The sequence below is a fragment of the Aliiroseovarius halocynthiae genome, from assembly GCF_007004645.1.
Classification (GTDB): Bacteria; Pseudomonadota; Alphaproteobacteria; order Rhodobacterales; family Rhodobacteraceae; genus Aliiroseovarius; species Aliiroseovarius halocynthiae.
Window position 1 is genome coordinate 168,408 of record NZ_ML660021.1, and the last position, 53,810, is coordinate 222,217.

The window sequence follows — 53,810 nt, forward strand, 5'->3', positions numbered from 1 at the left end:
GAAACCTTGTTGTGGATGACAGCACCATTCAACAAGCGCTTGTGTCCGCAGCAGAAGGGCAGAGCGACGATCGCGTAACAGCACGGTTGAAGATCAAAACGAGCGCCGAAGCCTCGATCACTGAACACGACCTGACGATCCTGTTAGCGCAGGTGGTCAAAATGAAGAGCGGCCTTCAGTTCACGGTTGCGCCAGGGTCATCGGGTCGGTTTGTGTCGCGTGTTACGGATGTACCTGAGGGGCTGGTCACTGATTTGCGCGCCGGAGATACTCTTGTGTCCGAAGCCGTAACCGGGGTGGAATTCGTTACCCGAGCAGGGCTTGTGACCATGTTTGAGAAACTGTCAGCGCAGAATGCCGAAACAGCACAGTTGACCATCGCCCGTGACGGGGCGCTAATGGGAGTCGAGTTGACACATACACCCTAAGACGGTTTGTGACACGAAAAGTTTGTACCCTAACCTAGGTACTGCACGTGATCGAGGTCTTTCGCGATGCGGATGAGATCCGAGAGGTGGCAGTTTGCGTCGACTGGTGTCAGCACGGGCCGTTGAAGCAACTGCATTGGCGTGGTCGTTGCCGCGCCCAAGACCGCCTCAAGTGGCAGGCCGACCTGTTCAACCATCACCCGGATGGCCGTTGTCAGATCCAGATCTGCCCCGGCCAAGGTTCCATCGGCAAGCGTCAATTGACCATTCCGGCGAAGGATCGTGCGGTCTTTCAACGTAAACTGCGTCTTGTCAGATCCCGCCACGGCCATGGCATCACTGACCAGAAAAATTCGCCCTGGCGCGGTTTTTGCCGCCCATGCAGCACGGATGGATTTCGGATGAACATGCACCGCGTCGGCGATCAGCCCAGTCGACACGTTGCCGCAAGACAGCGCCGCGCCGACAAGCCCCGGTTCGCGATTGCCCAATTGGCTCATCGCATTGAACAGATGGGTCACGCAGCGTGCACCAGCAGCCATATAGCCAAGACACGTGTCAAAATCTGCATCCGTATGACCCAGCGACACCAGAATGCCGGCCTGCGCCATTGCGGTGACTTGCGCCTCGGTTACGTTCTCCGGCGCTATGGTGACCTTCAGGCAGGGCAGCGCTGCGGCGGCGGCCAGCAACTCGGCCAGATCATTCTCTGTCATAGGGCGGATCAGCGCCGCGTCATGCGCGCCTTTACGGGCAACGGACAGGTGCGGCCCCTCAAGGTGCAGACCAGCGATTCCCGGTAGACCTTCACGGATGGCGTCAATCGTCGCCGCGATGGTCGCACGGGTGATTTCGGGCGTATCGGTGATCAGGGTGGGCAGCAGGTGCGTCACGCCAAGCGAGCGGTGGGCGCGGGCAATCCGCCTTAGGGTTTCGACCGACGGATCGTCCCCCAACATGATCCCGTCCCCGCCATTGACCTGCAAATCCACGTAGCCGGGGCCAAGGATATCACCGCCAAGGTCAACGACATCGCCCAGAGCAGGCACATCCGCATCGGGACCATACGCCACGCGTTGGCCATCCTTGAAACTGACCGCGTGACCATCAATCAACCGCGTCCCGTCAAAGATCCGTCCACCGCGAAATGTCACCCTGCCCTGTGTCATACCGTTTCCGTCACTTTCTTCAGGTGGCGTGGCGTGTCCGGGTTGATCCCGCGCCGGGCGGCAACGGTTTCGACCATGCCATAGAACGATACGATCGAGGCGACCGGATCGGTGATCCAATGGTCCGTGCTGACATGGGGCAATTGCGTTGCCACCTTGGCTTTGTCCGTGGTCGTAAAGGCCAGCGCGCCTTTCTCGGCCAGGGCGTCGGCTACGCTGGCTACGCTGTCTTCGGCCGCATCACGGGCTGCGAAGGCAATCACAGGGAAACCCGGCTCGACGATGGACACGGGGCCGTGCAGCACCTCGGCAGACGAATAGCTTTCGGCGTGGATCTGGCAGGTTTCTTTGAACTTCAGCGCGGCCTCGTTCGAAATCGCCCAGCTTGGCCCGCGCCCAAGCGTGAACAACGATTGGCACTCGCCCGATCCAACGACCGCCTCGACAACCGGGGACCAGTCGCATTCGGTTGCCGCTTGCAAGTGCTTGGGCAGGGCGTTGATCGCCGCGATAAGATCATCGTCGTTTTTCCACTGTGCAAGCAGCCACAGACCCGCGACAAGAGATGTCACGAAGGTTTTGGTAGCCGCCACACTCAGCTCGGGTCCAGCATGGATCGGCAGGGTAGCCGAGGTTGCCTGCGACAGGGGCGATGAGGCGTCATTTGTGATTGCGACCGTATAGGCGCCGGTTTTGGAAAATGCTTCTGTCAGACGCACGATGTCGGGGCTTTGTCCCGATTGCGAGACCGAGATGCACAATGATCCCTCGCCCGCGACATCCACGCCGTAGATCGATTTGATCGACGGCCCCACGGACGCCATGGGCAAGCCCAGCAACAGCTCGCTGGCGTATTTCAGATAGGTCGCCGCATGGTCGGATGATCCGCGCGCGACAGATAAAAGGAAACGGGGATCGCGTTCACGAATTTCGTTGGCCGTGGCCAGAACGCCCGCGCGTCCTTCGGTCAAAAGCCGCTCGACGGCATCGGGAATTTCGTCGATCTCGCGTCGCATAAGCGTTGTCGTGTCTTGGGACATGTCAGGCAGCCTTCATGTTTGTAAGGTCACGTGGAAAGGCGCAGTTCGGCCACAAAGTCATAGGCGTCGCCGCGATAGACGGATCTGGTCAGCTCGGCCACGCGGCCACTGTCCAGATAAGAAATACGTTGAATGCTCAGCCCCGCTGTGCCCTCGGCCACACCCAGCAGATCGGCATCTTCCGGGTTCAGATTGATCGCCGAGATCTTCTGGATCGCACGCACCGGACGATTGCCGGATTGTTCCAGCACTTCGTAAAGCGACCGCGACACCTCGATCGGGTTAGGCAGGATGTCTAGCGGAAGCGACGCACGCTCCAGCGCCATCGGCTGGCCGCCGGCTTCGCGCAGACGGTAAATACGGGCGACGGAATCTCCGGCGGCAAGGCCCAGTGTCAGGACTTCTTCCGGCGAGGGGATGAACACACCGCGTTCCAACCAGCGCGAGGTTGTTTCCAGCCCACGTCGCTTCATATCCTCGGTGAACGACGTCAGGTGTGACAGCGACTGTTCGACCCGCGCGACAGGCGCACGCACGAAAGAGCCCGAGCCCTGACGCTGTTCAACGACACCCAGTTTCACAAGCTCTTGAATGGCTTTGCGGACGGTGACGCGCGACAGATCGGTGATCTCGGCAATCTCGCGTTCGGGCGGCAGCGAGCTGTCGGGTGACAGGATGCCCGTGTCGATTGCCTTTTCAATGCGGCGGCGCAGTTGCACATAGCGCGGGCCAGCGCTTTGTCCCAACCAGCCTTGCGGATCGAGGAAGTCAGAGATGTGCATGCGTGATCTCCCCAGCAAAGGATTGGGCCAGCAAAAGTGCGCCGGTCAGGGGTTCGCCTGCGGGCGGGATGATGCAGGCCTGCATGCGTGCGGGTAAATAGGGCGCATATTGGGGCGCGATGCCGCCGGTCAGGCACAGGGCCATGTCCGGGGTCCAGCCTAATACGGGCAGCAGGTCGGTAATGACTTTAACCGCGTCCTGCATGACCTGAAGGGCCAATGCGTCGCCCTGTTCGGCATAGGCCGTGATCGTCGGGGCCAGTGCGCCGAAATCGACGGGGCGGGCGGGCGCGGCGAAGGCCACGATCCCTGCGGATCCCTTAAAGGTCTCAAGGAAATGGCGGGACAGGTCGCTGTGCTCGCGGATCCCATCCACCGCATCAAGGGTCAGGGTCAGCGCGCGTCGTCCGACCCATTGCGCCGATGCTGGATCGCCCAGAACCGGGCCCCAGCCGCCCGCAAATCTATGGTTGCCGTCGATCTGAGCGGCGATGAATGAACCGGTGCCGCAATGCGCGACAACGCCGTCTTGATTGCCCAAAGCGCCCGTCAGCGCCGATGGCCGATCATCCTGCACCCGCATGCGCGCGAAGGGCAAAGCCTGCGCAACCCGGTCAGCCATATCGGACCCCGCCACGCCAGCAAGTCCGGCATAGGCGGGCAATTGGCTCAGCGCATCCATATCCCATCCGCTCTGCGCGCTAAGCTGTGTCAGGCCGCGCGTCATCTCGGCAATCGCCGCGTCGAAATTGGTGGTGACATTCGCGGAACCCGTTTCGACAATCGTGTCGACGATGCCGTTGCGCAGGGCAAGACGGCAACGTGTTCCGCCGCCATCAATGGCCACAACAGGATTGGATATATGTGTGGAAGATTGATTCATGTGATACCTTTATAATACCTATTTTCACATTAAAAGACCAAAAGTGGCCCAAATACCCAATTACCTGCCGAAAACGTGTTGCATTTCAAGGTCAAAACAAAATGGTAGACAAATGGTATTTAATAGGTATGTTTCTTGTCAATCCAAGGGGGGAATCGCGTGTCACAACGTGCCACAGAGCAATTGCACAAACGAGCAGAGGGGCTTGATCGCCAACCTCTAACCAAGATCGCACTGCTTTTATCAAAAGGGCAAAGCAGCGCTGCGGCCGCAGTGGATGCGGCAGCGCGCCAGATCGCCGACGCCAGCCAAGCCATGGCCCAGAGCATCACTCAGAATGCTGTGCTTCATTATGTTGCCGCGGGATCTTCGGGCTTGATGGCCGCCGCCGATGCGATGGAGCTGGGCGGCACCTTTTCGATCCCGCCCACTCAGATCCGCATTCATATGGCCGGGGGATTGCCGACGGGGGCAGAGATGCCCGGGGACACCGAAGACGAGACAGCCCAAATTCGTGAGGCCATGATTGGAATCACGCCGTTAGACACGGTGATTGCTGTGTCGGCCAGCGGATCCACCCCCTACACAAGCGAAGCGGCCCGGATTGCAAAATCCGCCGGCGCCACGGTGATCGGGATCGCCAATAATGCCGGGGCCGAACTGCTGCGCCTTAGTGATTATCCCATCCTTCTTGCCACCCCACCCGAACTGCTGTCCGGCTCGACCCGGATGGGCGCGGGCACGTCGCAGAAGATTGCCCTGAACATGCTGTCGACACTGATGGCCGTTCAACTGGGTCACGTCCACGATGGCATGATGGTCAATCTGACTGCGGACAACGCAAAGCTGCTTGGCCGTGCGCGCGGCATTGTGGCGACGATCGCGGACGTAGAAGACGCCGTCGCCGAAACCGCTCTTTCGCGGGCGGGCGGGGCTGTAAAGCCCGCCGTGTTGATTGCATCGGGCATCACAAGCTTGTCCGAGGCCAACGCGCTTTTGAATGCCAGCAATGGACATCTTCGCCCGGTGCTGGAGACACTCAAGAACCAATAAATCATATTTCTGGGAGGAAAAAATGAAACGCAATATTATCTCGCTGGCGCTTGCTGGCACCGCATTGGTCGCAACAAGCGCCTATGCAGAAGACGTGACGCTAACCATCGAAAGTTGGCGCAATGACGACCTGACCCTGTGGCAGGATAAGATCATCCCGGCGTTTGAAGCGGAACACCCCGGCATTAAGGTGAAGTTCACCCCGTCGGCTCCAGCGGAATACAACGCGGTGCTGAACTCGAAACTGGACGCCGGGTCTGCCGGTGATCTGATCACCTGCCGCCCGTTCGACGCGTCGCTGGCCCTTTATGATGCCGGTCATCTGGCTGATCTGGGCGGCATGGAAGCCATGGGCAACTTCTCGGACGTGGCGAAATCTGCGTGGCAAACCGACGATGGCTCGGCCAGTTTCTGTGTGCCGATGGCATCCGTGATCCACGGCTTCATTTACAATAAAGACGCCTTTGCCGAGCTGGGCATCGAGGTTCCGAACACCGAAGCCGAGTTCTTTGCAGCCCTCGACAAGATCAAGGAAGATGGCAGCTATATTCCGATGGCGATGGGCACCAACGACCAGTGGGAAGCCGCCACGATGGGTTACAACAACATCGGTCCGAACTATTGGAAAGGTGAAGAGGGTCGTCTGGCACTGATCAAAGGCGAACAGAAATTGACTGACCCGCAGTGGGTTGCACCTTACGCGACGCTGGCCAAATGGGGTGGTTATCTGGGTGACGGCTATGAAGCCCAGACATATCCAGACAGCCAAAACCTGTTCACGCTGGGTCGTGCTGCTGTGTATCCGGCCGGTTCTTGGGAAATCTCGGGCTTCAACGCTTTGGTTGATTTCGAAATGGGTGCGTTCAAGCCGCCCGTCCAGAACGCAGGCGACACCTGCTATATTTCGGACCACACCGATATCGGCATCGGCATGAACGCCAAGACTGCCAATCCGGACGCGGCCAAGACCTTCCTGTCATGGGTCGCAAGCCCAGAGTTCGCGTCGATCTTTGGCAATGCTCTGCCGGGCTTCTTCCCGCTATCCAGCACACCTGTTGAACTGGAAGATCCACTGGCGAAAGAGATCGTCGGCTGGCGCGGCGAGTGCGAAAGCACGATCCGTTCGACATATCAGATTCTGTCGCGCGGCACGCCAAACCTTGAGAACGACACCTGGGGTGCCTCGGTTGCCGCCATCAAAGGAACCTCTTCGCCTGAAGAGCTGAGCCAAGAACTGCAAGACGGTCTGGCCAGCTGGTACGCACCGCAACAGTAACATCCAACCTGTTGCACTTGCCCCGGGCGCCATCTCCGCGCCCGGGCGCTTGATCGGAGTTCCCCATGCAAAAGCCCCGAATTCGATGGCATATCGCTGTGTTCCTTGCCCCTGCGGTGCTTGTCTATACGGCAGTGATGATCTTCCCGCTATTTAATACGCTTCGCCTTTCGCTGTTCAGCAAAGTAGATCAAGAACGCGTCTATGTCGGGCTACAGAATTTCCAGACCCTGTTTGGTGACCCCGTGTGGTCCGAACAGTTCTGGAATGCCTTAGGCAACAACTTCTGGTTTTTCCTGATCCACATGCTGGTCCAGAACCCGATCGGCATCGCGCTGGCGGCTATCCTTAGCCATCCGCGTTTGCGGTTCGCTGCGCTGTACCGGTCGGCCATCTTCATCCCTACAATCCTCAGCTTTGTGATTGTTGGCTTCGCGTGGAAACTGATCCTGTCCCCCATCTGGGGCATTGCGCCCGGGATGTTGGATGCGGTTGGGCTGAAATCCCTGTTTGCGCCGTGGCTTGGCAAAGAAGAATACGCGCTGACGACGCTTGCGCTGATCTCGGTCTGGCAATTCGTGGGCATCCCGATGATGCTGATCTATGCCGCCCTTCTGTCGATCCCCGAAGAGGTTCTGGAAGCGGGCGAGATTGATGGAATAACCGGCATGTCGGCTTTCTGGAAAATCAAGCTTCCGCTGATCCTACCGTCGATTGGCATCATCTCGATCCTGACGTTTGTGGGCAACTTCAACGCGTTTGACCTGATCTATGCCGCGCAGGGTGCGCTGGCAGGGCCGGATTTCTCGACCGATATTCTGGGCACGTTCATGTATCGCACCTTCTTTGGCTTCCAGCTTCAGCTTGGCGACCCGCATATGGGATCGGCAATCGCAGGCGCCATGTTCGCGATCATTCTTGTGGGCGTTTGTATCTATCTGTTCGGCATCCAGACCCGGATGCGCCGGTATCAGCTGTAAGGGGATCAAATTATGAACAAAGCCCGCACAAATCCGCTGAATACGGCCGCGATGCACGGGGCGCTGATCCTCTATACGCTGATCGCGCTGTTCCCGGTTTTCGTCATCCTGATTAACAGCTTCAAGACGCGCAAAGCCATCTTCCGCGAGCCCTTGGCCATGCCGGATGCGGACAGTTTTTCGCTGATCGGCTATCAAACGGTGATGAAGCAGGGGGACTTCTTCCTCTATTTCCAGAACTCGATGATTGTGACTGTGGCGTCGCTGTTCTTTGTGCTGCTGTTCGGCGCGATGGCGGCCTTCGCGCTGAGTGAATATCGCTTCAAGGGCAATATGTTGATGGGGCTGTATCTGGCGCTTGGCATTATGATCCCCATCCGCATCGGCACCGTCGCGATCCTTGAGATGATGGTGGCGACCGGGTTGGTCAATTCGCTTTGGGCGCTGATCCTTGTTTACACCGCTCAAGGCCTTCCGCTGGCCGTCTTCATCTTGTCCGAGTTCATGCGGCAAGTGTCCGATGACCTGAAAAATGCAGGGCGTATTGACGGGCTGTCGGAATATACGATCTTCTTCAAGCTGGTGCTGCCACTGGTGCGCCCAGCCATGGCGACCGTCGCTGTCTTCAACATGATCCCGATCTGGAACGACCTGTGGTTCCCGCTGATCCTTGCCCCCTCGGAAGAGGTGAAAACGCTGACGCTGGGCAGCCAAGTCTTCATCGGCCAGTTCGTAACCGACTGGAATGCCGTTCTGTCGGCCCTGTCGATGGCGATCCTTCCGGTGCTGGCCCTTTATGTCATCTTCTCGCGCCAGCTGATCCGCGGCATCACATCGGGAGCGGTAAAATGACCCGTGTTTTGATTGCAGGGCTCGGCAATATGGGGCTTAGCCACGCGCTGGCGCACCACCATCACCCAGACGCCCAGATTGTGGGGCTGGTTAATCGCTCAGGTCAGACAGATCAGCCTGAACTGGCCACCTATCCAATTTACACTGATTTCCACGAGGCTCTTGCCGCTACTCACCCCGACCTCGTGGTTATCGCCACCTATTCAGACAGCCATGCAGATTTCGCGGTGGCTGCGATGGAACAAGGCGCGCATGTCTTTGTCGAAAAGCCGCTTGCAACGACAGTGGCAGATGCGCGCCGGGTGGTCGATACAGCGACCCGGCTGGGACGGAAACTGGTTGTGGGATATATCCTGCGCCACCATCCCAGCTGGGTTCGCCTGATCGAAGAAGCACGCACCCTGGGCGGGCCATACGTGTTTCGGATGAACCTGAACCAGCAATCCAAAGGAGCCGAGTGGGAAACGCATAAGGCCCTGATGCAGACCACAGCGCCGATCGTCGATTGCGGTGTGCACTATGTCGACGTCTGGTGTCAGATCACCGATGCCAAGCCGGTGCGGGTAAACGCGATGGGCCTGCGCCTGTCGGACGAAATCGCGCCAGACATGTACAATTATGGCCAGTTTCAGGTGGTCTTTGATGACGGATCCGTCGGTTGGTACGAGGCTGGCTGGGGCCCCATGATGTCCGAGACTGCGTTTTTCGTGAAAGACGTAATCTCGCCCGCTGGGTCGGTGTCGATCACCGAAGCCGACAAAGCCGGATCATCAGATGTGGACGGCCATACGAAAGTGGGTGGGCTGCTGGTTCACCGTGTGGACGGCGACACGCTGATCGACCTGCCGGACGAGCCCGGCCATCAAGAATTATGCGACGCTGAGCAAGCTTTTGTGCTGCGTGCGATCCGCGACGATATCGACCTGACCCGACACATGCAGGACGCGGTGCAGTCTTTGGCGATCTGCCTTGCTGCCGATGAAAGTGTACGGACCGGGACCCCTGTAGATTTGAAGGAGGAAACGCCATGACGGCGCTGACCCTGACCAATGTGAACAAGTCCTTCGGCAAGATTCATGTGCTGAAAGACATCAATATCCAGATCGAAGAGGGCGAGTTTGCCGTCTTCGTTGGCCCGTCGGGCTGTGGTAAGTCCACGCTTTTGCGTGTGATCGCGGGGCTTGAGGATGCAAGCTCGGGCGAGATCCAGATTGGCGAAGATGTAGTGAACCTGACGCCCCCGTCAAAGCGGGGCATTGCGATGGTGTTCCAATCCTATGCGCTTTATCCACATCTGAATGTCCGCAAGAACATGTCGCTTGCGCTGAAGCAGGAGAAGCAGCCCAAGGACGTGATCGAACAACGGGTGGCCGAGGCCAGTCGGATGCTGGATCTTGAAGACTATCTGGATCGCTATCCATCCGAGCTGTCTGGCGGGCAGCGTCAGCGGGTGGCGATTGGCCGTGCCATCGTGCGCCACCCCAAGATCTTCCTGTTTGACGAACCTTTGTCGAACCTTGATGCAGCCTTGCGCATGAACACGCGGATCGAGATTGCAGGGCTGCACAGCCAGCTTGCGGCCTCGATGATCTATGTGACCCATGACCAGACCGAGGCGATGACGTTGGCCGACAAGATCGTTGTTCTGCGCGACGGGCGGGTCGAACAGGTCGGCAGCCCGATGGAGCTTTACAACAATCCGGCAAACCAGTTCGTGGCGGGGTTCCTTGGCTCGCCTGCGATGAATTTTTTCCCGGCTGGCGTGGTGGGCGAAGGCGGCAATTTGACCATTGGCGTGCGCCCCGAGGATTTGCGACTGGCCGATGATGGCGCGTTGTCCGTGACCGTTAACCATGTCGAGAAACTGGGCGGGGACACCAACGTCATTGCCCATGCGGGCGATCAACGGATCACGGCACGGCTTTTCGGGCAGCATGACATCGCCGCAGGGCAGCAGCTACAATTCGGCTATGACAGCGCGCGGGCCTATCGCTTCGACGATGCAGGACATCGCGTGCGCTGAAGGGCGTTGAGTCTAATAAAAAGAGCCCCTCCTGTTGGGGCTCTTTTTGTTCAAATGGTGCGCAATTCAGATCCGCATCCGCGGCACGTCGTTTGGATCCAGTCGCAGTTCAATCAGCAGAGGTTTGGTGCGTGTGTCGATTGCAGTGATTGCGGTTTCCAGTGTTTCGACGCTGTCGACATAGATGCCTTGCCCGCCAAGTGCTGTGCCGATTTCAGCGAAGGACGGCCAGTCGAACATGGACAGGCCCGGATCCATTTTGCGGTCCAGAAACTGGATATGCTCGGCCCCATAGGCACTGTCATTGGCGACGATCACGATCAGGTCTTGATTCATACGCACTGCGGTGTTGAATTCGTTAATCCCGCCCATCATGAAACCGCCATCGCCCGTGAACAGAACCACGGGGCGGCCCTTCACGGCGAAGCCCGCGCCGATGGCCACCTGAAGACCCAGCCCGATCGACCCGAAATTGGTCGTGGCGATGAAGCTTTCTGCATCGGGGGCGGCGACGCGGCACCAGACCTCGGTCATGAAGCGGCCGCCATCAGTGGTCAGGAAGCGGTCCTTGGGTAGGGCAGCATCCAGACGGTCCAGCGCGTATTCGAAATTGATGAAGCCCGGTGCAGCTTTGTCGGGATTACCTTTGGGGTGGGCGGTCAGAACCTCCATGTCCAGTTCGGCGGTGAAGCCGCTGGGGGGAATTTCGGCCTCGTCCAGCCACCAGACAATGTTGTCGGCGGTCAGACCCGCATCGGCGACCAGCGCGGCATCAGGGTGATAGTTTTTCGAGACCTCGGTCACGGTATCATTCACCTGCACCACGCGCTTGCCCTTCATCAGCGCGCCTTTGTCAGTGGTGAAGTGGTGTAGCGACGTCCCAAAGGCCACAACGCAATCGGCTTTGGCAATCGCGTCATACGCGGCGGGTGTCGACAACGTGCCGAAGATGTCGATGTTGAACGGGTGGTCGTTAAACATCCCCTTCGCTTTCAGCGTGGTCGCCAGCGGGGCCTGAAGACGATCAGCCAGCTTGGTGATCTGCTGCACCGCGTCCTTTGCGCCGATCCCCGCCAGTATGATCGGACGCTTGGCGCTGGCGATCATGCCGATGGCTTCGTCCAGATCATCGCCCTCCGGCACATAAGCCGGGGCTGTGAAACCGGGGAAGACATGCTTTTTGTGAGGAGCTTCTTCCCACATGAAATCCGCAGGCATGTTCAGAACAATGGGCCGCTTTTCGACTTCGGCGCGGTAAATCGCATGTGCCACATCATAGGACGCCGTTTCAGGCGAGCGCATCTGTTCGAACCCGGCACCGGTGATCTTCACCGTCTCGCGCTGGTCAATATTTTGCAGGTTCTGAGGGTTGGACACAGCGGTATCGCCGGCCAGAAGAACCATCGGCACACGCCCACGGACGCCTTCGGTCAGGGCCGTCACACAGTTGGTCAGGGCGGGCCCATGGGTGACGGTGGCAATGCCGACGCTGCCGGACACGCGACCATAGGCCAGTGCCATCAGGACCGCGCTACCCTCATAGGCGACCGGAACAAAGTTGCCGCCACAGCCGCGGACATAGTGGTCGACCATAAACAGGTTGGCGTCGCCCATCAGGCCGAACATTGTGGTGTGGTCGTGGTCCACCAGCGATTGGGCGATGGACTGATAGGTGTACAGAGCAGCGCTCATATGTAGACTCCCGTGTTGGACCGGGCATTATGTGTTGCCCTTGTCTCGTGTGGCGTTTTCTTTTCCCTTATTTGCGGCCTGATCATCGGCGGGTCCAGAGTTTTTTGCAAATGAAACGATCTGGCCGCATTGTTGGAGAGCGGCTCTATTATTCTGACCGTTGCAAATTGATTAGGTCGAGGTGAGTGATGGGGTCGGGGGCAGACACCAGTGATTGTTTTGTGCATCAGTGGTTTTTCATAGGCAGTGTTCAGTAATGTCTTGCAACAGTCTCTATGGGGTCCTAACTGTCGCACTGATTCAATGTTAAGTGCAAAGGATTAACGCACATGCGAACTCTTACGACTCGGCTTGCCAGTGCTACCATTTTTGGTGTTTCTATCCTGTCTAGCCCGGCATATGCGGACCTCACCGCGGACGATGTCTGGCAGCATTTTCAGCAAAGCTCGTCGGTTTTTGGCGGCACGTTGAATGGTCAGAAATCAGAAAGCGACGACGGGCTCGCGCTTCAAAAAGTGGTCTTCGATCTGCCGTTGCCGTTTGATTTTGGTACCGTACAGATGGACCTTGGCGCGTTCGATCTGCGCAATATGGGCGACGGCCGGGTCGAGATGATCGTGCCCGAAAGCGCGGTCTACAATCTGACCTATACGGATACAGATGGCGAGAGCTTCGACGGAAGCATGACCATGACGCAGCAGGGTCTGAGCAATATTCTGTCCGGCACACCTGAAGAGATTACATTCGATCAAAAAGCTGATCGGCTGGATTTCAAATTTGACATTTCCGACCTTCCAGCTGACCTACAAAGGGTTACGATGAATGGCTCAATTGTTGGCTTCGAAGGTCAATCTGTAACCTCTAGGGCGGACATGAACACGACCAACGTCATATATGCTTTCCAAGAGCAAAGCATGACGATGACACAGACTATGGCCATTGAGGGCGAAGACCCCATAACGGTTGAGGCGATCACTACGTCTGGCCGCGTTGAAGGCGATACGCGTTTGGTGACGCCGTCTGCCGGCATTAATCTGGCAAATCTCGCTAAGGCTTTGCGCGACGGTTTTGTTCTAGAGGGCACCAACAGCATTGCGGGCTATAGCTCGAAGCAGGTTAGCTCACAAAACGACACCGTCGTGATGGCGCAGACGTCATCGGCGGCTAGCTATGAAACGACAATGAAGGTTGATGCCTCGGGTGCCATGATCTCGGGTCCGGCAAGTGATGTTCAGATCCAGATGGAAATGCCGATGATGCCGGGTCTACCACTGGGCGGCAAGATCGCGTCGGTTTCGGCAACGGTGCAGGCGCCGCTTCTGAAGGATGACGGTTTTGGCCCGGCTGCTGTCAGTTTCGAGCTGACCGGTCTGGAGCTGGACGAAATGCTGTGGGCCATGGGTGACCCCGCCGGTGCCCTGCCACACGATCCAGTTGATCTGAAGATCGATCTGAGCGGTACGCTGAAGAACAATATCGAGTGGCTGGACTTCGCGAATGTCGAAACCAGCTTCGATGCTCTTGGTGAGATGCTGCCGGTCGAGCCAGGTAGCGCAACCCTGAACGCTCTGCGTGTGTCGGCCGTTGGCGCCGAGATTACGGGTGAAGGTGCGTTTACCTTCGATTCGAGTGATCTGGAAACCTTCGAAGGCCTGCCGCGGCCGGAAGGTAAGCTGACCCTGCGCGCGAAAGGCCTTACAGTACTGTCGCAGAAGCTAGAGCAGCTGGGCATTCCCGCCGAGCAGATTTACGGCGCTATGATGATGCTCGAGATGTTCTCGGTCGAAGACACTGAGAACGGCGATGATGCACGTATGACCGAGGTTGAAGTCAAAGCCGACGGTGGCGTTTTCGCAAACGGCGTTCAGCTTCAGTAATTGACGCGCTTGAAAACAAAAGATCCTGCCCCGGCATTGACCGGGGTAGGGATTTGGGGATTACACTTGGAAAAGCTTAGGCCGCGCCAGATCCAGAGGGGCATTCTCAAATGGGTATAGACAGTTTCTCGGCCGGTGAAATTATAGGTCTGATCGGCGGGGCGGTGTTCTTTGGATCATGGGTGTTGCAAGCTTGGCAATCCCGTCAAGCTGAACAGGCCGTTGTGTCGAAGAGCTTTTTTGCACTGCGTGCCTTGGCATCAGGGCTTCTAACGTTCGAAGGTATACGTATTGGGTCGCTGTCGATCACGCTGGTGATGGGAGCGACGTTGTTGTTAATGCTCTATAATATTTTTTTGATACGCCGCCGCGAGATGAAGGGTGATGTCGGCTAGTCCTTGCGAGAGAGAAGCGCTGTGCTGTCTGGGAGCGGAAGACAGGCAGCCAAACCATCAAAAGATGTGACCTTTAGGTTTAGGTTCGAGGCTGCAATCTGATATCTTTTGCGCTTGAAGTCATCGAGCAGAATATGCCCGCCGGGCTTCAAGCGTCTGAATGCGACTTCAAGGCAGGCCTCACGGGCGCGCCCGTCAATTACGATCAGGTCAAAACCGCCAACCACAGTGTTGATTGCATCGACATAATTGTCAAAGCACTGCCCTTCAAAGCCGTGTTTTCCAGACATAATCATGCCCTCGGCTTGAGCGGGAACTAGAATACTCTGAACGTGGTTATAGTCCTTCAACTTGGGCTCAACGATCTTTGCCCAGCTGACATCATGTTCAACCGAAATAACTTCAGATGCGCGTTTCGCCAGCCAAACCGTGCTCGCGCCTGATCCCCATTCGAAAACGCGAGCCTGCGGGGTTTCTGAAAGCATTCTGTCCACTGCATCAATCGCATCGAAGCTCCACCAAGGAATATCCAGATGCACCATGTCGTCGATGTCATAAATCGCCATTAATGACCTTGCCCATTTAGCTAGGCGACCATCACGCCGTTCTAGCCAACGTGTTATTCCAACCGTAGACGTCAGAAAGCGGATACTCCGCATGATCTTTACATAGAGGGTGCGAATGGTGCTTTTCACGTAGAATACTCAGTTGGGTTAAGCGGCAAGCTAGACAATCTCGTCGATCACATATTTGTCGCGTTCACGCAGGCCTGTGGCTTGCAGAAGTTCTGCGACCAAACCAACGCCTAGGATTTGTGTACCGGTGACGGTGAACAGGATTCCGATGAACAAAAGCGGACGTGTTCCGATGGGACCCATACCCAGCAGCCACAGCACTGACAGATAGGCAATAAAGCTCAACCCGATCAGTAAAAGTGGAAGACCGATCATTGCGAAGAAATGGAGCGGGCGGGACTGATAGCGCGTCAGCAGCTTCACGGTGCTGAGGTCCAGAAAGCCTTTGACCATCCGCATCACGCCGTATTTTGATTGGCCATGCTCGCGGGCATGGTGTTGTACGACGATCTCGGTGCATTTAAAGCCGACGGCGTGCAGCAGGGCAGGGGTGAAACGGTGAAGCTCGCCATACAGGTTAAGGCGTTTCGCCGCGCGTCTTGTGTAGGCTTTGAAGCCGCAGTTGATGTCGTGGATGTCGATATCAAACATTTTGGCGGTCATGCGGTTGAACACGCGTGACGGCAGCGTTTTCCCTAACGGATCACGCCGTGTCTGTTTCCAGCCCGAGACGACGTCATACTTGTCCGCGATACTTTCCAAGAAGCGCGGAATCTCGTTTGGGTCGTCCTGAAGGTCCGCATCCATTGTGACGATGATATCGCCTGCGGCTTGCGCGATGCCTGCAGACAGGGCAGATGCTTTGCCAAAGTTTCGTGTGAAGCGGATAAGCTTCACGTTCGACTTTCGCCGCGCTAGATCAGCAGCGACGTCACCGCCGCCATCAGTGCTTCCATCATCAACGAAGATCAGTTCCCACTCGCGATTCATGGGTCCCATCACGGTGTGCACGCGATCACTTAACGTCTCGATTGTCGAAACCTCGTCAAGAAATGGGACAACAACAGATACGCTGGAATCACCCGAAGCAACCTGCGCTTGGGGATCTACATTTTCAGCCATTGACGTGCGATTCATGTGAGAGCTTTCTGGCTGGTCTTGTTCAATCAATAGGCGCGGTTATAAGATCAAACGAACTAAAACAAAAAGCGTTTTCTCGACAGGACACCATATGCAATCACATCATGCGCGGCAGTCGGATTGGTGGGTCGTTCGAATTCTTGTCGCCGTCATCGTGCCCATTATTGGCATCTATACGCTTCTTGAACCTTTCGGTCGTGACCAGGGTATTCATGCGACCATCGCCTTCGCGCTGGATGAAGGGCTTGTGACTTACCGAGACGTCTACAACGTGAAGCCACCGCTAACGACTGTTATGCACTGGGTATCACAGGCACTGTTTGGACATAGCATGATGGCAATCCGTGCGCTTGATCTGGGCGCCGCGACGCTTGCGGCGCTTGGACTGGTTGAGATCGGACGGCAGCTGCACCGAACGCCTGTCTTTGGAATCGCAGCCGCCATTGGATTCGCCACCCTGTATTACAGCTATGGCTATTGGGAGCACGCGCAGACAGACGGTTGGGCTGGGTTTCTGTTGATCCCTGCGGTAGTGCTAATGCTCAAGGCGTGGGCATGCCCGAATGGCAGATCGCGGTTTTTGGCTATGTTGGGTTCTGGGGCGATCCTTGGTGTGGCGTTTTGCTTCAAGTATACAATCGGCGGTGCAGGGGTGCTGGTCTTCACTCCATTAGCGGTCAATTTTCTGGGGAAAGATGAAGCCCGCTTCTATTTTACTGATTTCCTGGCGTGCTTCTTTGGGGGGGCGGTCGCCCTGTTTGTGGTGATGATGACGCTTGCCACATATGGTGCCTGGGATGATTTCATCGAGATCCAAAGGTACGTGATGAGCTATGTTGGGTACAAAGGCTCGGATGCGAGAAGTCCTTTGATTGGGTTCCAGCTGCCCGGAATGATCTCGGTTTATCTGTTGGTGTGTGTGGGCGTAGGGCTAATGTTGATGGTCTTCGACTGGATTAGGAACAGGCGCGCCCTTGTATTGGTGGTTGCTGTTCTGTGGATATTTTCTGGATGGTTGTCCGGTGCAGCACAAGGCAAGGGGTTCGCCTATCATTTTCTACCACTTGTGCCAGCCTATGCCATTCTGATCGGATTTACGGTTGAGTACATTTGTCATCGAACCAGTGGCCGCGCTTTTTCCAATGCAGTTGCATTTTCCTTGCTGCTTGGGCTTTATTTTCCCAGCCAGGCAGCCACGGAAAATATGTCTGGAGTTCGGGCGTTACGTGCGGCAAATGGCGATGCTGTGTATGTTGGAAACTTGGTCCCATTTTCTGATTTCGATATCCTTGAAACGCTAGAGTTTGCGCAAACCCTAAAGAAGCATCACGGGCCAGATGACACGCTCTTTGTTTGGGGGTTCGAGACGATGCTGTATTTTCTGGCGGAAACGCCTCCGCGCTATAAGTTTCCCTACGCATGGCCGTTTATGGTTGCCCACAATGATGGGCGTTATGATAGCGATCTTCTCAACCGGCTGAAGACCGTGCCGCCCACGCATTTTGTTGTTCAACTCCAAGACGCCACCCCTTGGGCTACGGGCAACCCCAGATCCTCCGAAGGACAGCTTCAGCATTTCCCCGAGCTGTTGGCGTTTTTGAATGAAAACTATTCCCAGATCGAAGAGCATTCTCGTTTCAAGCTGTTTCAATTAAAGAGAGACAGATAGTGCTTCAGGTCTGAGAGATGGGCGCGCCATGAGAAGCGCCGCCAGCGATGCGGCGGTGTAGTCGCTAGACACAAACTGCCGACGGTCGTAACTTGCAAACAAATTGACGCAAGGGTCTTGGCTCTGTTGGTATGGTGTCGTGCGGAAAATGGCTTTGGGAAAAGTGGGCGAGGTGGAATTGAACATGAGACCTGCTAACAAAAGGGCGCATAGGCCCGACAGCCCGATCACACAGTTTTGCGCCTTTAAGCAACCCTGCTTCCGACGCCAACAATTGCAGGCAAGATCACGCTTTCAGCATCGCTTGGTCAGCTTGTGAAAGTTCTTTGCATCACAACCATGCGAAATGAGGGGCCGCACCTATTAGAGTGGATCGCCCATCATCGCGCGCTAGGTGTGGATGAATTTCTGATCTTTACCAATGATTGTGAAGATGGCACCGGCCAAATGTTGGATATTTTGGCGGGTGAAGGGTGGCTGCATCACATCCGCCATGACGTTCCGGCAAACAAATCCGTTCAATGGCAGGCTCTTAAGCAAGCCCGAACCCATCCTGCCTATCAAGTCGCCGACTGGGTGATGGTGATTGATTGTGATGAATTCGTAAATCTTGCGGAACCCCTTTCCGACCTGCGCGAGCTGGTTGAGGCAATGCCGGACAAGACAGATGCGATCATGCTGCCCTGGCGCCTTTTTGGTAACAACCGGCAACGTGTCATGGGTGGCGGTCTGACGTTAGAAGCATTCACACAGGCGGCTCCTTTGGCTTTGCGGGCCAACTGGCACTGTTTTTTCAAAACCCTCTACAGGCGTACCGCATTTGGGCGTCCTGGCGTGCACCGCCCCAAACCTCGCGCACAGGGTCGCATGGCCAATTGGGTGACTGCCTCGGGTGAGTCTGTTCCGGAAGCCGACGAAGGTGCGGAACACATGATCTTGAAAGTCGGCGAACCTCACGCGGGGTCACTTGTACAACTGAACCACTATTCTCTGCGGTCGGTGGAGGATTTCCTGGTTAAAATCAATCGCGGGCTACCCAATCGGCGCAGCAAAGAGATTGGACTTGGCTATTGGGTCGAGCGGAATTTCAATACGCTGGAGGAGCGTAGTATTCAACGGTTTTTGCCTGGCTTAAAAACCTGCCGTGCTGGATTTGCACGGGGCGATGAATTGCAGGATTTACATCGAATGGCCGTGCGGCATCACCGACAGGTTGCGCAAAACGCGATTCAGAAAGAAGATATGTTTCGCTTGGTGTGGCAGCTATCCCTTGCGGGGAATAGCGGAGAGTAAGCGCCTTCCAATTGAACTTTACTTGCAGATAATTAGGGATAAATCCTAACCAGATCTTAAGCCTACTAGTGTTTTGTCTCGGTCTTTTCGACGGTGAAAAAGAAGTCATCTGGCAAGTCGCCATTCACGACGTCATCTGGAACAGATTCTGGTCCGGCAAGGAATACATTCATGCCGAAGTAGCGGTGTAATCTAGATAAGCGGCGCATTCGGTCGCCACTTATCTCATTGAAGAATTCTCTGTTTTTGCTTGAGGTCAAAAGCTGATCAATCTTAGCGCGGTGCTTGCGCACGGAGTACGCATGCGCGGCGGCAATTTCGGGATCAGATTTCAGGCGTTCAAGCTCGGCTTTTAGGGCGGGCAGCATGCGGTGAATGCTGCGATCTTCTTCGGCGTTGTTGTTCATGCGAAACCAGTATGCCAGCCCTTGATCGCGATCTACGTGATTCACTCTTCCACGATCTCGCTTTACAAGAAAGCTCTCGGAGTTGCGGACGGCATAATGGTTTAGAGATACGAGGTCATACCCAAACGTCTTCTTCGAACTGCGCCAGGCATTTCTATATTCCCCCCGGGGCATCGGGCTGCCGGATCCATTAACCCAGTTTACTTCGTCAACCAATTGCGCATTTAAACCCTTAGGACGGTGCACCCCCATTTTTCTGAAAATACCGTTGTTGCGGTATAGGGTTTTAAATCCCCACGCCTGATGTGGACGCGGGCAGAATTCTGGGGCGCAATTTGTATAGGTTTCCGTCGTAAGTTCGTCATTGAAGTCGTCATGGTTACCATTCCCAAAAAGGCGCCATGTCATTGAAATCATGTTGGCATTGGGAGCCGCATTAAAAAGCCCCTTCAGCGTCCCATCCCCGGCCTTTATGGTAATGAACTCGTCCACATCAATGCAGACCAGCCAATCAGACGACTTGACCAAGTCTTCCTGCGATGCTGCAAAAAGTGCTGCGTGTTGTGGTTTCTGTCCTGACGTTCGATACGGGTTTTCGCGGTGCTGCAAATACCCCTTTTCTTGAAGCAGATCGAAAAAAGTGTCCGTGCCATCGTCACAGTCATTCGTGTAGACTAGAAAATCTGTAACTCCGATCACCCGATGATACGCGAGCCACTCTAACAAGAAGGGACCTTCGTTCTTCATCGTGGTGACGACCGTAACGGAGCCCTCTCGAATATTCGCCGGACGTTCAACCTTGGGCGGAAGAATGGGATCATAGCCCAGAGTACGGGTCGAAATGTTTTGCAAATCTCTATCAACGATCAGGCTGGATTTCGGAGCAATTTTCCCAACCTCGACATTCGGGTGTCGGATAGCCATGGCGCGATAAAACTGCAACGGGGTTGCTATTTCCGGGGTGGCGCGGGGAATGCCCCTTATACGCCATCGGGCTGACGGAGAAATGCGCGCTGGGATCAGACACCAGCGCGGGACAATACGCGGCTGGTCAAACTGGTGGCAAATGTGATCGCCGAACTGTGGCTGTTCGATGTTGCGCGGGCGCCAGGGAAAGCAGGGAATACCCTCAAGTCGTAAATAGTCCGCCTGCCGCTTTTTAACTTCGTCAAACAGAGTGCTGCCATCAAGTGGGGGGATGAAGTCACTCACATCAAGATTGGCGACTGCGGCCGCGTCCCCCAAATAGGCGTGGCGAGCGTATTCGCATAGATGTAGCGCAGCCAAGGGGCTTGTCTGGGGATCGGCGGCTGGACGTTCCATACGATCTTTGCCTGGCGCCGAAAAGCAGTTGAATGGATGCGTGGCCGAAGGGAGGTCGGGTGCCCCTAATGGGGTGTCGAAGTCCAAGCAAATCAACCGCTTCAGATCGGGCAGCGTTTGACTGAGGCGTATGACTTCATTGATATCCCCCGAGGCGTCATCTCGAAACAGCAGTAACGCACCCTGAAGCTGATGGTATTTCGTGTAGTATTCCAACCATTTCAGCACAGTTTCCGGAGGTTGGCCATTTACCTCGGCAAAAAGGACGTTCATCCCGGTGAACGCCGCTTTTTGCGATGGTCTTGGTTGTACCAGTCGTTTCTCGCCAGCAATCGATATCAGAATCGGTTGGATCTCCTGCGGTGCTGTCGTTGAAATGACTGGACAATTCCCAATTGTGAAACGTTGAAGCTCCGTTAGGTTCTCAGGAATAGATATCGATTCCGAATCTGTGTCTCGCGAAAAAAACAGCCAGTTCTCGTTTTCGGTGCACACCACATCAAGCAACGTTCCACGGGAATAACCATGGGTTCTCGTGTGGTGATGCTCTCTTGGTTTCCATGAGTCACCCGACATACGAACACGACCTCTAGCTAAAATACTGTAGCAACCCAATAGGCTACCTCGGGCCTCATGAATAGCATAATCAGAAGTGGGCTCAGTCTTGGACAGCTTCGTGGTTTTTCCAAGATGTAAATGAGGGTTGCTTGTTGCTGTTATGTTTCTTTCTGTAGTCCTACTGACGCGTGCCAGCTTTGCAAACCAAGCAGGTTATGATTACAAGATGCTACACGCTGGCACTTGTGAAATCATCTCGAAGCCTTAACGTGCCAACAGCCGACAAAAACATCTCTGTATGAGACGACGGAGCAATAGAGTATTATGACCAGTGACGACCGTTTCCTTATCATTTCGACGATGCGCGATGAGGGTCCCTATATTTTGGAATGGTTGGCCTATCATCGTTCCATAGGATTTACAGATTTCCTAATCTATACGAACGATTGCAGGGACGGAACTGACCTGCTTTTGGATCGTCTTGATGCCAATGGCATTGTCACCCATGTACGCAGCAAAGTGCTCAAGCGTGGACCGCATAAATCGGCTCTCAAATACGCGAAAGACCATCCGCTCTACTCCGGGGCCGATTGGGTTTTTATCACTGACGTCGATGAGTTTCTAAACATCAAAGTTAAAGATGGTCAGCTGAGCGACCTGCTGGATCTTTATCCGGAAGCCGATGCCATACCAGTTTGTTGGCGTATGTTCTCTAACGACGGACAAGAAAAGATTGTTAACGGCCTAACCACCGAAGCACTGCTTGACGCAGAGCTTCCGGATGCGCGGCCAGATGAAGTTGGCCATTTCGTTAAGACGCTTTTCAAGCCTAATCCAAACATCGAACGCTTTGGTATCCACGAGCCGAAATACAACGAAAGTTTCGCGGAAAACGCTGTCTACGGTGCGCCTTGGTGTGGTGATGGGCATGCCGACACCCCTGCGCGTCCCCAGACCAACTATGGCTATGACGTTGCGCAGATTAATCACTACGCAGTGCGAACAGTAGATTCCTTTTTGCTGAAACGCGATCGTGGGGATGGGAATGCCACCGAGAATAGGCTGGAGTTACACTATTGGAAACGCTGGTGTCGCGGCGGCATTCGCGAAACGTCGATCTCAAGAATGATGCCGGGACTCCAGAAAGAACTGTCTTTTCTGAAATCCGATCCCGTTGTGCGTCATCTTCACGAGGCCGCTAAAGAGTGCCATGTAGCTCAAGTTGAGCATCTGCTGAAACAGCCGGATTATCGAGAGCTGAAAGAACAGATCTTGGCAGTATCGCCTCTGGAAACCCCGGCTGACACCCCTTCTGTCAATAGTGCAGCACGGGAATTGACCCTGAAAGCGCCTAAGCGCCACCAGAACCGACTGCGCATGCTGGAAACTCTCCCAAAAGGCGGGAGGGGTGCAGAAATTGGCGTTTGGAACGGCGGCTTCTCTGAGCATATTCTGCACGTGACCCAGCCGACCGAGCTGGTTTTGATCGATCCTTGGGATTTGCTTGCCGACCAGAATCCTGATGATTGGACACATAAAAAACACAGCGAAGCGGAAGAAATGCGCGTGATGCGCAAGAATGTCGAAGCCCTTTATGGATCGTTGTCCAACGTGTCGGTCCGTCAGGGGTTCTCAGCCGAGGTACTTGCTTCATACCCAGACAACTACTTCGATTGGGTCTATATTGACGGTAATCACCTGTACGATTTCGTATGTAAGGATCTGGAACTGTCTTTCCGGAAAGTTCGCCCCGGAGGTACCATCGCGGGTGATGACTTCTTCTGGAAGCGCAATGATCGAATGCATGTGAAAGAGGCCGTTCTGGACACTATGCGTGCTCAGGGCATGACCAACCGCCCAACTCGACTTGGCCAGCAATATATGATTACGGTCCCAGAATAGACTGACGCTGAAGCAAGTTTACACCTTTCGCCGCCTTTGAGTGCAACGAAAGGTGTAGCTCTTGCGATCTTGGATTTGGTTTCCACTTGAACGCTGAAGAGCTGCGTTGAATTGCTCTATCTGCCGGTTGTCGCAAATTTTCGTCGTAGATACTCCAAGGCGCTAAGACGCACGCATAACTTGCCCCACGGTAACGATGTTAGCTTAGCTTGGCTTCCAGTATTGTGATGTGCTCTTTTCTGATTGCCTCAATATCAACGCCATCTGGTTTCTGGTATAGATTCAAGGTCGTTCCCCACATCTGGTCACAGTATACTGGACCGTCTCCTTGATAACGCGGGGATTCTTTATGCTTTGGAATGAAGTAGTGGGATGGGAAGATAACCAGGTTCTCTGGAGGCTGCGTCGAGATGGCGCGTTTTAGAAACTGATTTCCCACAGATTTCCAAGGGGTTTCCAACCGTTCGGGTGAACTTCGCCTCACCAATCGACGCAAAATTTGGTCCAAATATGGGTGACCCTTGGCCGAAGCCAGAAATGGTGAGACTAGTCCTGGCTTTTTCTCTTCGTTCTCATAGACAGTAAACAGAGACGGCGTGGTCCAAAGTTCATCAGTTGGGCGCAGGCAACGCGAATCCGCACCGGGGATCAAGCCGCCCTGCTCATAGAGAATTTGATAACGCATCAGGTCAGCAACGCCAGCGTACTGACCGCGACGATAGTATTCGTTGATCAAACTTTGAGCACGCCAGCGACGCGACAACAGATACTCGTTGTCATAGAGCGTGTATTCCCAATCGGTGTGGTGATCTTTCCAGCTTTGCATCCACTCAATTGGGGGCTGCAGGGGCCCGATCCAGATATGCCCCAATTTTTTGGGAATGCTGATCTCCATACGCGTCTCCAACAGTACTATTTAGTATATTACACTATGTGTGTTCTGATTTGTTGTCACGCCAACGTCAAGGAAATCCCAGCAGAATAGAAAACTTGCAGCGCGCAGCCCTCATCAGATTGGGCGTCTCTAATACTTGCTCCTGGCGGGAGTTGAGAGCTCAAGTGCGATACAATTCGACAGGGTGGTGCGATACACTTTGCGCGGCATGCCCTACACGATCAGCGAATCTATCAATCGCAACCTTGTGACAATCCTTTCTGGCTGCGTGCTAGATGATCTTGCCAAGACGCAATGGCACTCTGCACACCGATCAGCCTGTTCCAGGTCAATTAGGTGCGCGCGTTTCTACTTTTTTTTGAGTACGAGTCTGGAATACCCGGAGGTGGAGGCCTAAATCCACTTTGCTGACTGCTTTGACCAAATTGTCAATATCTTAAGGATCTTTGAAATGACGACCGATTCAGGCCCTGATCTCCGAGGGACGCTAGAGTTCCAATCTGACGCGGGCGCTGGGCGCTCAAAATGGCTCGCCATTTTTATGACGCTGATCCTTGTTGGTTGGATGGGCAGCGGCTTTATCATTCCCTCCGAGGGAGTTGAGCCAGAAACCGCAGATACCGAGATCAAGCCGGTTGCGGTTGAGACTATGATGTCAGAAGCTGACTCCGTGCAGTTGGTCTTGTCTGCCGAGGGACAATCCATCCCTGATCGCTCGACCAATATTCCCGCCAAAGCCTCGGGGCAGGTCATGTCCGTCAGTGTGGAGCGTGGCGAGCTGGTTGAACAAGGCCAAGAGATCGCCCGTATCGACAGCGAAACTGTCGAAGCCTTGTTAGCGCAAGCACAGGCGCAACTTGAACAAGCGTCGACCGAGCTTGCGCGTGTTGAGAAGCTTCTGAGCCAAGGCATCGCAACAGAACGCCAAGCTTTCCAGGCCCGCGCGGCCAAAGCGACTGCACAGGCGCAGATCACGGATATTCAGCACCAGCTGGATAATACAATCATTCGCGTCCCCTTTTCGGGTCGGTTGAACGAGATGACATTGGGCGAAGGTGAATTCGTCAACGATGGCGACGCCGTTGCTATTGTATTGGATAACGATCCTTTGTCGGTGGTTGTGCAAGTGCCTCAGCAAGCACTTGGGCGACTAAAGCAAGGCCAAGCGGCAGAGGTATCTTTTATCACCGGCGAAAAGCGGGTTGGTGTGGTGGACTTCATTGGTCGAAACGCTGACAGCCAAACGCGAACCTTCCGGGTTGAGATTTCGGTCGATAATCCGGAAAGCGAGATGCCTGCGGGTTTGAGTGCACGAATTTCGATCCCAACCGGACAGGCGCGTGGCCACTTTATCTCGCCGGCGATCCTGTCATTGGGGGTTAATGGCGATCTTGGCGTGAAAACCGTTAATGACGCCAATGAAGTGGTTTTCAATGCAGTGTCCATCGTGCGGGCCCAGCCTGACGGGGTTTGGGTGACCGGGCTAGAGGATAACGCGCGGATCATCACGGTCGGGCAGGGGTTCGTCGAAGCCGGCGACATCGTCGAGCCAATTGATCGCGAGACTGCCGAACTGGCGAGTGTGTCGCAATGAATGCGCTGATTGATGCGGCCTTTAGCCGAAGCAAAGTAGTTCAGCTTATCCTGGTCTTCCTTTTGGCGGTCGGCACGCTGGCCTATATCGCCATCCCGAAAGAGAGCAATCCGGAAATCCCCATTCCGATCATGTATGTCTCAACGGGTGTGGACGGGATTTCCCCCGAAGACGCCGAGGATGTTCTTGTCGGTCCAATGGAAACCGAATTCGCCTCACTTACCGGCCTCAAGACAATGACGGCGCATGCCAGCGAGGGTCACGCTTCTGTGCAGCTGGAGTTTGAGCCCGGCTTCGATGCGGATGCGGCACTGGACAAAGTTCGCGAGGCTGCCGATCGCGCCGAGAACGAGTTGCCACAGGACGCCAATCTTACGGTAACCGAGATCAACACGGCACTGTTCCCCATTCTGAACGTCATCCTGTCGGGCCCGGTTCCCGAGCGGACACTGAACGCGCTTGTTGACAATCTGAAGGATGACATCGAAGCCGTGGGCGGCGTGTTGGAAGTCGATGTGGGTGGCAAACGTACCGAGCTTTTGGAAGTTCTGATCGATCCCACCGTGTTCGAGACCTATAATATCACGTTTGATGAGCTGATTGGATCGATCACCCGTAACAACCAGCTGATTGCCGCCGGAGCGATTGAAAGCGAAGCGGGCAGGCTTGTGTTGAAAGTGCCTGGTTTGATTGAAAATCTGGCAGACGTTATGGAACTTCCCGTCCTTGTTCGGGGCCAGACGGTGGTTACCTTCGCCGATGTGGCCACGGTCCGTAAAACCTTTAAGGACCCCACGGGGTTTGCGCGGATTGATGGGCAACCGGCATTGGCACTTGAAGTCAAGAAACGCGTGGGCGCCAACATCATCGAGACCGTTAAACAGGTTCGCAGCGTCATTGATGCAGCCCAGAAGGATTGGCCGGATAGCGTTCAGGTCAGCTATACTCTGGATGAAAGCAAAGAGGTTCGGTCAATGCTGACAGACCTCGAAGCGAACGTGATTGCTGCCGTGATCCTTGTGATGATCGTGGTGGTGTACGCACTTGGTGTGCGGTCATCGCTGCTGGTGGGCTTGGCGATCCCCGGTGCATTTCTGACCGGTGTTGCGGGTCTTTACTTCATGGGGTTCACGATGAATATCGTGGTCCTGTTCTCGCTGATCCTTGTTGTCGGAATGCTGGTGGATGGTGCCATCGTGACGGTAGAGCTTGCGGACCGGAACCTTGCCGAAGGCAAACCTGCGAAAGAAGCCTATGCACTGGCGGCCAAACGTATGGCTTGGCCGATTATCGCGTCGACAGCCACCACGCTGTGTGTGTTCTTCCCGCTGCTGTTTTGGCAGGGCACCGTTGGCGAGTTCATGAAGTTCCTGCCCATCACGGTGATCATCACGCTGTCGGCGTCTTTGTTTATGGCGCTGGTGTTTATCCCGGTTGTTGGGGGGCTTATTGGTCGACGTCAAAGCCACTCGGCACGTGAAAAGCAGCAGCTTCATGCCGCTGAACGTGGTGACCCGCGGGATATGACCGGGTTCATGGGGGGCTATGTAAAGATCCTGCAATGGTCGCTGTTGCGCCCCTGGTTTACAGTGTTCTTGGCTGTATTTGCCCTGTTTGCGTCCTTCACGGCCTATGCCAGCCTTGGGAATGGCGTGACCTTTTTTCCCGAGGTCGAACCGGATTACGCACAGGTTGAGGTTCTCGCGAAAGACAATTTCTCGGTCTATGAGCAAGATGCACTTGTGCGTGAGGTCGAGCAGAAACTGCAGGAATACCCGGAAATCAGCAGTGTCTATGCACGTTCAGGCGGGTCCTTCACCAGCGACACGATTGGGTCCTTACAGCTGGAGCTGGCCGAGTGGGATACACGACGCCCGGTTGCGCTGATCGCCGAAGACATCCGCGCCGACATGGCATCCATTCCGGGCGTAAACGTACAGGTTCAGACGGATTCCGGTGGTCCGGGTGGTGGCAAACCGATCAATCTGAAAGTGCTCAGCAAGAACACCGCAGAGCAGGGCAAGGGCGTCCAAATGATCCTTGAGACGATGGACCGTCTGGGCGGATTCATTGATGTTGTGGAAACACGCCCATCGCCGGGCGTGGAATGGTCTATCAAAGTGGACCGCTCGGAAGCGGCACGCAGTGGGGCCGATGTGGCGTTGCTTGGTCAGGCGGTACAGTTGCTGACGCAGGGGATCACCGTTGCAGACTATCGCCCCGACGATTCCGACGGGGAAGTGGACATTGTCGTTCGCTTTCCAGCCGTTGACCGCACCTTGGCCGAGCTTGAGGCGCTGCGTGTTCCAACGGGTTCGGGGTTGGTGCCGATCTCGAACTTCGTCAGCTTCCAGCCAACACCCAGAAGTGGTGTGATCACCCGTATCGATCAGGCGCGAGTGGTCGAGATCACTGCAGACGTATCGCCCGGCTTGCTTGCGAACGATCAGGTTGTGGCGCTGCAAACCGCCATCGCCGAGCTTGATCTGCCGCCGACCGTCAGCGTTGATTTTGGTGGCGAGGCTGAGGAACAACAGGACGCGATGACGTTCTTGATTGGAGCCTTCCTGTCGGCGATCGGGCTTATGTTCCTGATCCTTCTGACGCAGTTCAACAGTTTCTGGCAGGCCTTTATCGTGATGTCAGCGATCGTCTTTTCGATTGCAGGCGTTTTGCTGGGCCTGATGATCACCGGCAGACCTTTTGGAGTTGTCATGGGTGGAATTGGCGTCATCGCGTTGGCTGGCATTGTTGTGAACAACAACATTGTTTTGATCGATACTTATAATAACCTGAAAGCATCCGGGATGTCGCCAATCGAAGCCGCAATTCGCACTGGTGCCCAACGCCTGCGCCCTGTTGTGCTTACCTCGGTTACAACGGCCTTGGGGCTAATGCCAATGGTGATCGGTCTAAACATCAATTTCTTCACACGAGAGATCGTCTATGGAGCGCCCTCCACGCAGTGGTGGACCGAGCTTTCAAGCGCAATCGCAGGTGGTTTGGTGTTCGCTACGGTCCTGACGCTTTTGGTCACGCCGGCGATGTTAATGCTAGGCGAACGTAAAAAGCTCCGCGGCCTCGCGGCAGAGCAGGTAGCGAAGATGACCTGAGCCTGTATTGCATCAGGGGTCTTTCCGCCGCCCTTAATAGGGTATTGAGAAACGTATCAGAGCCTCGGTAATCGGGGCTCTGGATGCAACAAAGTCGCGTTCGCCGAAACTGTGCGCCAAATCGAACTGGTTTAGAGCGCGTTCCATAGTTGGTGTGGGCAATGCTGCAAGACTTAAAGGGTTAGCTCAGCGCGATCGCACCTGAATGAGGTCGTGTTCCCCCTTTGAGCTTTGCCCCCTGATATCATACCGTTGAAAAACCCAGTCAGGCATCAAAACAAAGGACTTTCAGACCAAGGTGATTGAAAACTGCTGGGTCGTGGAGGCCTCGAGACTCTTTACGTCGTGCTCTTTCTGGGACTTATTCAGCGCGTTCTATCCTTCGGCGGGTTGGGAGCGGCTTATCCTTATCGACTGATGGAATCAGATGCTCCTAGCCTTCTGAGGTGGTGAGATGAAGTCACCTCTCGATCCACGCTTGCCCAATTACATTCCGGTTTTCCGCCTATCTGATAAGTGTAAACCTTTGTGCCTACAAAGAGATGAAAGGCTCTTTTCACAGAAGTATCATCTGCTTCATACGCCAGATAAAGACGGCCCCGTAACTCAACTGGATAGAGCAGAAATATCACTCTAAATCTTATCGTATTCGGGCAACGAATTGAAAGCAGACGGCTTTTTCTTGGCAGACATCCCGTATGATTACCAAGTTGACAAAGCTGGGGAAATTGAACGATACAGCCAAAACAAGTGCGGGCCGTTAGCTCAGCTGGATTAGAGCAGGGAACTTCTAATTCTCAGGTCGGGGGTTCGAGTCCTCCACGGCTCGCCAAGATCCTGGTCATTTCGCCACCGTTCTCGGGCCTGCTGATTGGGGTGGTGGTTGTTTTATTTCGCGGCCAATTTCCCGAACTTGGCACGGAGGTTTTGACCTGCTCGTCTCCGACCCCAGCCGCCTTGCGGCAGCCCCGATCAAACACACCTCCTGGAAATGCTCGCTTCCCTTCATGGATCATCGTTGGGTGAAACCCAACTGGCTTGCACACGCGCTGGCCGTTTCTTCACATTTCACCGGCTCCAAAGCGGCCTTGGCTATGGGGGCTGGGTGATGTTGTTTCCAACCAGACATTTCTGATCTCTTTTGCGTCGAAAATCAGCAGACGACAAGTCGCAGCTTGCCTCCGTGCCTGAATTCCAGTGGGGTAGATCAGAACGTCTGGTAAGAGCTAATAGCCGCGCCAGAAACTGATATCCGCGTTTATACGACCCACGAAACTGCCTTCTTCCAAACTAGGAATAGAGTTGTGAAATAGTATTAGTTGCGTGAATTAGTCGTTGTTACGGCTAACTGACGCTACCAGTAGTCACATTCGCATTTTCACGCTGAAATTCGAGCCCACGCCCGCAATCATGCCAGGAACCCCAACAACCTGTCCAAGGAATTCACGGGTTACTCTCAGTTCTGATTCAAAAAACCGAAACGAAAAGCTCTGGCGTCTAGGTGTGGTCAGCCTGGTCGGGATTAACTTGACAAAAACACTCAGACTTCTATGACGGCAGCGGGTTAGCCAAACAATGTCTTCGTAGCCAACCTGATGGATTAATTGGAGACTGCGAATGACCCGACTACTAAACATTCTGTGCGTACTTGTATTCCTTGCGCCACCAGCGGTGGCTGCGGATATTTCGCACGAACTTGGAACCACCACCGTGCCCGACGCCCCGAAGCGAATTGTTGTGCTTGAGTTCAGTTTTATTGACGCTTTGGCGTCAGTTGGCGTCGCACCGGTCGGCATTGCAGACGACAATAAACGAGACCGCATCATTCCCGCCTATACCGATGTTATTGGCAACGAATGGGTTTCTGTTGGCACACGCAAAACGCCCAGCCTTGAGGTTATTGCCTCTTTGCAGCCTGATCTGATTATTGCAGACAAGAAACGTCACGCCGCCGCGTATGAAACCCTGTCCGAGATTGCTCCTACCATTGTGTTGGACAGTTTGGCAGGTGACTATCACGCGTCGGTCGAACAGATGAGCGTGATTGGAAAGGCTATTGGCAAACCCAAGGAAATGGAAGCCCGAATCACCAAGCACAAAGCCACGATGGCTGATTATGTCACGCAGATTGCCCCGAAGATCCAAGGTATGTCTGCACAGTTTGGCGTGACAAATGCCAAGGGCCTGTGGCTGCATTCTCCGATCAGCTATAACGGGTCACTTCTGGCGATGTTCGGGTTCGACAGCACGATGAAACCCACCGAGGGCGGCGTGTACGAGGCGACCTATGTCCCGACCACGCTTGAACAACTGTCCGTCACCAATCCTGATATTCTGGTGTTCGGTGCCTATGCTGACCCGTCCTTCGTTGATGGTTGGGCTAAGGATGCGCTTTACAAGGATCTGAAAGCCGTCAAATCCGGTAATGTGTTCAATGTGACGGCGCATAACTGGTCCCGTTTGCGTGGCATGTTGGCGGCTGAACTGACCGCCGCGGATCTTGTCGAAATCATGAACCAGGTGAAGTGACTCTGACCGCGACACATATTGGCCCGACCGTGATACGCCGCGCCCTGCCTGTCACTGCGCTTTTGTTGGCGCTGGTGGCGGGTGGGGTGCTGTCGCTTTCGACCGGCGGGCGCACGGATGTCGGGCTGTGGCAGTTATTTTCACCGGACGGCCTTGCTGCTTCGGTCCTTGCCGATATCCGTGCGCCGCGTACTCTGGTCGCTGCCCTGCTGGGCATTAACCTTGGGATCGCCGGGCTGGTGCTTCAGGCTGTGACCCGCAATCCGCTTGCGTCGCCGTCAATCTTGGGCATCAATCAGGGTGCAGCGCTTGGATTGGCACTCAGCTTGATATTGCCCGGGTTGGCGGGGGCCGCGCAGGACGTGATGGCCGTCGCAGGCGCGATAGGCGCCGGCGCGATCACCTTTGCCATTGCGGGCGGCTTCTCCGGAAAGACTGACCCGATGCGGTTGATACTGGGGGGCATGGCCGTGGGGGCGTTTGCCTTCGCGACAGTTCGGTTCACCTATACTCTGGATGACGACATCGCGCGCACTGTTGTGCGCTGGACGGTCGGGGATATCACTGACATTCGCTGGCCTGCAGTCAATCGTCTGGCGTGGGTGGCTGTACCGGGCCTGTTGGCGGCATTCGCCTTGTCGCATCGCCTGAACCTGATGGCGATGGGGCAAGATCAGGCGCAAGGTCTGGGCGCGGATCCCCGGGTAACGCTATCTCTTGGCGCTTTAATCGCCGCAGTTATGGCAGGGGTCAGCGTGACGGTGGCTGGACCGATTGCCTTTACCGGTCTTGTCGTGCCACATCTTGCGCGCTTTTTGTTTGGCGAAGACAACCGTGTTCTGGTGCCCACCACCGCCCTGATCGGAGCGGCATTGATGATGGTCGCAGACGGGCTGTCCAAGATCCTGACCGCCCCCATTGAGGCCCCGATCGGCGTGATCGCAGCCTTAATCGGTGCGCCATGGTTTCTGTGGCAGACACTTCGCCGAGATGCATTCCAATGATGACCCGAACCCTCGTTTCCCTATTCGGGCTTTCCCTCGCAATTTCGATCACACTTTACTGGAGCTTGACGGCGGGTGCCGTCGACATCCCCCTGCAAACCGTCCTGAACACCCTTTTCGACCTCGACGGAGAACAGCAACAATTCATCGTCAACCGCTCGCGTCTGCCGCGTAGCTTGATTGCGATTGTGACCGGCGGGGCGCTGGCGCTGTCTGGTGTGATCATTCAAGCGCTTCTGCGCAACCCTCTGGCCAGCCCAAAGATCGTTGGCATCAATTCTGGTGCAGCTTTGGCGGTTTTGCTGGCAACACTGCTGCTGCCGTCACTGCCGCCCGTTTGGTTGCCGCTGATCGCCGGTGTCGGAGGCGTAATCGCGGCAGGCATAGTATACCTCTTGGCCGAGCTTAGATCCGTGTCAGCAGCCCGTCTGGCCTTGGTGGGCATCGCGGTTGGAATGACTGCTGACGCAGGTGTTGATTTCCTGCTGGTTACAGCTGACAGCTATGCGGTGTCCGCCCCGCTAGTGTGGTTGACTGGATCGCTTTGGGGGCGCGGCTGGTCACATTTGGCGACCGTATGGCCACAACTCGTCGTGTTGATGTTGGCCTGTCTGGCGATGGCCCATCGGCTTGACCTGATACGGCTGGGCGACACCCAAGCGATGGGGCTGGGCATGAACATCCGGGTTGAACGGTTCGCGCTGCTTGGGCTTGCGACATTTCTCGCGTCAATTTCGGTCAGTGCAGTCGGCGTGCTGGGCTTCGTCGGTCTTATGGCGCCGCATATTGCGCGCAAACTGGTCGGAGGGCGACACGTGGTGGTCCTGCCCGTCGCGATGTTGACCGGAGCGCTGTTGGTGTTGTTGGCCGATGCCGCGGGGCGGTCGCTTATGCCGCCGATTGAAGTCTCCGCCGGGATCCTGTCGGCCATGTTCGGCGCACCGTTCTTCATCTTCCTTCTTCTCACCACCCGCGCGGAGCGCACCCAATGAGCATCCAGCTAGACAGCATCACCGCAGGTTATGATCGGTTCCGCCTGCAAAACGTGACGGCCCAAATTCCCACCGGCAGCCTGACCGCTTTAATCGGCCCGAATGGCTGCGGTAAGTCCACCTTACTTAAGACAATTTCCCGGCAATTAGCGCCAGGAAAGGGGCGTGTCCATGTTGACAATGAAGATATCTCGACACTACGCACGCGGGCTGTGGCGCAACGGGTGTCCGTCCTTCCGCAACACCCCGTTGTGCCGCCGGGGATTACCGTCGAAAGACTGGTGGGATACGGGCGGGCGCCACATCAAAATCTGTTTGGTTACCAATCCCGCGATGATCAGCAGGCTGTCGAACTGGCTTTAGAGATGGTTTCACTCACCGCCATGAAAAGTGAGGCGGTCAGCAGCCTGTCAGGCGGCCAGCGTCAGCGTGCATTTTTGGCCATGTGCATTGCCCAAGATACGCCGTTCATCCTGCTGGATGAGCCCACAAGCTTTCTGGACATCCGATACCAGTTCGAGGTGCTAGAGCTTATGTCGACTCTGCAAAAAGCTGGAAAAACCGTGGTTGCCGTGTTGCACGACATCGCCCAGGCCGCACGCTTTGCCACCCATATTGTCGTGATGAAAGATGGCCGGATCGAGGCAAGCGGCCCCCCAGATCAAGTCGTAACCCCTGACTTGGTTAAACGTGTCTATGGGGTGCAGGCTCATGTTTACGCGGACCCTGTCAGTGGAACCAAGGTTGTTAGCCCGGAAGAGAAAGGAATGCAGGACCACCCTGCTCTGGCATCCATAAACTAGCCACAAACCAACGAAAACATCGCGAAATGACACTAGATAAGGACACCGAGTTCTAGGTGCTCTGTGTAGTTTCCACAGTCGGTTCTGAGTGTATGGTTACTGCAATGAGGTCCCACATGAGGCGCCGAATGATTCTTATGTAGGTCTGCGGGCATCCAATCTTGGTGACTTTCCGCGTAAGAATTCCGAATTCAGACCCGCGAATTTGAACCTCAATCGACCTAAGGCTCTGCTTTCAATGATTATCTTATAGAAACAGTCGGAATTGACTTTTCATACTCTTTTAGTCAGAAAAGCTTAGGAAAGGAAAGTAAGGGCCTATGATCATTTGTAGCTGCCAAGCGATCAGTGACAAAGACATTCATGCCGCCATCAACTGGATGCGCGCGGCGGATGAAACGGCCATAATTACTCCTGGAAAAATCTACCATGCACTGGGCAAGTCTCCGGAATGTGGTGGCTGTATGAAGCTTTTCGTTGCGTCAATGCGCGCAAACCCTAAACTGGAAGTGCCGGTGGAACTCCGCGGATTGAGACCACAACCAGCACACACGCCAGTAAAAGGGAGACAGCGCCATGAAGGGCGACGCGAAAGTTATTGAATATCTCAACAAGGCCCTGCGGGTCGAACTGACAGCTGTCAGCCAATTCTGGCTGCACTATCGGTTGCAGAACGATTGGGGCTTTACCAAGCTTGCCAAGAAGATGCGCGAAGAGAGCATCGAAGAAATGGAACACGCGGATAAACTGATTGACCGTATTTTGTTTCTGGAGGGCCATCCAAATCTGCAAACATTGGATCCACTGCGCATCGGTGAAGACGTACGTGAGACGCTAACTTGTGATCTGGAAGCAGAAGAAGAAGCCGTGAAGCTTTACAACGAGGCGCGCAAATACTGTTCAGATGTGGGCGACTATGCTTCGATGCACCTATTCGAACAACTTATTCTGGACGAACAAGGCCACATTGATTTCCTGGAGACTCAGATCAGTCTGCACGACACGATTGGCGCACAGAATTACGGCCAGTTGAACGCTGAAAGCGCTGACAACGCCGAATAGGGCATATCGACCAGTACAAAAACGAAAGGCGCCTTGCGGGGGCGCCTTTTCTTATGTGATTGAACTTCGGTTAGTCTGTCCAATTCATCGTCTTGAAACCTTCGCGAAATGCGAAACGTTCCAAGTGTTTATCGATGACCATATGCGCCTGATCTCGTTTTGTGGCTTCTGCCAAATCAATCTGAACAGTCAGCCCCGCGTCATCTGCTGACAGCTTCGCGGGGCCGAATTCAAAATGGCAGGTGCCTTCGGTGGATGAATACTCAACCTCAATCTTATGTCCGAAATGCTTGCAAAGCTGTTGCAGGTATTTCGACGCGTTTTCGGTGGCAAAAGTTCCGATAGTCTGAGGCATATCATCTAATTCCTATTAAATCTGTCGGTTAATTCTGGACTCTCTGATTTCGCTTTCGTAAGCAAGCGAAATCATACCGGCACAGCCAGCTCAAACAGCCATGCCCAAGCCAAAAGGATGCATGATATGCTGAAGAAACTCGCCGTGGCCGGGCTGTTGATCGCAGGGCCGGCCTTTGCAGACACCGTCAACGTTAACACCTATACCGGGGCCGCTGATGCGCCGGTGAACCCAAAAAATATCGCAGTATTTGACGTGGCCGCAATCGACACGCTGGACGCGCTTGGTGTGAAGCCTGCTGGCGCAGTTACCAATGTCTACGTGACCTATCTTGATGACGCGACAAAAGATGCCGCACCTATTGGCAACCTGTTCGAGCCGGATTTCGAAGCGGTCGCAGCTTTGGCGCCTGACTTGATCATTGCCGGTGGCCGATCCTCGAAAGTGGCTCCGGAATTGGCGAAGATTGCTCCGACCATCGACATGACGATCTGGGAAGACACAGTTGGTCAGGGGCTAGAGCGCCTGGGCGCCTTCGGAAAAATCTTTGGCAAAGAAGCCGAAGCAACCGCGTTGGCAGAAAGCTTCAACACCACGCTTGCAGAAACCAAAGAGGCCGCCACAGGTAAAGGCAAAGCGCTGATTGTGATGACGAACGGGCCAAAAGTCTCGGCCTATGGCGCTGCGGGCCGGTTTGGCTGGCTGCACAAAGCGACGGGTCTGCCCGAAGCGATCGCAGACGTCGAACAGGCCACCCATGGCGAAGCGATCAGCTTTGAGTTCATCGCCGATGCCAATCCCGACATTTTGATCGTGATCGACCGCCTGGCCGCCATCGGCAAAGAGGGCGACAGCGCGAAAGTCACGTTAGACAACGAATTGGTTCATGGCACCAACGCATGGAAAGATGGCAAAGTGATCTATCTTGATCCCGCGCCGCTTTACATTGCAGGCGGTGGCATTCAGTCGATGACATCGACACTTAACCAAATCAAAGCCGCTTTCGAGGGCTGATCCATGACACGCAAGGCCACTGGTGTTTTCGGGCTGGTGGCCTTGCTTTTGCTGATGGGCGTGTCCTTGTTTGTCGGCGTGATGAATGTGTCCCCCAAAGATCTATGGCATGATCCCGAGGCCATGCGCCTGATGGGCATCAGCCGCCTTCCACGCACCTTGGCGGCAGTGATTGCCGGAGCGAGTTTGGCGGTGACCGGCACAATCATGCAAATGCTGGTGCGCAACCGGTTTGTCGAACCCTCAACCGCGGGCACGGGGCAGGGGGCAGCGGCAGGCATTCTGATTGCGACGCTATTCTTCCCGGCCGTTCCGCTTTTTGCCAAGATGTCTCTTGCTGCAATTTGCGCCTTGATCAGCTCTTTCGGATTTCTTGCGATTGTGCGCCGCCTGCCACCCACTCAGCCACTGCTCGTCCCACTTGTCGGCATGATCTACGGGGGCATTCTGGGCGCGGGCGTTGTGTTCGTCGCCTATCAGGCGGACCTTTTGCAATACATCGACATCTGGATGAATGGCGAGTTCTCAGGGGTTCTGAAAGGCAGGTACGAGCTGATATGGGTTGCCGCTGCCGTTGCGGCGCTGTCCTATCTGGTGGCAGATCAATTTGCCATCGTGGGCATGGGGCGCGTTGCGAGTATCAGTCTGGGGCTAAACTACCGCCAAGTTATCACGATTGGTCTGGTTGCGATCTCGATTGTTACGGCGCTGACCGTGGTGACAGTAGGCATGATCCCGTTTGTCGGCCTTGTGGTGCCCAACATAACCTCGCGTTTGTTGGGGGATAACCTGCGCCGTACCCTTCCGATTACGGCACTTTTGGGGGCGGTGTTGGTGCTGGCTTCTGACATTCTTGGCCGGGTGTTGCGATATCCGTTCGAAATCCCTGTGGGCACTGTGTTTGGCGTGATTGGGGCTGTTGTTTTCCTGTGGCTGCTCTATGCGAGGCCGGGTCATGCACGCTAGGCGACTGATCGCGATGGGAGCCATTCTGGCACTCTTCGCCGTGCTGTACATGGTGCTGGGTGCTAAGGGCAATTGGAACTTCATTCTGCCCTTTCGCGCCACCAAGTTGGCTGCTCTGCTATTGGTCGCGGTGGCTGTGTCGACTGCCACAGTGCTGTTTCAGACGATCACGCAAAACCGCATTCTAACGCCCTCCATCATGGGGTTTGACGCGCTATACGTGCTAATCCTGACCGTTGCTGTGTTTGTCCTGGGCGGGCAGGGTCTGATCCGGCTTCCTCCGCTTGCGGTTTATGGCGTGAACACTGTGATGCTGGTCTTGGCATCGCTTTTATTGTTCGGAACATTGCTGGCTGGAGCGCGACAGGATTTAATGCGTATGGTGCTGACCGGCATCATTTTCGGCGCTTTATTTCGATCACTGACTGCATTTCTTCAGCGCATGATAGACCCGAACGAATATGCGGTGGTGCAGGTCAGCTCATACGCCCGGTTCACGCAGATCAACACAGATCTTTTGTTGATCTCAACGATACTGACGCTCCTTACGCTGGGATTTGTGTGGCGGATGCGTCACCGGTTGGATGTTCTGGCGCTTGGCCCAGACATGGCCACTGGGTTAGGAGAGCGCCCGCGACGTGGGCAGATCGAAGCTCTGATCTTGATTGCGGTGCTCGTGTCGGTGTCCACCGCCCTTGTTGGCCCCATCGCCTTTCTGGGGCTTCTGGTGGTCAGCCTTGCCCGTCTGATTACACCGACTGCGCAACATGCTGTGCTTCTGACATCGGCGGCTTTGATTTCGTGCATCGTATTGGTCGGCGGCCAGATGGTGTCGGAGCGCGTCCTGTTTCTTGCTGCCCCCCTGTCCGTCGTCATCGATTTCATTGGAGGCTTTGTCTTCCTTGCCCTGCTTTTGAAAGGAACACGCAGATGATCCGGATATCTGATCTTTCATACCATCACGGTCGCACACAGGTTCTGGATCAGGTGTCACTGACGATACCGAAGGGCGGGATTACCGCGTTGGTGGGCGCGAACGGGGCGGGCAAGTCGACCCTTCTGTCGTTGATCGCCAGACTGACGCCGCTGCAAACAGGATCCATCCATGTGGGTGATCTGGATGTGTCTCGTTGCCCGTCGGATATGCTGGCGCGGAACCTGTCCATCTTACCTCAGAACACCGAAGTTGCACCCCGACTGACCGTACGCGAACTGGTCAGCTTTGGCCGGTATCCTTACCACAAAGGCCAACCAACGTCAGAGGATCACACTAAGATTGACGCGGCCCTACAGGACTTTGACCTGACACCTCTTGCCGATCGCGTGTTGGACACCCTGTCAGGGGGGCAGAAACAACGCGCCTATGTGGCGATGACCTATGCGCAGGACACGGATTATATCTTGCTGGACGAGCCGCTGAACAATCTTGATATTGCCGCCAGCCGCAGCCTGATGCAGACCCTGCGCCATCTGTCGCAAGAAAAGGGGCGCACCATTGTCGTGGTCATGCATGACCTGAACTATGCCTGCGCCTATGCCGATCACCTTGTTGCACTTTCGAACGGGAAAATCCGCGCCGAAGGTCATCCGTCACAAGTTGTAACCAACGGCTTTCTGTCTTCAGTTTTTTCAACAGACGCACATGTGCATCACGTAGATCAAGTGCCTGTTATTTTGGTATAATCGAGTTGGATGCCAAGGTTGAAACAACGGCCCTTGGGCGGGCGCAGACCTATGCTGACGCCCGTGCCTAAACTAAAGCGCCTCACGTTTCGTGTGTTCAAGATCTGTAACAATATCATAGGCGTCCACAATTTCTGGCAGCGCTAGAATGCCCACGGGCCCATCTCTGGCGATTATGTCAACGTTCCGCAGCAACAGCAGACGTCCACAGGGCTTGTCGGTCAGATATAGGCCATGCAGTGCCGCATCACGACGGGTTTACGCACTTTAACCACTTTTGCAGTTTGCTCGAGTGTCTGCTTTTATCTACTCAAGAGCAAATGAGTCAGAGCGTTAGTATCTAATCTAAGGCGCGAAACCGCACTTGAAATTCAGACATTGTCGTGACGTACGGGCTGGGACCATAGATTGCTCTAGCAACGCCGAGATCAGCGGTGCTTTCGATTGATTTAGGATCACCGGGCATCATGACGTTGACCGGTAGGCTAATAGCATCAACGGTAACCGTCTGGTCTACCCGCTCTGCCGCCGTTTGAAGGAGAGTGATAATGTCCATTGTTGATAATGGACATCTTGAGGTGGTTTATGGCGGGCAGGTAAAAGCTGTCTATGAACTTACTCCAGACGGGGAGCCTGTTTTGATTACACTATTTCCGATTGGGGGAAGCAGATGACCCGCATAGACCTCAGAACCGAAGCGTGGCTGTCTGACATCGGACTGTATTGCGGGGGCAACACATATGACCCAGAAAAACTACGACAGGTCACTGCAGAAAAGTCCGAGTGGTCTGAACGCTTGAAGAGCAACTTTGAGTACGTCCTAAACGCGCGACAGCTAAGTGCTCAAGATTATGAAGAGAAGGTCGATATTGAGTTTGAAAGTGACGACCAGTTCTACGGTTACCTTAAGCGGTTGTACGCTTATCTTTTTGAGGGTGGCCCATTTCCGGAATGGAATTGAAGGCATTGGCTCATGACGAGAGCATGGCTCTAGCCTAAGCGAATGACGGCTATGCGGGCTGCGACTGCAGCAATTCGATGTCGAGGGGAACGGCAGCAAAGGGCCGTTTGCGCCAGAAGCGAAGAAATCTTGGCTCGAAATGCGCATGCATATCAACTATGGCTGTAACGGTTTTGTATACGTATTTGATTTAAAACACTTTTTTGTTTTGGTGCTTGAGTTTCACAGTGCCATGGATTATTAGTTCAAATAGGCACCAATAAAATTGAAGTGAGGCTTCGCCTCTAACCGCGCTTTAAAATCATGTAGTGAGAGTTCTGCTCTCTGACCTCGCCCTAGTATTTGTCGAAATCGGGTGCCTGACATTAGTTCATTTTATGGGCAGGCATCTATGCGTGACAAAAACCAAATCCAACATACCTCGGTTTACCTACCGAAAAATCTACATACATCGCTTCTCTCAGCCAGGGACTAAGCATGTCTGAGCTGATTCAGCGCGCCATCATTGGAACTTGGAGCCTGGAAACTGTAACTCAAGAGCATCAACAACACCGCAGTGAGGTTGCTGAGGGCAGCACGTCCATATGAAGCGGGACATTTTAACCATCTCATGGGGTGCTGCATTGCGCCGCGCCGATGCTGCGCGGTATTGTGGTCATTCCGCCGGGCACTTCGACAAGCTTGTGAAGAATGGCATTTATCCACCGGGACGCGACGCAGATGGTGTCGCTGTCTGGCTGCGTTGGGAACTTGACAGCGCCCTCGCCGAGCTTCCGACGGTTTCGGGCTCAGACTGGAACCCAACAAACAGCTGTGATGAGGCATTTGGGTGTACGTGAAGTTGAAACACCTCAATCCGTCCGGGCGCTTTCCAAGCGGCAATGTTCGGTACTACTACCGCCCCAAGGGCCAGAAGGGCATTGCCATGCCCGATCTTCCCCCAGATGATCAGCGTTTTCTTGATGCATACATGGCGGCTTCAGGTGGCGAGGTACCAAGCAATCCCCGACCAAGGCAAGGCAGTCTCGCGCTAGCTGTCCCAAGATACCTTGCATCCGACAGCTTTGCGGCCCTGTCTGACGGGACCCGCGCCTCCCGACGTCGCATATTGGATGAAATTCGCCAGAACCATGGAAAAGGGCTGGTTCGTGATCTCCGGACCAAGCATGTCGAGGCCGCTCTCGGCAAATTCTCTGGGCATGCAAGAAACAACCGCCTCAAAGTCTGGCGCGCTTTTGGCAAGTGGCTTGAAGAGATCTACAAGATTGAAGACCCGGCTCAGAATATTAAAAAATCACCAGTACCCAAGTCACGCGGCCGCGTTCCATGGAGCAAAGAAGATATTGCGGCTTTCCGCGCGTTCTGGCCCATTGAGACACCGGAACGTCTTGCTTTTGAGGTTATTTACTTTACCGGAGCGCGAATTTCAGATGCCATCCGGCTGGGACAGGGTAATGTTGATCAGGACGGTTGGTTGGTATTCAGTCAGCAGAAAACTGGCGGTGAAGTTGCAATTCCGTTTAACCGCCCTTTACCGAAGTTTGCTTCAGGCATGCAAAGCGATCTTCAGTGCCTTCGCACAGCTTTGGATGCGCGGCCAGACAAACATATTACCTGGATCACAACTGCTTTTGGGACCTCGCGAAGCGCAAAGTCTGCCGGGCAGTGGTTTGCGGCCAAAGCGCGGGCCGCTGGCATCCAAGGCCGGAGCGCTCACCATCAACGACTGTCTCGATGAGAGAGGGGTCGGGTAGCCTTGGAGCAAAGAACCCGTCTGCACCAGCTTCCCTATAGGCGGCTTCGTGGTCAATCGCCGCGGTGATCAGGCTACTATGAGTCTTTGGATCTGTTCCAAGGAATAAATCTGTCCGGGCGTTTATGACAAAGGGGCTTTCTTTTTGAACGGCATGCCGCACAGCGTCGATCCGTTCAACTTGGTTCTGAATGCCGAGGAGTCCTTCACCACCAACTACGCGATCCTCAAAGTTGATTCCGACAGCACCAGCTTGAATGACTCGTCTGACATTCTTGACAACCTGTTGTGGCCTGGTCGTGTACCCACCCTCAAAGTCTACTGTGACAGGGAGGCCGACAGTCGATGTGATCCGCTCAATGACCCGGAGTACGAAATCAAGAGGGATGACCTCACCGTCTTCGAAACCATGTGCAGCGGTCATTGACCAACTGCCTGTTGTAATCGCCTTCGACCCAGCCTTTTCCTGGGTATTGTTCGGTAGTATCGCTCGATTTCGAGCAATTTCTGCTTGCGCCAGAGGCCACCACCATTTCCCGCTAGCGAACCATCGGCGCCGATGACTTGATGGCAGGTCACGATAAGAGCGATTTGGGTGGCGCCGTTTGTACGCGCAACGGCGCGGCTGGCGGACGGGCGCCCCATCTGTTTCGCGATATCTGAGTAGCTGTGTGTCTGTCCGGGCGGGATTTGCCGCAGTTCGTCCCAAACACTTTTCGCAAATGCTGCGCGAAAAGCGCTGGCGGATTTGAAACCAGATTCCATTTGAGCATCGATTACCTGCCCTCCGTCCGCCATGGTCTCAAACCTTTCGTGAAGTCTACGTTGTCGCGCCATTTCAAGAAAGGTCATCCCGAACTGCCGTTTGAAGCTTCTTCTAATTGTGGAAGGATCGAAGCCCATGCGCTCAATGTCGCACTCTCCACGCCGATGGCATGCTGCCGGAAATCGGGCGTGTACTTTTCTTTCGCGATCATTGGCGCGGCCGCAGAGAACATAGGGAAAGGTCAAACTCGCCCGATGCCTTATATGATTGTAAGGCTACATATAGCTCGACCTTTACTAAACATGTGTTCCATTTGATGCGCAATTGCACTAAACGGCAGCGCAGTTGAGAGAGTCTGATAGGATAAGATTGTGACTCAGATATGCTGCAGCAAGAATGCTTGAGGGGTCTGGATCAGTTATCAGCTTTTCCAAGCTATCCGCTAGCAAAAGGAGTTGTCGCGCCTCTGCCGTCTTGGCTAGCGCTGCAAGTGTATCTGGTTGGTGATGGCGGCATTGTTCGGCTAGTTTGGCAAGTACCTGACTAGCAAAGCCAGCTTGTGGGCTTGATCCAACACCACCCTGCAACTTACGAAACCCGCGCTGCAGTCCACGTTTTACTCGGACTATCAATTTCCCGTCAGGCGCGGGTTGGAAATCAAGGTTAGTTGCAGAAATTCCTTCTCCCATCGGGCGCAGCAATGTGACCGGATCATGCCTGAGTTCATCTGCTGTGATGGAAGAAATCACTAGTAGCGCGACCGCGCCTGGAAATTGAGTATGCAGTGATTTTAAATGATCCACATCCCGTGAATGCGCCGACAGGCTCAAGACGTTACCTGACCTATCACGTGCCTGCCAACGATAGAGTTGTGCAATGTCATCGAATTGCGCCTCATCGATCGATATGGGAGCGATTAGACTTGGCAACGGGGTGGCGGCTCGCGACAGTCCAGTTCCTACTCTTGACCGTAAATCTGCGAGAAGCTTTTCCCAGTCGTTGTAAACTGACGTAGCTTCCCGCATTTCTTTTGAACTCAACGGCCCATGGATTTTCGCAATGGTTTTGGTCGACGTGGAAAGCTGTCCGTCATTGGCCAGATGCGGGGCATCGAGTGTGATTTCTTTTCCTGTGAACTCTGCGAAAGATGTGGCCCCCCAAATTGGGCCGGCATAGGCGCGGGAAGGCGTGAACGTCGCATCCATACCAGCCGCCCGCGCGACAGTCGCGGCGTGATAGCCACCTGTGTCGGGGTTCAACAAGTAAAGCGTCAGGCCTCGCGCGCCGTTTGGCGTTGTCCACCCCTTTGCGCCCAAAGACCAAAGATCCATATCCGGCACCGGTTCATAGATGCGACGCGCAATGCCCAGCAAGTCAGGATCGAGCGGGCGCTGCCTAAGGCCAATCACCAAAGCATATGTTTGGGCAAGTGCCGCAAGGAACCGTCCGCCCTCAAATCGGATATCGCCCGTATCTGCCCAACCTGCTTGGCTGGACAATGTCAAAAGCTGGCTTGTCAGGCGTGGGGCCGATTGGACCTTGGCCGAGATTGCAAGGTCCAACAGCCGCTCTTGCGCCAATGTTGGCGACCCAAGAAATACTTGGGCTATGGCAGCCTCGATCGCGGCCGAGATATCGGACAGCGTGGCGTCGGTCAAAGCCGCTGATTGTTCTTGGGCGACAGTGTCTTGGAGTGCATCGCGCGCCACTCCTTCGCGATCCCTTACGGCAAGAGCCGCCGCCGTAATCACCAGCCTTTTGCGAGAGCCGGGTCCTTTGTACAGCGCATCTTTCAACGGTTGTTCGGAGACGAAGGTCACTGACGCTTCTGGAGACGTGAAGTTGATTTGGGCCGTGGCGGCCCTGTCCAGGATGATTGCCGTTGCCGCCAAGTTTGTTGCACCCGGATAATCAGCACCTGCGAATTTCCGCAATGTTTGGGCATCCAGCGCGACCATCCAATCAATCGCACCCACCTTGGGGGATGCTTCATCCAACGACGGCGCGGCAGAATGTGGGGCGATCGGGGCCGAAGGTTCAGCGTCCGTGACATTCCGCAAAACAAGCATCGCAGTCAGGATGTGGCTGCACATTCCGGGTGCGGGGCAATTGCAGGTTGCTGATTGCGGCCCGGAGGCCGGGATCAATACGTGATGGCCATCGACCAAAACCTTGGCGTCGTCGTCTCTGAAGTGAACAAGCTTCGCTTGCTCCACTGCCTTTATCGCACGGCGCAACAGGCCCTTGTTTGCCAAGGCCACCAGCGCATCATCGTCAAACGAGGCGACAAGGGTGCGCAAGCTCATCGCATCACCTCGGCCAACCACACGGCCAGCCTATCTGGTGTCATCGCGCCGACCTTCATGCCAAGGCCTGAAAGGCGCTCCGCAATCTGTTTGTCCAGATAGGGGTCGCCCAGATCATCAAGCGCCGACAAGCCAATCATCCTGACTTTGGCTTCGTTCATGCGTGCGATTGCTTGATAAAGACGCCGAGGGCTGGCCCCTTCGGCAAAATCCGAAATAAGGACAAACACCGTGCGTTCAGGCGTTTCAATGAACCGTTCACAGTATTCTACCGCCCTGCCGATATCCGTTCCTCCGCCCAGCTGCACGGACAGAAGGGTTTCCAGCGGATCGGTCAGCTTGTCGGTCACATCAAGGATCGAGGTGTCAAATAGCACCATGGACACCGACACTCCCGGCAGCCCCGACAGGATGGCGGCCATTACGGCAGAATGAATGATGCTGTCGGTCATCGATCCCGACTGGTCCACGCACAGCACGACCGACCACGGTAGGCGCCTGCGCTCGCGGGATACAAAGCGCAGATCATCTGCGATGATCCGACCTGTTTCAGGATCAAAGTTCTTTAGATTTCGTCGCAATGTCCCGCGCCAGTCAAAATTCGCAGCCGATGCAACATGTGACCGCTTATACGGATTCCGGCGACCCGAGAATGCGCGCTGCACGTCAGATTTTAATCTGCGCAAAATATCTTGAATGACAGCATCCGCAACCTGACGAAGCTTGTCTTTTATTTCTGGTTTTGCCCGACCGTGAAAGCTGAGCAGCGCTTTCAAAAGCTCTTGGTTGGGTTCCAAACTGTCAAGGGTCTTGGGATCCTCCAATAGATCGGACAGTCCATAGCGATCCAACGCGTGATCCTGCATCACTTCAAATACAGACTGTGGAAACAGTTTGCGTGCTTCCCCCAACCAGTCCAGCGCTTTCATCTGGGTAGGATCAAGCGATCCGGGCCCAGAGGGGCGATGCAACCCGCGCTTTTCATATTCGCGGCCGTATAGGAAATCCATTGCGCGATCCGCACGCGCGTCTGCTCCGCTTAGTCCGCCCATCTGCCGTTCAGCATAGCGACCCAAGGCAAGGCGCCAGCGGCGTTTTGCAAGGTTCGGGTCCGACGTGCTCATGTGCGTCCCCCGATGATCCAATCCTCTAGCCCGTCCGCTGCAACGCTTTTGCGCAGGGCGGCATCTATCAATGCTCCTGCGGCGGCGTCCTGTGCGTCAATGTCATGGTGATGGGCCGTAAACTCGCCAATGGTTCCACCGTGCCGACGGGTTAACGCCTCGGCCACCTGATCGGCTTCGCGCGGTGATAACGCAGACAGAGTAAGTCGAAGATGTGGAAGGACCTCAAGGAATTCGTCATCTGTAAGGCCGTTCAAAAACGCGTCCAGACACTCAAGAACCCCGGATACAGTCCAAAGCAACGAGGGGGAAACAGCAAGGACGCCGCGCAAACCTGCCAGCCGCGATGGCAGGTCAGGCGAGCTGCCCCGAAGCTGTGCATCAAGTAATTCTGGAAGCGCATTGTCCGGTTTCCTGCCGCTTTCCACACCAATTGCGGTAATTGCACCAAGCAATTCCGGGGCAGGGTCGGCATCTGACACACGATCCAGAGCTGCGTCGAAAAGTGTGGTGTCGAACTCTTCAGCTGCCGCGCCGCGCAGCAATTCAGACAGAAGTCGCAACGCATCCAAGCAAGGCGGAATCGCCTCTTCCCGCATTTTGGGAAGCTCGTCACAAAGATAGATCATGCGGGCGAAAGCTTGCTGCATGACAGGTTCAATCGCCAGGCCCTCGGGTAAAGACAGCGGCCCGCGTGAGGTTTCGATGGCGTGCAGATCAAGCATGGTACGCGCCGTGCCGGGGAAATCTGCGGATCGTGTGATGGCCCCCGAAATCTCGTCCAGGAAATCTGTCAGCCTGACGCCCAACCCGGCCAGAAGACCCTTCTTGAACAGGGCGATCAATGTGGGCAGGTCATCCGCCCTTCCGTCGTCAGCCAGTGCAGCGCGCTGGGCATAAAGTTTGCCCATGCAGGCTGCGGGAAGTGTGTCACCGTGCACCGCTGCCTCGATCAGCTGACCTTCAACGCGCGGGGACCAGGCATATTCCCAATGCTCGAATAACAGTCCGGTTTGAACCGAATTCAGAAAGTCCGGGCCGCCGCTGCGCGTGGCAAATCCTGTCTCTAAAAGGGACATCGCGTGGGCAAATCGCGATGCGGCCAGATGGCCCGGCTTTCGGCGAATATCTAGGCTGCGCTCACGCCGTTGCCCGTCGCCTACATCGAACCGGTGGCGCCGCGCTCGGGCGCGGGCATCGGCAACGACCGGAGGTTGGCCCGCGGCATCACTGACCTCTCCCAGCGCGTGACCGCGCAGAAATTGGGTGAAGCGTTCGCGCCAAACATCGGCGCTGCTTGCTTCGCCTTTCAGAAGGGATGAGGTAAGCCCGTCGAACAGGTCGTGTCGCAATGCGCCGGGACGGCCGCGTAGTCGCGCAAGTGTTTCGGCACTGCGCAGCAATTCGACTTGGGCGGGGACCGATACTCCGTATCCGGCGTCGCGCATTTGGGTCGCGAATTCTGCGATAAGATCGTGGGCAAGTTCGGGCCAGCTGGGGGCAGCCCCGCGTGCTTCGGCATGATCCCAAAGCGCTTGATAATAGGCGGGTTGGGGCAGGCCTGCGCCATATCCCATCAGCGCGTCGAGCTCTTTGTAGCCATAGCGAATAAGATATGATGCAGCGTCGGATTTACCGCCCGCTTTGATCTTTCCCGCAGTCTTGGCAGGTGACAGCAGTGGCCAAGCATGAAAGCCACCAATGACGCAAATCACGGGACCATTGGCTGTGCCTTCGGCCAGTGCGTCCCGCAGGCAGGCAGCCATATGCGCCTCGCGCTGGGGATCGTCACCCTGCGCAATTTCATCTTCGGGCGTTGCGGCACGTAAGGCTGCACAATAGGCCCCGACATCCCCCAGAAATCCTCGCCAATCGTTTTCGCCCAGCCGTGTTTCGAACAGATGATCCCACAGCTCATATCCGTCGCGGCAGCCCAGTCGCGCGCTTAGTGCGCGAACATAGTCGCCGCTATCGAAGCCCTGTTCTTGCACCAGCGCGCGCGGCCCGTTTTGATCTGTTTCGCCAGAACTCATCTTGGCGTCTGATCCAAGATCAATAAAGCGCAGCTCGGCACCCATCGCGGCCCCTTCGCGTAACGCTACCCATTCCGGAGAATGTCCACAGAATGGATAATAGGCCGCCAGGCGTGGGCCGGGCTTTTGATCGAGAAGGCTGGCGATTGCAACTGGTGGTACGGTGTCGGGATCCAATAGATGCGGAATCAAATGGGCAAGATCGTGCGGGGCTTCAATCAGAATCCGCGCAGGCTTTAGCTCGCGGATCATGGCCCGCACTGCCCACGCGCAGGCAGGCGAGTGATGGCGAATTGGTGCCAGATACAGGCCGGTTTCCGGCTGAAATAACTGCTCTTTTACCTGATGAATAAGCGCTTCGCCCTGCATGATCAGCCTTTGCGCCTGCGCTTATCCATCATCTTTGGCGGCCTTGTGAAACGCCGCCCATGCGCGGCTTTTTCGTCCGCGTGCACGGGCGATTGTGTCGACATAAGCCCGCAATTTCCGAGCGTCATCGGCATCATCTTTGAATACTACCCCACGCAGTTGCCGGGCGACATGAGCACCGGTCGGAACCTCACCCGACAGAAAGCTGGCATCCAGCAACGCGCTATGTGCCACATTCACCGCCTCTGCCGTGGACATCACGGATTTTGGTTGCGCAACGACGGCACCATCTTCAGCCCGCCCCGTGCGCAGGTCACGGAAGACCGAAACAACAACGTCAAGTACATCTTCGGGCAGTTCCGCCGTTATTTCATACTCAGCCATCCGCGCGTCTACTTGGCGGGCGATCAGCTCTTTCTCAAAGACCGCATCCGCAATCGGATCAACGGTTTCGAAGTTGAAGCGACGTTTCAACGCGCTGGACATTTCGTTCACGCCCAAATCCCGTAAGTTGGCCGTGGCGATCACATTGAAACCGCGTTCGGCCCGAACTTCCCGCCCTGCGCCCAGTTCGGGCATGGCAACGGTCTTTTCCGATAGAAGCGAGATCATCGCGTCCTGCACCTCAGGGGCGCAGCGGGTGAGTTCCTCGATCCGGGCGATCTTCCCCTCTTGCATTGCTGTCAGGACAGGCGATGGGATCATGGCACGTTCGCTGGGCCCTTCAGCAAGCAAAAGAGCATAGTTCCAACCATAGCGCAGGTGATCCTCGATCACGCCGGCGCTTCCCTGCACGACAAGCCGCGAATTTCCACTGATGGCTGCGGACAGAAGCTCGGACAGAAGCGATTTGGCGGTGCCGGGTTCGCCCACCAACATCAAACCTTGATGCCCCATAAGGGCAACGATGCAACGATCGACCAACGGGTCATCGCCGTAGAACTTGCGACTGACATCTAATGCCGTGTCGCCAAGAATGAAGCGGCGCACAGCACGGGGCGACAACGCCCAGCCCGCAGGTTTCGGGTCTTTGTCCGTCTCGGCCAAACGTTCCAGCTCTGCCTCATAGCGCAGCTCGGCGGGCAGTTTCTGGGCGGCTTTTGATTTTACATCCATGGCATTTTCGTTTCCCAATCTGGATCAAAGGCACCTTTGGCGACCATGTCCCGGTAGTCATTCCAGCATTCTGACAGCAACACGGGGGGCACTTCAGACAACGCAATGGCACGTCCCCGTCGGTTTGAACCGTGAAGTTTGGCAAACTCCAAATGGATCTGCGCAGCTGCGACGTTTTCTTCTGGTAAGCAATTGCCCGAGAACTCAATCACAGCGCAAAGCCCGGCGCTTCGGAACGTTTTGACGTATTCGTTGAAATACCCACCATCCAGCGCTTCGCCGCGTTCATATCCCAGTCTGGAACTGGCGCCACGGAAGCTGAATGTGTCGGTGATCCAACCCTTGCGATCTTCGATCCGCGTCGCCTTGCCCATCTGTTCATCCAGAGACAGAAGCGGGCGGCCAAACTGCGTAAAGAGCGATTTGACCTCATAGTCTGCCAAATGCGTTTCCCAAGCCTTCGCATCGTCATCAGACAGCAAGGCGCCGTGTGCCAGTCGAATGGCAGAGAAATCAAGTGGATCTACTTCGTTGTCGTCTGCGTTCACGTAATCCCCTTCCGCAGTGGGGCGGAACGCGGTGACAATTTTTCCGGCCTTATCTTCGCCCAGCCAGATCACGCGCTCGGTCAATCGACCCATCAAGGGGTGGGCACGGAAATCCCGCATCCAATCCTGAACGGGCCAACGTCGCTCTGCGCACAGTGCTTCGTACAGCCGCTCACCCTGCAAGGCGATCACCTGCTTCAGCTCTTTTTTCGACGCTGAAAGCTGTTTCTTGCTGGCCTTGGTATTGTCATCATCGCCGGCAGGTAGGCCTTTGATCTGCTTGCCGTCTGGGTTCAGAACAACAAGTTTGAATTCATCGTCCATGCGTGCAGAATACGGTTTCTCGTCAGGGCCGATCGGAAGTTCTAACACACCGTCGTCGTTCAGCGCTGCTGTGGGAATTGTGCGATCGGCCAGCTCGTCCATCGACCAATCGCGCGCATCGGCGACCGCTTCGATCAGTTTTCCAGCATGCGCCTGCACGCCCTTCTGCTTCAACCGCGTCGCCGCAGAAATGACGATTTGAAGCGATAGCGGATCACCCTTGGCGGCAAGTACTTCCAACAGTGATGATGCTTGCGATGTGCGCGAGCCATGTTGTTTCAGATAGTTCCGCACCGATGCAGCGGCATGTGCAGGGTCGACGTGCTTGGACAGTGCCAGAATGCCTTTGGTCGCCGCACCTGAATTCAAGTACTGGCTTTTAATACCGTTATACAGCTCGCGATAGGCCTGTTCACGCGTATAGGTTTTGTCCCATTTCTGATAGGCTTTCCAATTCTGGTCGGCATATTGCTCGGCGTGGGCATTGGCTTCGTCGTCACCCGGACGGACGGTGTCAAAGTTGATCCAAGCGTCGAAAATCCAGGTCGAAAGCGTCCGTGCGCTGTCCGGTGTAAGCTGATCAAGGTAGATGTCGAACAGTTTATTTCCACCGGGCTGCTTAAGTTTGTTGGCCAAGAACAGCCACGCCTTGATCACGTCTGCCGGAACCTTCTGGCCGCCCTTGAACTTCAGCGCCGGAAGGTGGTCATTGACCAGCCAGTCCAGCTTGTCAAATTTCGCTTTCTTCAGAAGCTTTTCAGCCTCGGACAACAGCGCCTTGGGTCCGACATAGTCGGACAGGTCAACGCCCAAGCGCGACAGGGCGGTAAGGATGGCCGCTTTTGCAAGATCGGATTTCTCTTTCTTAAGCCGCGCTTTTAGCGGTTTAACCGCGTCTTTCACGCCAAGATCGGCCAGCCATTCGGCAGCGCCTGCGCGTACGTCCTGCCGCGTGTCGTCCAAAAGGGCGATAGCGCGATCCTCAAGTCCAGGAGCGCCTTCCAGCATCGCACGGGCCTCGGCCCGTCCGGTTTTTGTGGTGCCGGTGGCAACTTCAAGCAGCGGGCCATAATAGCGCTGTGGCGTTTTGGGGAGCAGCCGCAGGAACTGAATGGCGCGGCTTTTCTGCGGCGCAGGTTCGCCTGCGGGGCGCAGGCCGAACGCCTCGTCAAATATATCGAAGCTTTCGGCCAGCAAAGGCCACAGCGCATCGCTGTTCAGGTCCATCACATCGTAATTTCCCCAGTCGCGACCGATTTCAGCCCGCAAAAGATCGCCTGGTTCCGCTTTACGGGTTTTGCGTGCGTTCCAGGGGCCTGAAACGATGTCATTAGCTTCTGAGTTTAAGGCTTCCAGATTGCGGTAATCCGCCCCTTCGCTGTTTACATACCGGACGATAACCGCTTGCATCGCCCCCCATTCCTGCAAGTGAAAGGCTGAATAGAAGTCGCGGCTGGATGCAGTCGCAAATCGGAGCGCCCGATCCTGAGACATGCGCGACAGAGCGTCCATCGTCCACTTGTCCCGTGCCGTGAAGTTCAAGAACTGCCACAAGCGCGAGTGATCCTTGCCCACCCAGTTTTCCGGGGTGCCGTTCAGCAACTTGATGATCTGCCCTGCCATGGATGGTTTAAGTTTGGGCTCTACATACTTGAACTTTCCCTTGCGTGCTTCGTTACGCCTGTCGATATCCTCGTTTTCTTTGGCGATAATCTGTTCAAGCTTCTTTTGATCCTCTGCACCGAACTTAAAGTCCGGTTCTTTGGAAAGGGGCTGAAGAGGCGGGATGTCTACACGGCTGCCATCAAGCGCAAGATAGCTGGTATCATCGCCTTCGGCATCGTCATCAGACTGTGTGGCTTCGTCGACTGTCAGGGCGCTTTCGATGGCGGCTTTGATCCGGGCAGTTTTTTCGGACTTAAGGTGATCGCGTAGCAGGGAAAAACCAGCGTCTGACCTTAATCCTGCCAGCAAGTCAACCATCGCGGCACGAACCGTCGCGGTTCCGCCTTCAAGCTTTTCCTTGGCGATTGGCAGGATCTGATCTTCCGGCAAGGTCATCATCGACTGGACGGCTTCATTGCGAACGGATTTCGCGCTGTCGGCCGTCATATCCACCAGATAAGCTTGCGCATCCGGATCAACGAACATCTTCCATTCGCGCAGTTTAGCGATCAAAAGCACTTTGCCACCAGCACCCATACGACGCCCCGCCGCCAGCATTTCAACTTTATGACTGCGGGCAAGCGACGTGAAATCAAAAATCTCGGTCAGGCGGCGAATTTCATCACTTGTGTTCCAACGCCCTTCATCATTGAAAAGAATGTCGAACAGATCCTCAGCACTGCCACCAGCAGCTTTGCAAACTTCGACACAGAACTCAGGAGTTAGAACACAAGACTTGGCATCGACTACCTTTCGCGGCCAAGTGTTGACCGATTCGATCAATCCCATCCCGGCTTTGGTGAACAACACGCGCAAACCCAACGGCACGTGTTTTGAGCCAGCAAGATAGCCCTTCTCTTGGCCAATGGCTGCACCCAGAACTTCGCTGTAACGTGCAAGAGTTTCCGCATCATCCGCTTCGCGCGCGATGTACATTCGCCGTGCCTTGTCACCCGGATCATCCGAATAGGTATTGTCCAGACCAAGGGTCTTTGCTGCATCCACATTTGCAAGTGTAGATAGAACACTACCGCCCTTGTCCTTTAATACATATGCCACTGCCGCGTCCCCCAGCCCGCGTTGGAGCACGTGAAGACGTCGCAAATCCTTTGATACTGCGTTCGCAAATGTGTTTGGATTCAATAGACTGGAGATTATGTTTCGCAATGGATCGTCCTTTAGATCGCTACACACGCAGAATTGATAATCGTAAGGGAAGTTTCAACCCAAGAAGTCTCTTGTGATGCAAAAGGACCATGCTGATTGTTTGTTTCAGAACTGTGTAATACCGATTTGAGCTCCTAAAACTCCGCCAGATTTGTGTAGGGTCCGCCCGGTAGAAGGACGGAAAATGAAGACAAAACTACTGATGAACTCATTATTCAGATGAGCGTGTCACGGGGAGGCAGGAGATCGACTTCTGAAGTGTGCAGGCGCTATGGGGTCAGATAGGGCGTCTTCCACAAATATTAGTCGTAGTATGGCTGTAGGGTGAGCAGCCTCATCTGACTGGTCCAA

At 55.2% G+C, this 53,810-nt stretch carries 43 protein-coding genes, 1 tRNA gene and 1 pseudogene (1 of these 45 only partly in view); 27 read left to right on the forward strand and 18 right to left on the reverse strand.

Translation table 11 applies throughout. From position 1 onward, the window contains the following. Positions 1-428: the 3' end of a serine/threonine protein kinase gene (locus FIL88_RS11330; protein ID WP_142853983.1), read on the forward strand. 1,474 nt of this gene lie to the left of the window's left edge; only the last 428 of its 1,902 coding nucleotides appear in the window; its start codon lies beyond the left edge, outside the window; it ends in the stop codon at positions 426-428. Between the two features lie 29 nt (positions 429-457). Here FIL88_RS11330 and nagA read toward each other — a convergent pair whose 3' ends face one another. The 4 genes from nagA to FIL88_RS11350 are packed head-to-tail and all read right to left on the reverse strand — an operon-like array spanning position 458 to position 4,302. After that, on the reverse strand, positions 458-1,597 hold the full coding sequence (nagA, locus tag FIL88_RS11335; RefSeq protein ID WP_142853984.1) for an N-acetylglucosamine-6-phosphate deacetylase: 1,140 nt from the start codon (positions 1,595-1,597) through the stop codon (positions 458-460). After that, entirely contained in the window at positions 1,594-2,637 is a 1,044-nt protein-coding gene (locus FIL88_RS11340) for an SIS domain-containing protein (RefSeq protein WP_142853985.1), read from the reverse strand. The genes nagA and FIL88_RS11340 overlap by 4 nt, the downstream gene beginning before the upstream one ends. A 26-nt stretch (positions 2,638-2,663) precedes the next feature. Beyond that, a complete protein-coding gene (locus FIL88_RS11345; protein ID WP_142853986.1) occupies positions 2,664-3,419 on the reverse strand; it encodes a GntR family transcriptional regulator in 756 nt (251 codons plus the stop codon). Then, positions 3,406-4,302: a glucosamine kinase nucleotide-binding domain-containing protein gene (locus FIL88_RS11350; RefSeq protein ID WP_142853987.1), complete on the reverse strand. Its 897-nt coding sequence runs from the start codon at positions 4,300-4,302 to the stop codon at positions 3,406-3,408. Before FIL88_RS11350 ends, FIL88_RS11345 begins: the two co-directional genes overlap by 14 nt. 159 nt (positions 4,303-4,461) lie before the next feature. Between FIL88_RS11350 and FIL88_RS11355 the strand changes: the two genes are divergently transcribed. The 6 genes from FIL88_RS11355 (at position 4,462) to FIL88_RS11380 (ending at position 10,486) form a co-directional block, all read left to right on the forward strand. Next, positions 4,462-5,355, forward strand: coding sequence for an N-acetylmuramic acid 6-phosphate etherase (locus FIL88_RS11355; protein ID WP_142853988.1), 894 nt, complete (start codon positions 4,462-4,464; stop codon positions 5,353-5,355). Positions 5,356-5,377: 22 nt separating this feature from the next. After that, positions 5,378-6,631, forward strand: coding sequence for an ABC transporter substrate-binding protein (locus FIL88_RS11360; RefSeq protein WP_142853989.1), 1,254 nt, complete (start codon positions 5,378-5,380; stop codon positions 6,629-6,631). A gap of 65 nt (positions 6,632-6,696) precedes the next feature. Next, a complete protein-coding gene (locus FIL88_RS11365; protein WP_142853990.1) occupies positions 6,697-7,611 on the forward strand; it encodes a carbohydrate ABC transporter permease in 915 nt (304 codons plus the stop codon). A 12-nt stretch (positions 7,612-7,623) separates the two neighbouring features. Then, on the forward strand, positions 7,624-8,463 hold the full coding sequence (locus FIL88_RS11370) for a carbohydrate ABC transporter permease (protein ID WP_142853991.1): 840 nt from the start codon (positions 7,624-7,626) through the stop codon (positions 8,461-8,463). Then, on the forward strand, positions 8,460-9,494 hold the full coding sequence (locus FIL88_RS11375) for a Gfo/Idh/MocA family protein (protein WP_142853992.1): 1,035 nt from the start codon (positions 8,460-8,462) through the stop codon (positions 9,492-9,494). Before FIL88_RS11370 ends, FIL88_RS11375 begins: the two co-directional genes overlap by 4 nt. Beyond that, positions 9,491-10,486: an ABC transporter ATP-binding protein gene (locus FIL88_RS11380; RefSeq protein WP_142853993.1), complete on the forward strand. Its 996-nt coding sequence runs from the start codon at positions 9,491-9,493 to the stop codon at positions 10,484-10,486. Before FIL88_RS11375 ends, FIL88_RS11380 begins: the two co-directional genes overlap by 4 nt. Before the next feature lie 66 nt (positions 10,487-10,552). Here the strand turns inward: FIL88_RS11380 and FIL88_RS11385 are convergent, their stop codons facing one another. Next, positions 10,553-12,178: a thiamine pyrophosphate-binding protein gene (locus FIL88_RS11385; protein WP_142853994.1), complete on the reverse strand. Its 1,626-nt coding sequence runs from the start codon at positions 12,176-12,178 to the stop codon at positions 10,553-10,555. 329 nt (positions 12,179-12,507) lie between these two features. Here FIL88_RS11385 and FIL88_RS11390 point away from each other — a divergent pair, with 329 nt between their 5' ends. Both FIL88_RS11390 and FIL88_RS11395 read left to right on the forward strand, forming a co-directional pair. Then, complete coding sequence (locus FIL88_RS11390) at positions 12,508-14,055, forward strand: hypothetical protein (protein WP_142853995.1); 1,548 nt, start codon at positions 12,508-12,510, stop codon at positions 14,053-14,055. A 110-nt stretch (positions 14,056-14,165) separates the two neighbouring features. Next, positions 14,166-14,450: a glycosyltransferase family protein gene (locus tag FIL88_RS11395; protein WP_142853996.1), complete on the forward strand. Its 285-nt coding sequence runs from the start codon at positions 14,166-14,168 to the stop codon at positions 14,448-14,450. On the opposite strand, the gene FIL88_RS11400 is transcribed toward FIL88_RS11395, so the two are convergent. Continuing rightward, on the reverse strand, positions 14,447-15,016 hold the full coding sequence (locus FIL88_RS11400; protein ID WP_185960922.1) for a class I SAM-dependent methyltransferase: 570 nt from the start codon (positions 15,014-15,016) through the stop codon (positions 14,447-14,449). The genes FIL88_RS11395 and FIL88_RS11400 overlap by 4 nt on opposite strands. A gap of 159 nt (positions 15,017-15,175) precedes the next feature. Then, a complete protein-coding gene (locus FIL88_RS11405) occupies positions 15,176-16,162 on the reverse strand; it encodes a glycosyltransferase family 2 protein (protein WP_142853998.1) in 987 nt (328 codons plus the stop codon). A 274-nt stretch (positions 16,163-16,436) separates the two neighbouring features. Between FIL88_RS11405 and FIL88_RS11410 the strand changes: the two genes are divergently transcribed. Beyond that, positions 16,437-17,834 carry a glycosyltransferase family 39 protein gene (locus FIL88_RS11410; RefSeq protein ID WP_281281308.1) on the forward strand — a complete coding sequence of 466 codons (1,398 nt, stop codon included), beginning with the start codon at positions 16,437-16,439 and terminating at the stop codon, positions 17,832-17,834. A gap of 315 nt (positions 17,835-18,149) precedes the next feature. Beyond that, positions 18,150-19,127, forward strand: coding sequence for a glycosyltransferase family 2 protein (locus FIL88_RS11415; RefSeq protein ID WP_142854000.1), 978 nt, complete (start codon positions 18,150-18,152; stop codon positions 19,125-19,127). Positions 19,128-19,192: 65 nt separating this feature from the next. Here FIL88_RS11415 and FIL88_RS11420 read toward each other — a convergent pair whose 3' ends face one another. After that, the gene (locus FIL88_RS11420) at positions 19,193-21,433 is read right to left on the reverse strand and encodes a glycosyltransferase family 2 protein (RefSeq protein ID WP_142854001.1); all 2,241 of its coding nucleotides are present in this window, start codon (positions 21,431-21,433) and stop codon (positions 19,193-19,195) included. 306 nt (positions 21,434-21,739) lie between these two features. Here FIL88_RS11420 and FIL88_RS11425 point away from each other — a divergent pair, with 306 nt between their 5' ends. Then, on the forward strand, positions 21,740-23,317 hold the full coding sequence (locus tag FIL88_RS11425) for a glycosyltransferase family 2 protein (protein WP_142854002.1): 1,578 nt from the start codon (positions 21,740-21,742) through the stop codon (positions 23,315-23,317). 199 nt (positions 23,318-23,516) lie between these two features. On the opposite strand, the gene FIL88_RS11430 is transcribed toward FIL88_RS11425, so the two are convergent. Then, on the reverse strand, positions 23,517-24,212 hold the full coding sequence (locus tag FIL88_RS11430; RefSeq protein WP_142854003.1) for a glycosyltransferase family 32 protein: 696 nt from the start codon (positions 24,210-24,212) through the stop codon (positions 23,517-23,519). A gap of 451 nt (positions 24,213-24,663) precedes the next feature. Between FIL88_RS11430 and FIL88_RS11435 the strand changes: the two genes are divergently transcribed. From FIL88_RS11435 to bfr, 8 genes are all read left to right on the forward strand, one after another. Then, positions 24,664-25,806, forward strand: a complete 1,143-nt coding sequence (locus tag FIL88_RS11435) for an efflux RND transporter periplasmic adaptor subunit (RefSeq protein WP_142854004.1) — start codon at positions 24,664-24,666, stop codon at positions 25,804-25,806. Continuing rightward, positions 25,803-28,919, forward strand: coding sequence for an efflux RND transporter permease subunit (locus FIL88_RS11440; protein WP_142854005.1), 3,117 nt, complete (start codon positions 25,803-25,805; stop codon positions 28,917-28,919). Before FIL88_RS11435 ends, FIL88_RS11440 begins: the two co-directional genes overlap by 4 nt. 754 nt (positions 28,920-29,673) lie before the next feature. Continuing rightward, positions 29,674-29,751, forward strand: a tRNA-Arg gene (locus FIL88_RS11445). 785 nt (positions 29,752-30,536) lie between these two features. Then, positions 30,537-31,448 (forward strand): ABC transporter substrate-binding protein, encoded by a 912-nt coding sequence (locus FIL88_RS11450; protein WP_142854006.1) that lies wholly within the window; start codon positions 30,537-30,539, stop codon positions 31,446-31,448. After that, the gene (locus tag FIL88_RS11455) at positions 31,445-32,452 is read left to right on the forward strand and encodes a FecCD family ABC transporter permease (protein WP_246066694.1); all 1,008 of its coding nucleotides are present in this window, start codon (positions 31,445-31,447) and stop codon (positions 32,450-32,452) included. Before FIL88_RS11450 ends, FIL88_RS11455 begins: the two co-directional genes overlap by 4 nt. Beyond that, positions 32,449-33,444: a FecCD family ABC transporter permease gene (locus FIL88_RS11460; RefSeq protein WP_246066695.1), complete on the forward strand. Its 996-nt coding sequence runs from the start codon at positions 32,449-32,451 to the stop codon at positions 33,442-33,444. The genes FIL88_RS11455 and FIL88_RS11460 overlap by 4 nt, the downstream gene beginning before the upstream one ends. Continuing rightward, positions 33,441-34,247 (forward strand): ABC transporter ATP-binding protein, encoded by an 807-nt coding sequence (locus FIL88_RS11465; RefSeq protein ID WP_142854008.1) that lies wholly within the window; start codon positions 33,441-33,443, stop codon positions 34,245-34,247. The genes FIL88_RS11460 and FIL88_RS11465 overlap by 4 nt, the downstream gene beginning before the upstream one ends. 576 nt (positions 34,248-34,823) lie before the next feature. After that, entirely contained in the window at positions 34,824-35,309 is a 486-nt protein-coding gene (bfr, locus tag FIL88_RS11475; protein ID WP_142854010.1) for a bacterioferritin, read from the forward strand. A gap of 70 nt (positions 35,310-35,379) precedes the next feature. Here the strand turns inward: bfr and FIL88_RS11480 are convergent, their stop codons facing one another. After that, the gene (locus FIL88_RS11480) at positions 35,380-35,664 is read right to left on the reverse strand and encodes a DUF2218 domain-containing protein (protein ID WP_142854011.1); all 285 of its coding nucleotides are present in this window, start codon (positions 35,662-35,664) and stop codon (positions 35,380-35,382) included. Positions 35,665-35,790: 126 nt separating this feature from the next. Between FIL88_RS11480 and FIL88_RS11485 the strand changes: the two genes are divergently transcribed. Genes FIL88_RS11485 through FIL88_RS11500 form a run of 4 tightly spaced genes read left to right on the forward strand, consistent with a single transcriptional unit; the run spans position 35,791 to position 39,327 of the window. Further along, positions 35,791-36,678, forward strand: coding sequence for a siderophore ABC transporter substrate-binding protein (locus FIL88_RS11485; RefSeq protein ID WP_142854012.1), 888 nt, complete (start codon positions 35,791-35,793; stop codon positions 36,676-36,678). Positions 36,679-36,681: 3 nt separating this feature from the next. Then, positions 36,682-37,644 carry an ABC transporter permease gene (locus tag FIL88_RS11490; protein WP_142854013.1) on the forward strand — a complete coding sequence of 321 codons (963 nt, stop codon included), beginning with the start codon at positions 36,682-36,684 and terminating at the stop codon, positions 37,642-37,644. Then, positions 37,634-38,578, forward strand: a complete 945-nt coding sequence (locus tag FIL88_RS11495; RefSeq protein WP_142854014.1) for an iron chelate uptake ABC transporter family permease subunit — start codon at positions 37,634-37,636, stop codon at positions 38,576-38,578. The genes FIL88_RS11490 and FIL88_RS11495 overlap by 11 nt, the downstream gene beginning before the upstream one ends. Further along, positions 38,575-39,327 (forward strand): iron ABC transporter ATP-binding protein, encoded by a 753-nt coding sequence (locus tag FIL88_RS11500; RefSeq protein WP_142854015.1) that lies wholly within the window; start codon positions 38,575-38,577, stop codon positions 39,325-39,327. Before FIL88_RS11495 ends, FIL88_RS11500 begins: the two co-directional genes overlap by 4 nt. A gap of 340 nt (positions 39,328-39,667) precedes the next feature. Here FIL88_RS11500 and FIL88_RS16715 read toward each other — a convergent pair whose 3' ends face one another. Continuing rightward, positions 39,668-39,883, reverse strand: a complete 216-nt coding sequence (locus FIL88_RS16715) for a beta/alpha barrel domain-containing protein (RefSeq protein ID WP_185960924.1) — start codon at positions 39,881-39,883, stop codon at positions 39,668-39,670. Here FIL88_RS16715 and FIL88_RS17045 point away from each other — a divergent pair. The 3 genes from FIL88_RS17045 to FIL88_RS11510 all read left to right on the forward strand — a co-directional run bounded on the left by FIL88_RS17045 (position 39,876) and on the right by FIL88_RS11510 (position 42,026). Further along, positions 39,876-40,001 (forward strand): hypothetical protein, encoded by a 126-nt coding sequence (locus FIL88_RS17045; RefSeq protein WP_281281306.1) that lies wholly within the window; start codon positions 39,876-39,878, stop codon positions 39,999-40,001. The genes FIL88_RS16715 and FIL88_RS17045 overlap by 8 nt on opposite strands. Then, positions 39,998-40,288: a hypothetical protein gene (locus FIL88_RS11505; RefSeq protein ID WP_142854016.1), complete on the forward strand. Its 291-nt coding sequence runs from the start codon at positions 39,998-40,000 to the stop codon at positions 40,286-40,288. The genes FIL88_RS17045 and FIL88_RS11505 overlap by 4 nt, the downstream gene beginning before the upstream one ends. A 925-nt stretch (positions 40,289-41,213) precedes the next feature. Beyond that, the gene (locus FIL88_RS11510; RefSeq protein ID WP_142854017.1) at positions 41,214-42,026 is read left to right on the forward strand and encodes a tyrosine-type recombinase/integrase; all 813 of its coding nucleotides are present in this window, start codon (positions 41,214-41,216) and stop codon (positions 42,024-42,026) included. Here FIL88_RS11510 and FIL88_RS11515 read toward each other — a convergent pair. From FIL88_RS11515 to FIL88_RS11545, 7 genes and pseudogenes are all read right to left on the reverse strand, one after another. After that, positions 41,908-42,465: an isocitrate lyase/phosphoenolpyruvate mutase family protein gene (locus FIL88_RS11515; protein WP_142854018.1), complete on the reverse strand. Its 558-nt coding sequence runs from the start codon at positions 42,463-42,465 to the stop codon at positions 41,908-41,910. The two genes, FIL88_RS11510 and FIL88_RS11515, sit on opposite strands and share 119 nt — an antisense overlap. Then, positions 42,462-42,974, reverse strand: a pseudogene (locus tag FIL88_RS11520) (methylated-DNA--[protein]-cysteine S-methyltransferase); the annotation flags it as partial. The pseudogene FIL88_RS11520 and the gene FIL88_RS11515, both read right to left, overlap by 4 nt. Positions 42,975-43,136: 162 nt before the next feature. Beyond that, entirely contained in the window at positions 43,137-45,113 is a 1,977-nt protein-coding gene (locus tag FIL88_RS11525) for a hypothetical protein (RefSeq protein WP_142854019.1), read from the reverse strand. Beyond that, positions 45,110-46,237, reverse strand: coding sequence for a VWA domain-containing protein (locus FIL88_RS11530; protein WP_142854020.1), 1,128 nt, complete (start codon positions 46,235-46,237; stop codon positions 45,110-45,112). Before FIL88_RS11530 ends, FIL88_RS11525 begins: the two co-directional genes overlap by 4 nt. Further along, positions 46,234-48,639 carry a DUF5682 family protein gene (locus FIL88_RS11535; RefSeq protein WP_142854021.1) on the reverse strand — a complete coding sequence of 802 codons (2,406 nt, stop codon included), beginning with the start codon at positions 48,637-48,639 and terminating at the stop codon, positions 46,234-46,236. Before FIL88_RS11535 ends, FIL88_RS11530 begins: the two co-directional genes overlap by 4 nt. A 21-nt stretch (positions 48,640-48,660) precedes the next feature. Beyond that, a complete protein-coding gene (locus FIL88_RS11540; protein WP_142854022.1) occupies positions 48,661-49,755 on the reverse strand; it encodes an ATP-binding protein in 1,095 nt (364 codons plus the stop codon). Further along, positions 49,746-53,351, reverse strand: coding sequence for a DUF4132 domain-containing protein (locus FIL88_RS11545; RefSeq protein ID WP_142854023.1), 3,606 nt, complete (start codon positions 53,349-53,351; stop codon positions 49,746-49,748). The genes FIL88_RS11540 and FIL88_RS11545 overlap by 10 nt, the downstream gene beginning before the upstream one ends. Between the last annotated feature and the right edge of the window lie 459 nt (positions 53,352-53,810).

Excerpts from the sequence above, each read along its gene's own strand:
- nagA (WP_142853984.1), bottom strand. The coding sequence starts at position 1,597 with ATGACACAGGGCAGGGTGACATTTCGCGGTGGACGGATCTTTGACGGG.
- FIL88_RS11340 (WP_142853985.1), bottom strand. The coding sequence starts at position 2,637 with ATGTCCCAAGACACGACAACGCTTATGCGACGCGAGATCGACGAAATT.
- FIL88_RS11345 (WP_142853986.1), bottom strand. The coding sequence starts at position 3,419 with ATGCACATCTCTGACTTCCTCGATCCGCAAGGCTGGTTGGGACAAAGC.
- FIL88_RS11350 (WP_142853987.1), bottom strand. The coding sequence starts at position 4,302 with ATGAATCAATCTTCCACACATATATCCAATCCTGTTGTGGCCATTGAT.
- FIL88_RS11360 (WP_142853989.1), top strand. The coding sequence starts at position 5,378 with ATGAAACGCAATATTATCTCGCTGGCGCTTGCTGGCACCGCATTGGTC.
- FIL88_RS11365 (WP_142853990.1), top strand. The coding sequence starts at position 6,697 with ATGCAAAAGCCCCGAATTCGATGGCATATCGCTGTGTTCCTTGCCCCT.
- FIL88_RS11370 (WP_142853991.1), top strand. The coding sequence starts at position 7,624 with ATGAACAAAGCCCGCACAAATCCGCTGAATACGGCCGCGATGCACGGG.
- FIL88_RS11375 (WP_142853992.1), top strand. The coding sequence starts at position 8,460 with ATGACCCGTGTTTTGATTGCAGGGCTCGGCAATATGGGGCTTAGCCAC.
- FIL88_RS11380 (WP_142853993.1), top strand. The coding sequence starts at position 9,491 with ATGACGGCGCTGACCCTGACCAATGTGAACAAGTCCTTCGGCAAGATT.
- FIL88_RS11385 (WP_142853994.1), bottom strand. The coding sequence starts at position 12,178 with ATGAGCGCTGCTCTGTACACCTATCAGTCCATCGCCCAATCGCTGGTG.
- FIL88_RS11390 (WP_142853995.1), top strand. The coding sequence starts at position 12,508 with ATGCGAACTCTTACGACTCGGCTTGCCAGTGCTACCATTTTTGGTGTT.
- FIL88_RS11395 (WP_142853996.1), top strand. The coding sequence starts at position 14,166 with ATGGGTATAGACAGTTTCTCGGCCGGTGAAATTATAGGTCTGATCGGC.
- FIL88_RS11400 (WP_185960922.1), bottom strand. The coding sequence starts at position 15,016 with ATGGCGATTTATGACATCGACGACATGGTGCATCTGGATATTCCTTGG.
- FIL88_RS11405 (WP_142853998.1), bottom strand. The coding sequence starts at position 16,162 with ATGAATCGCACGTCAATGGCTGAAAATGTAGATCCCCAAGCGCAGGTT.
- FIL88_RS11420 (WP_142854001.1), bottom strand. The coding sequence starts at position 21,433 with ATGTCGGGTGACTCATGGAAACCAAGAGAGCATCACCACACGAGAACC.
- FIL88_RS11425 (WP_142854002.1), top strand. The coding sequence starts at position 21,740 with ATGACCAGTGACGACCGTTTCCTTATCATTTCGACGATGCGCGATGAG.
- FIL88_RS11430 (WP_142854003.1), bottom strand. The coding sequence starts at position 24,212 with ATGGAGATCAGCATTCCCAAAAAATTGGGGCATATCTGGATCGGGCCC.
- FIL88_RS11435 (WP_142854004.1), top strand. The coding sequence starts at position 24,664 with ATGACGACCGATTCAGGCCCTGATCTCCGAGGGACGCTAGAGTTCCAA.
- FIL88_RS11440 (WP_142854005.1), top strand. The coding sequence starts at position 25,803 with ATGAATGCGCTGATTGATGCGGCCTTTAGCCGAAGCAAAGTAGTTCAG.
- FIL88_RS11450 (WP_142854006.1), top strand. The coding sequence starts at position 30,537 with ATGACCCGACTACTAAACATTCTGTGCGTACTTGTATTCCTTGCGCCA.
- FIL88_RS11460 (WP_246066695.1), top strand. The coding sequence starts at position 32,449 with ATGATGACCCGAACCCTCGTTTCCCTATTCGGGCTTTCCCTCGCAATT.
- FIL88_RS11465 (WP_142854008.1), top strand. The coding sequence starts at position 33,441 with ATGAGCATCCAGCTAGACAGCATCACCGCAGGTTATGATCGGTTCCGC.
- bfr (WP_142854010.1), top strand. The coding sequence starts at position 34,824 with ATGAAGGGCGACGCGAAAGTTATTGAATATCTCAACAAGGCCCTGCGG.
- FIL88_RS11480 (WP_142854011.1), bottom strand. The coding sequence starts at position 35,664 with ATGCCTCAGACTATCGGAACTTTTGCCACCGAAAACGCGTCGAAATAC.
- FIL88_RS11485 (WP_142854012.1), top strand. The coding sequence starts at position 35,791 with ATGCTGAAGAAACTCGCCGTGGCCGGGCTGTTGATCGCAGGGCCGGCC.
- FIL88_RS11490 (WP_142854013.1), top strand. The coding sequence starts at position 36,682 with ATGACACGCAAGGCCACTGGTGTTTTCGGGCTGGTGGCCTTGCTTTTG.
- FIL88_RS11495 (WP_142854014.1), top strand. The coding sequence starts at position 37,634 with ATGCACGCTAGGCGACTGATCGCGATGGGAGCCATTCTGGCACTCTTC.
- FIL88_RS11500 (WP_142854015.1), top strand. The coding sequence starts at position 38,575 with ATGATCCGGATATCTGATCTTTCATACCATCACGGTCGCACACAGGTT.
- FIL88_RS17045 (WP_281281306.1), top strand. The coding sequence starts at position 39,876 with ATGTCCATTGTTGATAATGGACATCTTGAGGTGGTTTATGGCGGGCAG.
- FIL88_RS16715 (WP_185960924.1), bottom strand. The coding sequence starts at position 39,883 with ATGGACATTATCACTCTCCTTCAAACGGCGGCAGAGCGGGTAGACCAG.
- FIL88_RS11505 (WP_142854016.1), top strand. The coding sequence starts at position 39,998 with ATGACCCGCATAGACCTCAGAACCGAAGCGTGGCTGTCTGACATCGGA.
- FIL88_RS11510 (WP_142854017.1), top strand. The coding sequence starts at position 41,214 with ATGCCCGATCTTCCCCCAGATGATCAGCGTTTTCTTGATGCATACATG.
- FIL88_RS11515 (WP_142854018.1), bottom strand. The coding sequence starts at position 42,465 with ATGACCGCTGCACATGGTTTCGAAGACGGTGAGGTCATCCCTCTTGAT.
- FIL88_RS11525 (WP_142854019.1), bottom strand. The coding sequence starts at position 45,113 with ATGAGCTTGCGCACCCTTGTCGCCTCGTTTGACGATGATGCGCTGGTG.
- FIL88_RS11530 (WP_142854020.1), bottom strand. The coding sequence starts at position 46,237 with ATGAGCACGTCGGACCCGAACCTTGCAAAACGCCGCTGGCGCCTTGCC.
- FIL88_RS11535 (WP_142854021.1), bottom strand. The coding sequence starts at position 48,639 with ATGCAGGGCGAAGCGCTTATTCATCAGGTAAAAGAGCAGTTATTTCAG.
- FIL88_RS11540 (WP_142854022.1), bottom strand. The coding sequence starts at position 49,755 with ATGGATGTAAAATCAAAAGCCGCCCAGAAACTGCCCGCCGAGCTGCGC.